Source organism: Novilysobacter antarcticus, assembly GCF_019802285.1.
Classification (GTDB): Bacteria; Pseudomonadota; Gammaproteobacteria; order Xanthomonadales; family Xanthomonadaceae; genus Novilysobacter; species Novilysobacter antarcticus.
The window spans coordinates 56,784-113,964 of record NZ_JAIEUJ010000001.1 but is presented as its reverse complement, the minus strand read 5'-3'; the positions used below and the strand labels follow the sequence as shown (position 1 = coordinate 113,964).

General features: G+C 65.7%; 50 protein-coding genes, 1 tRNA gene and 1 riboswitch (1 of these 52 running past the window's edge). Of the genes, 25 read left to right on the top strand and 26 right to left on the bottom strand.

All coding sequences use genetic code 11. The annotated features are described in order from the left end of the window. Both KZ491_RS00520 and KZ491_RS00515 read left to right on the top strand, forming a co-directional pair. Positions 1 to 1,502 carry the 3' portion of a peptide chain release factor 3 gene (locus tag KZ491_RS00520; RefSeq protein WP_222563937.1) on the top strand. 106 nt of this gene lie to the left of the window's left edge, so the window shows 1,502 of its 1,608 coding nt (coding positions 107-1,608); the start codon falls outside the window, past its left edge; it ends in the stop codon at positions 1,500 to 1,502. Between the two features lie 120 nt (positions 1,503 to 1,622). Next, a complete protein-coding gene (locus KZ491_RS00515; protein WP_222563936.1) occupies positions 1,623 to 3,626 on the top strand; it encodes an AsmA family protein in 2,004 nt (667 codons plus the stop codon). Positions 3,627 to 3,662: 36 nt separating this feature from the next. Here the strand turns inward: KZ491_RS00515 and KZ491_RS00510 are convergent, their stop codons facing one another. From KZ491_RS00510 to mtgA, 3 genes are all read right to left on the bottom strand, one after another. After that, entirely contained in the window at positions 3,663 to 4,091 is a 429-nt protein-coding gene (locus KZ491_RS00510) for a CBS domain-containing protein (protein WP_222563935.1), read from the bottom strand. After that, the gene (locus tag KZ491_RS00505) at positions 4,051 to 5,094 is read right to left on the bottom strand and encodes a glycosyltransferase family 2 protein (RefSeq protein WP_222563934.1); all 1,044 of its coding nucleotides are present in this window, start codon (positions 5,092 to 5,094) and stop codon (positions 4,051 to 4,053) included. The genes KZ491_RS00510 and KZ491_RS00505 overlap by 41 nt, the downstream gene beginning before the upstream one ends. Positions 5,095 to 5,162: 68 nt before the next feature. Further along, entirely contained in the window at positions 5,163 to 5,921 is a 759-nt protein-coding gene (gene mtgA / locus KZ491_RS00500) for a monofunctional biosynthetic peptidoglycan transglycosylase (protein ID WP_222564665.1), read from the bottom strand. Positions 5,922 to 5,995: 74 nt separating this feature from the next. Here mtgA and hslO point away from each other — a divergent pair, with 74 nt between their 5' ends. Next, on the top strand, positions 5,996 to 6,955 hold the full coding sequence (hslO, locus tag KZ491_RS00495; RefSeq protein ID WP_222563933.1) for an Hsp33 family molecular chaperone HslO: 960 nt from the start codon (positions 5,996 to 5,998) through the stop codon (positions 6,953 to 6,955). 104 nt (positions 6,956 to 7,059) lie between these two features. Further along, positions 7,060 to 7,911 (top strand): XOO1806 family protein, encoded by an 852-nt coding sequence (locus KZ491_RS00490; protein ID WP_222563932.1) that lies wholly within the window; start codon positions 7,060 to 7,062, stop codon positions 7,909 to 7,911. A gap of 160 nt (positions 7,912 to 8,071) precedes the next feature. On the opposite strand, the gene KZ491_RS00485 is transcribed toward KZ491_RS00490, so the two are convergent. Further along, positions 8,072 to 9,835, bottom strand: coding sequence for a phosphoenolpyruvate carboxykinase (GTP) (locus tag KZ491_RS00485; protein ID WP_222564664.1), 1,764 nt, complete (start codon positions 9,833 to 9,835; stop codon positions 8,072 to 8,074). A 111-nt stretch (positions 9,836 to 9,946) separates the two neighbouring features. Continuing rightward, positions 9,947 to 10,555, bottom strand: a complete 609-nt coding sequence (locus KZ491_RS00480; RefSeq protein ID WP_222563931.1) for a TetR/AcrR family transcriptional regulator — start codon at positions 10,553 to 10,555, stop codon at positions 9,947 to 9,949. 188 nt (positions 10,556 to 10,743) lie between these two features. Between KZ491_RS00480 and KZ491_RS00475 the strand changes: the two genes are divergently transcribed. Beyond that, complete coding sequence (locus KZ491_RS00475) at positions 10,744 to 13,230, top strand: acyl-CoA dehydrogenase (RefSeq protein ID WP_222563930.1); 2,487 nt, start codon at positions 10,744 to 10,746, stop codon at positions 13,228 to 13,230. An 82-nt stretch (positions 13,231 to 13,312) separates the two neighbouring features. Here the strand turns inward: KZ491_RS00475 and KZ491_RS00470 are convergent, their stop codons facing one another. From KZ491_RS00470 to KZ491_RS00460, 3 genes are all read right to left on the bottom strand, one after another. After that, positions 13,313 to 14,602, bottom strand: coding sequence for a hypothetical protein (locus KZ491_RS00470; RefSeq protein WP_222563929.1), 1,290 nt, complete (start codon positions 14,600 to 14,602; stop codon positions 13,313 to 13,315). Positions 14,603 to 14,782: 180 nt separating this feature from the next. Continuing rightward, complete coding sequence (locus KZ491_RS00465) at positions 14,783 to 15,487, bottom strand: glutathione S-transferase N-terminal domain-containing protein (protein ID WP_222563928.1); 705 nt, start codon at positions 15,485 to 15,487, stop codon at positions 14,783 to 14,785. 68 nt (positions 15,488 to 15,555) lie between these two features. Continuing rightward, positions 15,556 to 16,845: a mechanosensitive ion channel family protein gene (locus KZ491_RS00460; protein WP_222563927.1), complete on the bottom strand. Its 1,290-nt coding sequence runs from the start codon at positions 16,843 to 16,845 to the stop codon at positions 15,556 to 15,558. Positions 16,846 to 17,014: 169 nt separating this feature from the next. On the opposite strand from KZ491_RS00460, the gene KZ491_RS00455 reads away from it, so the two are divergent. The 6 genes from KZ491_RS00455 (at position 17,015) to KZ491_RS00430 (ending at position 22,947) form a co-directional block, all read left to right on the top strand. Beyond that, positions 17,015 to 17,743, top strand: coding sequence for a DUF3348 domain-containing protein (locus tag KZ491_RS00455; protein WP_222563926.1), 729 nt, complete (start codon positions 17,015 to 17,017; stop codon positions 17,741 to 17,743). Between the two features lie 9 nt (positions 17,744 to 17,752). Continuing rightward, a complete protein-coding gene (locus KZ491_RS00450; RefSeq protein WP_222563925.1) occupies positions 17,753 to 19,855 on the top strand; it encodes a DUF802 domain-containing protein in 2,103 nt (700 codons plus the stop codon). Beyond that, positions 19,852 to 20,499, top strand: a complete 648-nt coding sequence (locus KZ491_RS00445) for an OmpA family protein (RefSeq protein ID WP_222563924.1) — start codon at positions 19,852 to 19,854, stop codon at positions 20,497 to 20,499. Before KZ491_RS00450 ends, KZ491_RS00445 begins: the two co-directional genes overlap by 4 nt. Next, positions 20,489 to 21,193 (top strand): DUF2894 domain-containing protein, encoded by a 705-nt coding sequence (locus KZ491_RS00440; protein WP_222563923.1) that lies wholly within the window; start codon positions 20,489 to 20,491, stop codon positions 21,191 to 21,193. The genes KZ491_RS00445 and KZ491_RS00440 overlap by 11 nt, the downstream gene beginning before the upstream one ends. Positions 21,194 to 21,276: 83 nt before the next feature. Beyond that, positions 21,277 to 22,530 (top strand): DNA/RNA non-specific endonuclease, encoded by a 1,254-nt coding sequence (locus KZ491_RS00435; protein WP_222563922.1) that lies wholly within the window; start codon positions 21,277 to 21,279, stop codon positions 22,528 to 22,530. A gap of 36 nt (positions 22,531 to 22,566) precedes the next feature. Then, the gene (locus KZ491_RS00430; RefSeq protein WP_222563921.1) at positions 22,567 to 22,947 is read left to right on the top strand and encodes a hypothetical protein; all 381 of its coding nucleotides are present in this window, start codon (positions 22,567 to 22,569) and stop codon (positions 22,945 to 22,947) included. Positions 22,948 to 22,975: 28 nt separating this feature from the next. Here the strand turns inward: KZ491_RS00430 and KZ491_RS00425 are convergent, their stop codons facing one another. From KZ491_RS00425 to hutU, 3 genes are read right to left on the bottom strand one after another with little or no spacing between them, the layout of a single operon-like run. Then, positions 22,976 to 23,224, bottom strand: a complete 249-nt coding sequence (locus KZ491_RS00425) for a DUF1176 domain-containing protein (RefSeq protein WP_425493064.1) — start codon at positions 23,222 to 23,224, stop codon at positions 22,976 to 22,978. A 19-nt stretch (positions 23,225 to 23,243) separates the two neighbouring features. Next, positions 23,244 to 23,936, bottom strand: coding sequence for an HAD family hydrolase (locus KZ491_RS00420; protein WP_222563920.1), 693 nt, complete (start codon positions 23,934 to 23,936; stop codon positions 23,244 to 23,246). Positions 23,937 to 23,954: 18 nt separating this feature from the next. Then, entirely contained in the window at positions 23,955 to 25,634 is a 1,680-nt protein-coding gene (gene hutU, locus KZ491_RS00415; protein ID WP_222563919.1) for a urocanate hydratase, read from the bottom strand. 125 nt (positions 25,635 to 25,759) lie between these two features. Between hutU and KZ491_RS00410 the strand changes: the two genes are divergently transcribed. Both KZ491_RS00410 and KZ491_RS00405 read left to right on the top strand, forming a co-directional pair. Beyond that, the gene (locus KZ491_RS00410) at positions 25,760 to 27,058 is read left to right on the top strand and encodes an alkaline phosphatase family protein (RefSeq protein WP_222563918.1); all 1,299 of its coding nucleotides are present in this window, start codon (positions 25,760 to 25,762) and stop codon (positions 27,056 to 27,058) included. 12 nt (positions 27,059 to 27,070) lie between these two features. After that, positions 27,071 to 27,553: a methylated-DNA--[protein]-cysteine S-methyltransferase gene (locus KZ491_RS00405; protein WP_222563917.1), complete on the top strand. Its 483-nt coding sequence runs from the start codon at positions 27,071 to 27,073 to the stop codon at positions 27,551 to 27,553. Positions 27,554 to 27,752: 199 nt separating this feature from the next. Here the strand turns inward: KZ491_RS00405 and rimK are convergent, their stop codons facing one another. The 4 genes from rimK to KZ491_RS00385 all read right to left on the bottom strand — a co-directional run bounded on the left by rimK (position 27,753) and on the right by KZ491_RS00385 (position 31,227). After that, complete coding sequence (gene rimK, locus KZ491_RS00400; RefSeq protein WP_222563916.1) at positions 27,753 to 28,673, bottom strand: 30S ribosomal protein S6--L-glutamate ligase; 921 nt, start codon at positions 28,671 to 28,673, stop codon at positions 27,753 to 27,755. After that, positions 28,670 to 29,149 carry an ATP-dependent zinc protease family protein gene (locus KZ491_RS00395; RefSeq protein ID WP_222563915.1) on the bottom strand — a complete coding sequence of 160 codons (480 nt, stop codon included), beginning with the start codon at positions 29,147 to 29,149 and terminating at the stop codon, positions 28,670 to 28,672. The genes rimK and KZ491_RS00395 overlap by 4 nt, the downstream gene beginning before the upstream one ends. A gap of 110 nt (positions 29,150 to 29,259) precedes the next feature. Then, positions 29,260 to 29,333: transfer RNA gene (locus KZ491_RS00390), tRNA-Gly, on the bottom strand. Positions 29,334 to 29,379: 46 nt separating this feature from the next. After that, positions 29,380 to 31,227: an autotransporter domain-containing protein gene (locus tag KZ491_RS00385; protein ID WP_222563914.1), complete on the bottom strand. Its 1,848-nt coding sequence runs from the start codon at positions 31,225 to 31,227 to the stop codon at positions 29,380 to 29,382. A gap of 178 nt (positions 31,228 to 31,405) precedes the next feature. On the opposite strand from KZ491_RS00385, the gene thiS reads away from it, so the two are divergent. From thiS to KZ491_RS00365, 4 genes are all read left to right on the top strand, one after another. Continuing rightward, positions 31,406 to 31,606, top strand: a complete 201-nt coding sequence (gene thiS / locus KZ491_RS00380; RefSeq protein ID WP_222563913.1) for a sulfur carrier protein ThiS — start codon at positions 31,406 to 31,408, stop codon at positions 31,604 to 31,606. A gap of 71 nt (positions 31,607 to 31,677) precedes the next feature. After that, positions 31,678 to 32,487, top strand: a complete 810-nt coding sequence (locus KZ491_RS00375; protein ID WP_222563912.1) for a thiazole synthase — start codon at positions 31,678 to 31,680, stop codon at positions 32,485 to 32,487. Next, the gene (trmB, locus tag KZ491_RS00370) at positions 32,487 to 33,242 is read left to right on the top strand and encodes a tRNA (guanosine(46)-N7)-methyltransferase TrmB (protein ID WP_222563911.1); all 756 of its coding nucleotides are present in this window, start codon (positions 32,487 to 32,489) and stop codon (positions 33,240 to 33,242) included. Before KZ491_RS00375 ends, trmB begins: the two co-directional genes overlap by 1 nt. Positions 33,243 to 33,289: 47 nt before the next feature. After that, complete coding sequence (locus tag KZ491_RS00365) at positions 33,290 to 35,128, top strand: SLC13 family permease (RefSeq protein WP_222564663.1); 1,839 nt, start codon at positions 33,290 to 33,292, stop codon at positions 35,126 to 35,128. Here KZ491_RS00365 and KZ491_RS00360 read toward each other — a convergent pair. After that, entirely contained in the window at positions 35,112 to 35,453 is a 342-nt protein-coding gene (locus KZ491_RS00360; RefSeq protein WP_222563910.1) for a Rieske (2Fe-2S) protein, read from the bottom strand. The two genes, KZ491_RS00365 and KZ491_RS00360, sit on opposite strands and share 17 nt — an antisense overlap. Positions 35,454 to 35,581: 128 nt before the next feature. Between KZ491_RS00360 and KZ491_RS00355 the strand changes: the two genes are divergently transcribed. From KZ491_RS00355 to KZ491_RS00340, 4 genes are all read left to right on the top strand, one after another. Then, on the top strand, positions 35,582 to 35,884 hold the full coding sequence (locus KZ491_RS00355; RefSeq protein WP_222563909.1) for a hypothetical protein: 303 nt from the start codon (positions 35,582 to 35,584) through the stop codon (positions 35,882 to 35,884). Between the two features lie 2 nt (positions 35,885 to 35,886). Beyond that, positions 35,887 to 36,612 (top strand): fumarylacetoacetate hydrolase family protein, encoded by a 726-nt coding sequence (locus KZ491_RS00350; protein ID WP_222563908.1) that lies wholly within the window; start codon positions 35,887 to 35,889, stop codon positions 36,610 to 36,612. A gap of 33 nt (positions 36,613 to 36,645) precedes the next feature. Continuing rightward, positions 36,646 to 37,065 (top strand): large conductance mechanosensitive channel protein MscL, encoded by a 420-nt coding sequence (gene mscL / locus KZ491_RS00345; RefSeq protein WP_222563907.1) that lies wholly within the window; start codon positions 36,646 to 36,648, stop codon positions 37,063 to 37,065. Between the two features lie 102 nt (positions 37,066 to 37,167). Continuing rightward, positions 37,168 to 38,586 carry a M28 family peptidase gene (locus tag KZ491_RS00340; RefSeq protein WP_222563906.1) on the top strand — a complete coding sequence of 473 codons (1,419 nt, stop codon included), beginning with the start codon at positions 37,168 to 37,170 and terminating at the stop codon, positions 38,584 to 38,586. A gap of 24 nt (positions 38,587 to 38,610) precedes the next feature. On the opposite strand, the gene KZ491_RS00335 is transcribed toward KZ491_RS00340, so the two are convergent. From KZ491_RS00335 to KZ491_RS00320, 4 genes are all read right to left on the bottom strand, one after another. Further along, positions 38,611 to 39,534 (bottom strand): TrmH family RNA methyltransferase, encoded by a 924-nt coding sequence (locus tag KZ491_RS00335; RefSeq protein WP_222564662.1) that lies wholly within the window; start codon positions 39,532 to 39,534, stop codon positions 38,611 to 38,613. 2 nt (positions 39,535 to 39,536) lie between these two features. After that, a complete protein-coding gene (locus KZ491_RS00330; protein WP_222563905.1) occupies positions 39,537 to 41,042 on the bottom strand; it encodes an alanine/glycine:cation symporter family protein in 1,506 nt (501 codons plus the stop codon). Between the two features lie 116 nt (positions 41,043 to 41,158). Beyond that, positions 41,159 to 44,284 (bottom strand): efflux RND transporter permease subunit, encoded by a 3,126-nt coding sequence (locus KZ491_RS00325; protein WP_222563904.1) that lies wholly within the window; start codon positions 44,282 to 44,284, stop codon positions 41,159 to 41,161. After that, entirely contained in the window at positions 44,281 to 45,450 is a 1,170-nt protein-coding gene (locus KZ491_RS00320) for an efflux RND transporter periplasmic adaptor subunit (RefSeq protein WP_222563903.1), read from the bottom strand. Before KZ491_RS00320 ends, KZ491_RS00325 begins: the two co-directional genes overlap by 4 nt. 259 nt (positions 45,451 to 45,709) lie before the next feature. Between KZ491_RS00320 and cysK the strand changes: the two genes are divergently transcribed. After that, complete coding sequence (cysK, locus tag KZ491_RS00315; protein ID WP_222563902.1) at positions 45,710 to 46,669, top strand: cysteine synthase A; 960 nt, start codon at positions 45,710 to 45,712, stop codon at positions 46,667 to 46,669. A 114-nt stretch (positions 46,670 to 46,783) separates the two neighbouring features. On the opposite strand, the gene KZ491_RS00310 is transcribed toward cysK, so the two are convergent. The 4 genes from KZ491_RS00310 to KZ491_RS00295 all read right to left on the bottom strand — a co-directional run bounded on the left by KZ491_RS00310 (position 46,784) and on the right by KZ491_RS00295 (position 51,286). Then, a complete protein-coding gene (locus KZ491_RS00310; protein WP_222563901.1) occupies positions 46,784 to 47,788 on the bottom strand; it encodes a class I fructose-bisphosphate aldolase in 1,005 nt (334 codons plus the stop codon). Between the two features lie 91 nt (positions 47,789 to 47,879). Then, entirely contained in the window at positions 47,880 to 49,346 is a 1,467-nt protein-coding gene (pyk, locus tag KZ491_RS00305) for a pyruvate kinase (protein WP_222563900.1), read from the bottom strand. 102 nt (positions 49,347 to 49,448) lie between these two features. Further along, on the bottom strand, positions 49,449 to 50,084 hold the full coding sequence (locus KZ491_RS00300) for an HAD hydrolase-like protein (RefSeq protein WP_222564661.1): 636 nt from the start codon (positions 50,082 to 50,084) through the stop codon (positions 49,449 to 49,451). Positions 50,085 to 50,110: 26 nt separating this feature from the next. Then, the gene (locus tag KZ491_RS00295) at positions 50,111 to 51,286 is read right to left on the bottom strand and encodes a phosphoglycerate kinase (RefSeq protein ID WP_222563899.1); all 1,176 of its coding nucleotides are present in this window, start codon (positions 51,284 to 51,286) and stop codon (positions 50,111 to 50,113) included. Between the two features lie 134 nt (positions 51,287 to 51,420). Then, a riboswitch (cobalamin riboswitch) is annotated at positions 51,421 to 51,632 on the top strand. A 441-nt stretch (positions 51,633 to 52,073) separates the two neighbouring features. Between KZ491_RS00295 and KZ491_RS00290 the strand changes: the two genes are divergently transcribed. From KZ491_RS00290 to KZ491_RS00280, 3 genes are all read left to right on the top strand, one after another. Next, complete coding sequence (locus KZ491_RS00290) at positions 52,074 to 54,425, top strand: ribonucleoside-diphosphate reductase subunit alpha (RefSeq protein ID WP_222564660.1); 2,352 nt, start codon at positions 52,074 to 52,076, stop codon at positions 54,423 to 54,425. 36 nt (positions 54,426 to 54,461) lie between these two features. Next, positions 54,462 to 55,472, top strand: coding sequence for a ribonucleotide-diphosphate reductase subunit beta (locus tag KZ491_RS00285; RefSeq protein ID WP_222563898.1), 1,011 nt, complete (start codon positions 54,462 to 54,464; stop codon positions 55,470 to 55,472). Positions 55,473 to 55,762: 290 nt separating this feature from the next. Beyond that, entirely contained in the window at positions 55,763 to 56,194 is a 432-nt protein-coding gene (locus KZ491_RS00280; protein ID WP_222563897.1) for an acyl-CoA thioesterase, read from the top strand. 56 nt (positions 56,195 to 56,250) lie between these two features. Here KZ491_RS00280 and KZ491_RS00275 read toward each other — a convergent pair whose 3' ends face one another. Together KZ491_RS00275 and azu are read right to left on the bottom strand one after the other, a co-directional pair. Then, positions 56,251 to 56,655, bottom strand: coding sequence for a group III truncated hemoglobin (locus tag KZ491_RS00275; protein ID WP_222563896.1), 405 nt, complete (start codon positions 56,653 to 56,655; stop codon positions 56,251 to 56,253). A 67-nt stretch (positions 56,656 to 56,722) separates the two neighbouring features. Further along, entirely contained in the window at positions 56,723 to 57,181 is a 459-nt protein-coding gene (azu, locus tag KZ491_RS00270; protein ID WP_222563895.1) for an azurin, read from the bottom strand.

Below are 57,181 nucleotides of genomic sequence, written 5' to 3'. Positions count from 1 at the left end.
TGTTGCTGTTCGGCGGCGCGATCCAGATGGCCGGCTCGGTGAAAGGCCGCAAGGCCGCCCGCCACGCCACCTCGGACTGGATGAAGCTGGAACAGGAGCGCGGCATCTCGGTGACCAGCTCGGTGATGCAGTTCCCGTACGACGGGCGCATCGTCAATCTGCTCGACACCCCCGGCCACGCCGACTTCGGCGAGGACACCTACCGGGTGCTGACCGCGGTCGACTCGGCCTTGATGGTGATCGACGTGGCCAAGGGCGTGGAGGAGCGCACGATCAAGCTGATGGAGGTCTGCCGGCTGCGCAACACGCCGATCATGACCTTCATCAACAAGCTCGACCGCGAGGGCAAGGACCCGATCGAGCTGCTGGATGAGGTTGAGAGCGTTCTGGACATTCAGTGCGCGCCGGTCACATGGCCGATCGGCATGGGCAAGCGCCTGAAAGGCGTCGTCCACCTGCTGACCGGCGAGGTGCACCTGTATGAACCCGGTCGCAATTTCACCCGCCAGGATTCGACCATCTTCAAGTCGATCGATGATCCGACCTTCGAGCAGCGCATCGGTACCGCGGTGTTGGCGGAACTGCGCGACGAGCTGGAGCTGGTGCAGGGCGCCAGCCATCCGTTCGATCTCGAGAAATACCTCTCCGGCGAGCAGACGCCCGTGTTCTTTGGCTCGGCGGTCAACAACTTCGGCGTCCAGCTGCTGCTGGACTTCTTCGTCAAGAACGCGCCGGCACCGCAGCCGCGCGCGACCACCACGCGCGACGTGGATCCGACGGAGGACAAGCTGACCGGCTTCGTGTTCAAGATCCAGGCCAACATGGACCCGCAGCACCGCGACCGCGTGGCGTTCATGCGCGTGTGCTCGGGCAAGTTCACCGCCGGCATGAAGGCCTTCCATGTACGCACCGGCAAGGAGCTCAAGCTGGCCAACGCGTTGACGTTCATGGCCAGCGACCGCGAAATCGCCGAGACGGCCTACTCAGGCGACGTGCTGGGCATCCACAACCACGGCACGGTATCCATCGGCGACAGCTTCACCGAAGGCGAGTCGCTCACCTTCACCGGCATTCCCAACTTTGCTCCCGAGCTGTTCCGGCGCGCGCGTCTGCGCGATCCGCTCAAGCTCAAGCAACTGCAGAAAGGGTTGGCCCAGCTCAGCGAAGAAGGCGCGACCCAGTTCTTCCGCCCGCTGATGAGCAACGACCTGATCCTGGGCGCGGTCGGCGTACTGCAGTTCGAGGTGGTCGCCTACCGGCTGAAGGCCGAATACGGCGTCGATGCGATTTTCGAGCCGGTGAGCATCTCCACGACACGCTGGATCCGCTGCGCCAGCGAACGCAAGCTGGAGGAGTTCCGCGACAAGAACGCCAGCCATCTCGCGCTCGACGCCGCCGATCAGCTGGTCTACCTCGCGCCCACCCGGGTCAACCTGCAACTGGCTCAGGAGCGCGCCCCGGACGTGGAGTTCCTGGCCACCCGCGAGCAGGCCCACACCTGATCGCACCGGTGCGAGGGCGCTGAGTGCAACGCACTGGCTGAACCGGGGCGGGGTCAATTCACCGGCGTTTTACCCAGGGGTGCGGATGGTTGGGCTATTCAACGCCATCCGACCTTCTCCATGCCCGAGTCACGTCACGCCAACCCGCCCGATTCCGGCTCCGCTCCCAACGGTGCGCCAGGGTCGACCGAGTGGTGGCAGCAGCCCGGACGCCACCCATGGTGGACGGCGCTCGCGGTGGTTGTGCTGGGCCTGATCGTTCTGGTGGCGTTGTGGGACTGGAACTGGTTCAAGGGACCTGTCGAACGCCAGGTTGAGAACCGTACCGGGCGCGCGTTCCGGATCAATGGCGATCTGGACGTGGATCTTGGCTGGACACCGACCATCCGCGCCGATGACGTGCACTTCGCCAACGCCCGATGGGCGCGTGATCCGGAGATGGCCAGTGCGAAGCAGCTGGAGCTCTCGATCGACCTGCTACGCCTGCTGCGCGGCAAGGTGCGCATTCCCCACCTGCGCCTGGCGCAACCGCATGTATCCCTGGAAGCCAATCCCGAAGGCGGCGGCAACTGGCAGCTGCGCAACAGCGGCGGCGGTGACAGCAAACTCGAGTTTCGCCGCGTTTGGATCTCCCGGGGCGAGCTGGTGTTTCTCGACGCGGCGGACAAAACCGACATCAAGGTGGACGTGACCAGCGCGGCGGCCACGGAGGCCGGCAACGCCCCTCCCATCAAAGTGAAAGGCGGCGGCCAGTGGCGGGGCAACGAGTTCACCGTGGAAGGCACGGCGGAGTCACCGCTGGAGCTGCGCGACATCGATTCGCCCTACCAGATCGACGCACGCGCACAGGCAGGCGCCACCAAGGCCCATGCGCGCGGAACGCTGCTCGACCCCCTGCGCATGCGCGATTTCGATCTGCAGCTGAACCTGGCAGGCAAGAACCTGGACGACCTGTATCCGCTGATCGGGGTCGCCTTGCCACCGACCCCACCGTACACGCTGGAGGGTCGCCTGACCCGCGACATCCAAGGCTCCAACACCACGTGGCACTACGACAAGTTCAGCGGAACGGTGGGCGACAGCGATCTTGCCGGCAGCGCAGCCTTCACCACCGGCGGCGATCCCCCGCGCTTGTCGGCAGACCTCCATTCCAAACGGCTGGACTTCGATGACCTCGCCGGCCTCATTGGCGGTGCACCGCAAACCGGTCCCGGAGAAACCAGCAACCCGGAACTGACGGCGAAAGCCGCCGCGATGAAAGCCAGCCAGCGCGTGCTGCCCGACACTCCCTACAAATTGGAGAAGATGCGGTCGATGGACGCCGATGTGAGCCTCAAGGCCGATCGGATCAATGCACCCTCGCTGCCGCTGGACAACATGGACACGCACCTGTCCCTGGAATCCGGACTGCTCGTGCTCGACCCACTCGATTTCGGCGTGGCGGGCGGAAAAATCCACTCAACGGTGCGGATGAACGCACGCGAGTCGGACATCCGGACGCGTGCAAACATGCAAGTGCGAGGGCTCGACCTCTCCAGGTTGCTGCCCAAGGTGGAGTCATTGCAGAACGCCATCGGCAAGGTCTCCGGCCACGTCGATCTGGCAGGTCATGGCAACTCGATCGCCGCGATGCTGGGCAGCAGCGACGGTCAGGTCGACATCGGCATGGGAAGCGGCCACATCAGCAACATGCTCATGGAAATGGCCGGCATCGACATCGCCGAGATCATCAAGTTCAAGCTGACCGGCGATCGGCTGATCCCGATCCGCTGCGCGTTCGGCGAGTTCAAGGTCACCGACGGCACCATGACCGCCGGTGCGTTCGCCTTTGACACCACCGACACGATCCTCATCGGCGAGGGCACCATCGACCTGAAAAACGAGCAGCTGGATCTGGTCATCCGGCCGCGACCCAAGGATCGCAGCATCCTCGCCTTCCGCTCGCCGTTGCTGGTGGACGGCAGCTTCAAGCACCCCAGCGTGCGGCCGGACCTCAAAAGCGTGGGCTTGCGCGGCGCCATCGCGCTGGCGCTGGGTAGCATCGCGCCGCCGGCGGCATTGCTGGCCACCCTTGAGCTCGGCCCGGGTGAAAACGCGGGGTGCGGCGGTCAGTACGCCAAGTAGGCACGGCCGCCCAAACGCGACAGCCGGCGGCACATATCAGCTTTCGATGTAGCGCTGCATCTGCACCAGCTCCTGTTGCTGGTCCTCGATCACGGCCTTCACCAGGTCGCCGATCGACACCACCCCCAGCACCTTGCCGTTGACCACGACGGGCAGGTGGCGGATGCGTTGATCGGTCACCAGTGCCATGCAGTGTTCCGCGGAATCCTCCAGACCGACGGTGCGCGGGTCGGCGGTCATCACCTCGGAGACAGCGGTAGTCTTCGAAGAGCGTCCCTGCAGAATGATCTTGCGGGCGTAGTCCCGCTCCGAAATGATCCCGACCAGCTGGCCATCCTTGATGACCAGCAGCGCCCCGATCCGCTTCTCGGCCATCAGCCGGATCGCATCGATCATCGGCGCGTCGGGAGTGATCGAATAAATCTCAGGGGATTTGGCTTCCAGCAGATGCCTCACGTTGCGCATGGCGCTCTCCTTTGATATCGGGTGCCTGATCCGAGCATACCCCCGCCGCCGGCCGCCAGGCATCCACCAGATAGAGGGGCCGCTGCTTGGACTCCTCATACAGGCGGCCGAGGTATTCCCCGATCAGTCCCAGCGCGATCAACTGTACGCCGCCGAGGAACAGGATCACCGCCATCATGGTCGGCCAGCCCTGCACCGCGTCCCCCCACAGCAGGGCTTTGCCGATCACCCATGACCCATAGCCGAACGCCAGCAACGCCGTCGCCAGGCCGAGGTAGGTCGCCAGCCGCAGGGGCGCCGTGGAAAAACTGGTGATGCCTTCCAGCGCGAGATTCCACAGACGCCAGAAATTGAACTTGGTCTGCCCCGCCGCACGCGGCCCCCGGTGATACGGCAGCGCGATGCGGTTGAACCCCACCCAGCCAAACAGGCCTTTCATGAAGCGGTGGCGTTCGCGCATTTGCCCGAGTGCTTCCAGCGCGCGCGGTGACAGCAGGCGGAAGTCTCCGGTGTCTGCCGGCACGGGTGTTTTGGACAGGCGCCCCATCACCCGATAGAAAGTGTGGGCCGTGGCTCGCTTCAACCAGCCCTCGCCCTCCCGAACCAGACGCGTGCCATGGACGTCGTCATAGCCTTCCAGCCAGAGGGCGACGAACTGCGACGCCAGTTCCGGTGGGTCCTGGCCGTCGGCATCGAGGATCAGGGCCGCCCCACGGACCACGCGGTCCAGACCTGCGGTCAGCGCCAGCTCCTTGCCGAAATTGCGCGATAGTCGCAACAGCGAGACGCGGTCGTCGAGCGCCGCCAGTTCCTGCATCACCGCCCAGGTCCCGTCGCTGCTGCCATCGTCAACGTAAAGGATGCCCCCGCGGATACCGTGGTCGTTCGATACGGCGTGCAGCGCCTTGATCAGGCGCGGTTGCAGCAGCGGCAGACTGTCCGCCTCGTTGAAGGCGGCCACGACCAGGGTGAGGTGGTTGTCGGCGACGGCGGGGCGGGTCATCACAGCATGGTAGCTGACGCCCGATTGCTCAATGTGCGTCTGCGGCTGGTAACTCCGGTGGCCGCGCCTCACTCGAACTGATCGAGATAGGATTGGCCGCCAATCTGTCGCATCTGCCGCTGGATCTGTCCGGTCCGACGCTGCACATAAGGTCCAGGCCGGTCTACGCTGTAACGCTTGGGGCTGGGCAACACCGCCGCCAGGCGTGCGGACTCCGCCGCTGACAGCTGGCCTGCATCTTTGCCGAAATACCTCTGCGCGGCAGCCTGCGCACCGTAGACGCCGTCGCCGAACTCGGCCACGTTAACATACACCTCGATGATCCGCGCCTTGGGCCACATCAGCTCGACCAGCGCGGTGTACCAGGCCTCCAACCCCTTGCGGACCCAACTGCGGCCGCTCCACAGGAACAGGTTTTTCGCGGTCTGCTGGCTGATCGTACTGGCACCTCGCAAACGGCCGCCTTCCTCGTGCGTCTTGCGCGCTTTGCGGATCGCTTCCAGATCGAAACCATGGTGATCGGCAAAACGCTGGTCTTCGGACGCGATCACCGCCAATGGAAGGTTTGACGATATCCGGCCGCGATCCCGCCACTCGTAGGCGAGGCGGAAATCGGTCTCGCCGTGGGTCCAGGCCGAAATCTGCCGCGCCACCATGAAAGCACTGGTCGGTGGATCAACAAAGCGCAGCGTGCCGACCTGGACCACACTGCCGAGCACCAGCAACAGCGGTAGCCCGAGCATCCATCGCAACCACCCGTGCTTGCGTGGCCGGGATGCACGTTGGTGCCCCGCATTCTGCTGTTCGTCGTCTTGCGCCGTGCTCATCACGCCCCCACCTTGAACGGTCAACCCGAATTCCCGGGCATTATCGACCACGTGCCCGGTCACGCGAGCATTCCATGTCCCAAGCAAGCAAAGCCCCAAACACTCATCCAGCAGCGTCGGACGACCGCCTCACCCGTTTCATGATCGACCGCGCTGGCGTGCGAGGCGTGCACGTGGAACTGCAGGAGACGTGGCAGCACATCCGCCAGCTCATGGCCGATGTCGCGGAGCAGGCGCCGGGTGCCGTCCAATTGCTGGGTGAGGCGACCGCCGCTGCCGCCCTTTTCACCGGGCACATCAAGATCGAAGGCCGGCTGTCGGTACAGCTTCGCAGCAGTGGCTTGCTGCGGACGTTGTTCGTCGAGTGCACCTCGGCAGGAACCCTGCGCGGCATCGTCCGCCTGGATCCGGAAAACGATGGCGATGCCGCCGGGACCAGCGCGATCACCGGAAACCTCCGCGATCTTGGCGACGACACCGTGCTCGCAATCACCATCGAGAACCCCTCCGTGGGCGGGCGCGACCCGGTCCGCTACCAGGGCATGGTGGCGCTGGACGCCGACTCTTTGGGCGATGCATTTGAAGGCTACTTCCGCCAGTCCGAACAACTGCCAACGCGTCTGCTTCTGGCCGGCAACGATCAGCGCGTGGCTGGCTTGATGTTGCAGAAGCTCCCCGGCGATGAAGGTGACCAGGACGGGTGGACCCGCGCCGGCGCATTTTTTGACACGCTGGGCCACGACGAACTCCTGGGAGCTCCGGTCGAAGAACTGTTGAACCGACTGTTCCACGAGGACGGGGTACAGATGATGGGCCAACGCCCGCTGTCGTTTGCGTGCTCCTGCTCGATTGAACGGGTAGAGTCGATGTTGGTGTCGCTGGGGAGCGAGGAAGCACTGGCAGCGGCGGAAGATGGGCACGCGCAAATCCGTTGTGAGTTCTGCGGAGAGGACTACCGGCTCACCCGGGAGCGCATTCAGGATCTGCTCAACGTCGCTGCGCAACAGGTTGCTCCGCCAGATCGCTTGCAATGAGCAAAATTTCACGCGATCTTGATTGTTAAAGAAACATAAACACCGTAGTATCGATGATCCAGTACGGGGGAACTCAGCCTGCCCTGCCAGGTCGAATCTGTGCCATGAATAGCCGCCTCTTCCAACTGTCGCTGACCCTGCTCCTCGCCTTCGGCGTGGCGACAGGGGCGCATGCGCAGTCGCCGAAGAAGGCCAAGCGCGCCGACCCCACCGTTCTGCCGGTGTGGAACAACACCAGCGGCAAGCTGGAAGCACTGTTGCTGCTGGAGCCAACGGGCACATCCTCGACGGGTGCACGTTGGCGCGTTGGCAGCACCACGCTGGACGCCGCATTCGGACTCGAACGTGGCAACACCCTCGGGCTGGTCTGCGACCGCAGCAGCGGGTTGGCCGGCACGATCGGCAACCTCGCCAATCACTGCCTTCTGGCAGCGATGGACGATGAGCGTCACGAACGCCTCACCGCGGGCACCAGCATCGGCACCCGGTCGACACGCTTTGGAGTGTCGGTAGGCAAAAGCCGCGATACCCTGCCCGCGTGGCTGAACCCCGGCAATTCCGCCAGTCAGGTCAACCAGAACACGCTGACCGTGTACGGGAAGCAGAACATCGGCAGTGAGGCCACCGTGTCCATCGGCGGAACATGGGCCCGCGCCCGCCTGATTCCCGCCGGTGATGCGCCGGCAGCGCTTGCCGACCGCTGGAGCAGCCGCACGCTTACCGTGGGCGCCGGTTACGGCGACTTCGACGCGAACATCATCGGCCGCGTGGTCGACACACCCACCCAGCCCGGCGGTTGGGAAGGCCTGGGAATCGGTCTGACCTGGCGCACCCCCTGGAGTGGCAGCCTGACGGTCGGCGCCGAGAAGATCACCCGGGGCAGCAACCCGTTTGCGGCAAACGCGGACGCCGACGAGGGCACCGTGCCCTACGTTCGTTACGAGCAGGATCTGTAACCTTCACATTGGAGACTGCTTTTCCCGTCGCGGTCATTGGTAGGTAAGCAGACGGCCCCGGAAACGGGGCCGTTTTGCATGGCACACCGCAATTTCAAATAGGCTCCCCGGCGATGTCGGGGTTTCGGTTTTGTGCCGACGTCAGATCGCCGTGCGCGGGCTAGCCCTCCAGCTGCGCTGCGATGCGCCGCTGCTCGTCCTTCAATGCCTGCGGCATCCGCGGCCCGTACTCTTCCAGATACTCGCCGATGCTCGCGAATTCCTGCCGCCATCCGGTTTGATCAAAGCCAAACAGCTTCTCCATCGCTTCCGCGCTCAGATCGACGCCTGCCAGATTGAGTTCGGAGGCTGCCGGAAGATTGCCAATCGGAGTTTCGACCGCTCCCGCAGTTCCCTTCACCCGGCCGATCATCCATTCGAGTACGCGCAGGTTTTCACCAAAGCCCGGCCACAGGAAATCCCCTGCCTCGCCCCTGCGGAACCAGTTGACGTGGAAGACCTTCGGCAGTTTGTTGCTGCCGTTGTCAAAGTCCAGCCAATGGCTGAAGTAGTCAGCGAAGTTGTAGCCGCAGAATGGCTTCATCGCCATCGGATCGCGCCGCATCACGCCGACGGCACCCGTGGCTGCCGCGGTCGTCTCCGATCCCATCGCCGCGCCGATCAGTACGCCGTGGGTCCAGTCGCGGGCTTCGAATACCAGCGGCACAAGCGAAGGCCGGCGACCGCCAAATACGATCGCAGAGATCGGAACTCCGGCGGGGTTCTCACTCTCGGGCGAATAGCTGGGGCATTGCCGCGCCGAGACGGTAAATCGCGAGTTGGGGTGCGCAGCCGGGCGCTTGGCAGGATCGTAGGGTTCGGCTCGCCAGTCGGTCACCGGTTCTCCTTCGTCCAGCCCCTCCCACCACGGCTGATTGTCCGCAGTCAGGCCGACATTGGTGAAAATGGTATTGGACTGGATCGACGCCAACGCGTTGGGGTTGGATTTCTTCGAGGTACCCGGCGCTACGCCGAAAAAACCCGCCTCCGGATTGATTGCGTACAGGCGACCATCGCTTCCCGGGCGCATCCAGCAGATGTCATCACCCACGGTGGTGACCCTCCAACCGTCCTTGAGATAACCCTCCGGGGGTATCAGCATCGCCAGGTTGGTCTTGCCACAGGCCGAGGGAAATGCGGCAGCAATGTAGTGGGTTTCGCCCTGCGGATTCTTCAGGCCGAGGATCAGCATGTGCTCGGCCAGCCAGCCCTCCGTGCGCGCCTGATGGCTGGCGATCCGCAGGGCGTGGCACTTCTTGCCAAGCAAGGCGTTTCCGCCATAGCCCGAGCCGTAAGACTTGATCGCCAGTTCCTCGGGGAAATGCATGATGAAGCGCCGGTCCGGGTCCAGCTCACCCGTGGAGTGCAGACCCTTGACGAAGTGCCCCTCGCGCTCGATTCGGGCGAGGGCCGGTGCACCCATCCGGGTCATGATGCGCATGTTGGCTACCACGTACGGGCTGTCGGTGATCTCCACGCCGCAACGCGATAGCGGTGAGTCAATCGGGCCCATGCAGTAGGGGATCACGTACATCGTGCGGCCGCGCATGCAGCCTTCGAACAGCGCGTCCATCTTGGCGTGCGCATCGGTCGGCGCCATCCAGTGGTTGTTGGGCCCGGCATCATCGCGATCAGTGGTGCACACGAAAGTCAGGTGCTCCACGCGCGCCACGTCCTCCGGATCGGAGCGGTGCAACCAGCAGCCCGGATGCGTCTTCTCGTTGAGCTTGATGAGCGTGCCGTCGGCCTGCATCGCGGCGGTCAGCGCATCATTCTCCGCATCGCTGCCATCGCACCAGTGGACCGCGCCGGGACGGGTGAGCGCGGCCACCTGGGCGACCCATTCGTTGAGTGAGTCGAGCGAGCTTCCCGCGTGAGCGGACATGTCAATGAAAGATGCGTTCACGGGCAGTGTCTCCAACAGGTCGTTTGCCTCAAGCGAGGCGCGATTCGGATGTGGTCCACCCAGTGCCACTCATCCCGGGCGCAACCAGTGTCAGGTCGTCGGTGGGATCAGCGTCGTCATCATGTGTTCGACATAGTTGTCGAACTCCTCGTGTTGCATACGGGTCTGTTTCAGTTGCAGGTTCAGCTGGAGAAATCCGACATAGGCGGAATAGGCCAGACGGGCACGGTTGCGGGCGTCGTCACGACCGAGTCCAGCCTGACGGAAGGAAGCCGTGAGGTAGTCCAGGCGGCGTTCGGAGACCCGGCCGATAACCGGTTGCACGGCGGGGTGATCCAGCGCCTTGAGAAGTTCGGAGTAGATGATGTGGGTCTTGTACTCGCGCGCCACCATCGAGAACAGCGCACGCAGGCGCTGGCGCGGATCGGCGACCGCCTCCAACTGGCCAAAGACGGTTTCTTCCTCCATCCGCTCCCACAATTCCAGTGCCGCAACCAGCAACGCGTCACGCGACGGGAAATGCCAGTAAAAGCTGCCCTTGGTCACGCCCAGTCGACGTGCCAGTGGCTCTACCGCGACCGACGACACACCCTGCTCCGCGATGAGGTCGAGCGCGGCCTCGGCCCAACCGGTCGCGCTGAGGCGCGCGGTGCGGGCGGGAGCGGGCTTGGTTCCGGAAGCTCTTGGGGTAGTGGCCATAGGGGGGCGAGTGTAGCAACCGTACGCCAGCGACGGGAGGCGTATGTGGACCCGCATTACTTGGGCGCGTAACGGTTGACAGTGGTGGCGAACGACAACCATACTCGAGCGTATGTTGATGAGCCGGAGCGCTCACAGCGTCCACGCTAACCTGTATCCAATCGTCGCACCGCTGCTGGAGCGTCATCATGAGCATTGCCCTTCCCTTCATCGTTTTCGTGCTGCTTGCCGGGATCGCCGCCTACCACCGGTTACGACTGCCGGTCTGGGCCGCGTTGACTGCCGCTGCCCTGGTGGCCTGCGCGTTGCTGGGAGCGAACGTCGTTGCAGTCGTCCTGGTGGCAGTGATCACCGCGTTGATTGCAGTGCCGCTGCTGGTGCCCGCGATCCGCTTGCCCTACATCACCAAACCGCTGCTGGGTTTCTACACCAAGATCCTGCCGCCGCTGAGCGATACCGAACGCGTTGCGCTGGAGGCGGGCACGGTTGGTTTCGAAGGTGAGCTGTTCTCCGGGCGCCCTGACTGGAAGGTGCTGCTGGACCAGCCCGCGCCGACCCTGACCGCGGAAGAGCAGGCGTTCCTGGACGGACCGTGCGAAGAGCTGTGCGCGATGACCAATGACTGGGACATCACCCACGTGCGAGCCGACCTTCCGCCGGAGATGTGGGAGTTCATCAAGAAGAACCGCTTTTTCGGAATGATCGTGCCCAAGGAGTACGGCGGACTTGGATTCTCCGCACTCGCGAACCACAAGGTCATCCAGAAGCTCGCCTCGATATCCTCGGTGGTGAGCTCGACGGTGGGCGTGCCCAACTCGCTGGGACCGGCTGAGCTGATCATGCATTACGGCACCGAGGAGCAGAAGGATCATTATCTGCCGCGTCTCGCGGATGGCCGCGAGGTACCGTGTTTTGCCCTGACCGGGCCCTGGGCCGGGTCGGACGCGACATCCATCCCCGACTTCGGCATCGTCTGCATGGGCGAGTGGAACGGGGCCAACGTGGTCGGCGTCAAACTGACGTTTGACAAGCGCTACATCACCCTGGCGCCCGTGGCGACGTTGATCGGCATGGCGTTCCGGATGTACGACCCGGACGGGATCCTCGGCGACACCCGCGATATCGGCATCAGCCTGGCACTCCTGCCGCGCGACACCGACGGCGTCAATGTCGGACGCCGCCACTTCCCGCTCAACAGCCCGTTCCAGAACGGCCCACTGGATGGGCGAGAAGTGTTCATCCCGCTCAGCCAGTTGATCGGCGGCGAGGCGCAAGCCGGCAAGGGCTGGCAGATGCTGGTGGAGGTTCTCTCGATCGGTCGCTCCATCACCTTGCCCTCCACCGCCAGCGGCGGCGGCAAGATGGGCGCAATCGCGACCGGTGCGTACGCGCGCATCCGCAAGCAGTTCGGTCTGTCGATCGGGCGCTTTGAAGGCGTGCAGGAAGCGTTGGCGCGAATCGCCGGCAACGCCTACACCATCAGTGCCCTGTCTGAATCGACGGCAGCGGCCGTGGCGCGCGGTGAGAACCCCGCCGTGCCGTCCACCATCGCCAAGTACCACTGCACCGAGATGGGCCGCCAGGTCGCCCAGGATGCGATGGACATCCACGGCGGCAAGGGCATCATCCTGGGGCCGAAGAACTATCTGGGCCGCTCCTGGCAGGCATCCCCGATCGCGATCACCGTCGAGGGCGCCAACATCATGACGCGCTCGCTGATGATCTTCGGCCAGGGCGCAATCCTGTGTCACCCGTGGGTGCTCAAGGAAATGAAGGCGGCGATGATGCCCGAGGGACCGGAGCAGGTGCGCGAGTTCGACCGCAACCTGTTCGGGCACATCGGCTTCGCGATCTCCAACGCCGTGCGCTCGCTGTGGTTCGGCGTGACCGGCGCGAGTGTCGGCACGGCACCTGGCGATGCCTACACGCGCCGTTACTACCGCAAGCTCAACCGCTACTCGGCGGCGCTGGCGCTTTGTGCGGATACCTCGATGCTGCTGCTGGGCGGCAAACTGAAGTTCAAGGAATCGCTGTCGGGACGGCTCGGCGATGTGCTCAGCCAGCTTTACATCGCCAGTGCGTTGCTGAAGCGCTACGAGGACCAGTCGCGTCCGGAGGCGGACCAGCCGCTGTTGGCGTGGTCGATCCTCAACGCGGTGCACAAGATCGAGCTGGCGCTATCGGATGCCCTGCGCAACTTCCCGGTGCGTCCGGTCGGCTGGCTGCTGTGGGCCCTGATCTTCCCTATCGGACGCCGTGCAACCCCGCCGGGTGACCGCCTGAGCCGTCGCGCCGCATCATTGTTGATGGTGCCCAACGAGGCCCGCGACCGCTTGGCCGAAGGCATCTATCTCACCCCGACCGAACACAACCCCGCTGGTCGCATCAACAGCTTCCTGGCCGCGGTGGTGCTGGCCGAACCGGTGGAGCGCAAGTTCCTCAAGGCAATGAAGAACAGCGACATCGAAGCGCTGACCTTCCCGGAGCAATTGGACGAGGGTGTTCGCGAGGGCTGGATCACGGCCGACGAGCGCGGCCAGTTGCAGGCACTGCGCGAGATGACCATCGAGGCCATCAGCGTCGACGACTTCGACACCGAGGAGTTGCGTTCAGCAGGTTACAAGGCGGAGCCCGAGTTCGAGTTGCTGGACGCGCGCGAGCACGCGATCTCCTGACGCTCTCGCTGGTGATGCAAGGAAAACGGCGGGCCCGATGGCCCGCCGTTTTGCGTTTCGCGCCTCCCGGATTCCGCTCGGACTACTCGGCGGCGGGAAAGAGCGGAAGCGACCACCATTTTTCCGGGCCATCGGCATACAGCTGCAGCGCAACCGTGCGCCCGTTGTCTTCAAAGCGCAGCTCGCGGTTGCCGCGTCGGTGTTGCTGCCAATACCCCGTCAGTTGCGCCTCAGGCGACTCATCGGCCCTGGCATTGCTGCGCAACCACAGCAGCGCATGCATCAACTCAAGCCGTGCAGCATGGTCCTGCGCCTTCCACTGATAGTTGTCATAGGCCGGAAAAGCGATATCGGCGAGCATGCAGCCGGTGGGGTTGGCGACGCATTCAAGGCGCCAGAGACTGGCGCGGCTGTGCCCAGGATCCACACGGACGTCGTCATTCAAGGCGCTGGCGGTCGCGTCCGAACAGGCCCACGAGTTGCCTTCGGCCAGAATCGCCAAGGAACGGTCGGGGTCCCAGGCCAGCCTCTTGGGCAAAGGATCCGGGATCTTGCTCTTCACCGGATCCGGATCAATGGCCAAGCGACTGATGTGATGTCTGGAAATCCAGAACTCGCCGCGCATGGCTTCGCATATGGACGCATCGGCAACTGCCGGTGGCGCGAATGCGGCGGCACACGACCCCGGGAGCTCATGGGAGGCAGGAAGCTCACCGAGCATTTGCGCCAGCAACCGGATGTATCGCTCCGTGTATGCGTCGTTGACGCTTTTTATCAAAAGCGAATCCGAATTGGCTCCCAGTCGCCGCCATGCCTGTGCGCCATCGCAGACCCCGGTCAGGGCCTCGTCCACGTCCCCGCGAGCGAACTGCCACGCAACCCGCGTAAGGTCATAGCTCGCGAATTGCACCGGCGGCAATGTGGCCAGCGTGGGGTTGGTCTGTGGGCTGCGGTAATACCCATAACTCTGCAGGCTCACGACCCGGTCGAGCAATTCCCGGTTACGCTCGATTAGCCCGTCGTAGGATTCCGGATCCGCCCGCACCTTGTCCAGACAATCTGTGTCGTTCCCGTTGCAGAACAACTGCGCATCCTCGCGGGACGGCTGCTGGTGTTGAAAGCCGGCAAGGGCCGCGCGAGGAGCGGCCGCAAACGTGCCATCTCCGCCGGGAGATGTTGCAAGGGTTGGCTGAGCAAAATCCGCTTCGGCTACAGCTTCAAGCTGGTCCTGCGGCACATCGTAGGCAAGCAGCCAGACGGCGGGAAAGGCATTCTCGCCCGGTGGCAATGGCGCCCGGTCCTGCATCAGGGCCAGAGCGGCGGTTTGCGCCGCTGAGGGGCCCCGATAGCGCGATACCAGCCAGAGGGTCACGGCAATCGCCAACGAGACCAGCAGTATCCAAGCCAGCCACTTCAAAAATCTTCCCATCTGATCGCTCCCTGATCCCAACCCCAATCAACGCCGGATGCAGAATGCCTGACTGACCTCTAAAGCACCACATTAGAGCCATTACACGAGTGCTCAGGGCTTTATTTCTGTTGCGCCCTGAAGCTATGGAGCCGAAGGGATTTGAAGTCCGCGTTGTACAGCGGGACGTGCCAGACCGCGTTGAAGCCATGCCTGCACATGGATGAAGTCCGCGTAGCCCGTGAGCTCTCCAGCGCCGTAGAAGTCGATCAGGTTCTTGACCCAGCCCAGCGTGGCGATATCGGCGATCGTGTAGTCGTCGCCCATCAGCCAAGTTCGGCCGTCCAGCCGCGCGTCGAGTACGCCCAACAGACGCCGGGATTCAGTGACATAGCGTTGCAAGGGACGCGGGTCTTCGATGTCCTTGCCACCGTATTTATGGAAGTAACCAACCTGGCCGAACATCGGGCCGATGGATGCCATCTGGAAAAACACCCATTGGATGGTCTGCCATCGGAGCGCCGGGTCAGTGGGAATGAAGCGACCGCTCTTCTCGGCCAGGTACATCAGGATGGCGCCGGACTCAAACAGGCCAAACGGCTTTCCGCCGGGACCGTCAGGATCGATGATCGCGGGAATCTTGCCGTTCGGGTTGAGCGACAGGAACTCGGTGGTGTGGCTCTCGTTGGCCATGATGTCCACCAGGTGGACCTCGTAGTCCAGCCCCGTTTCTTCCAGCATGATCGACACCTTGACCCCGTTTGGCGTTGGCAGCGAATACAGCTGGATTTTGTCGGGGTGGCGCGCGGGCCAGCGGGCCGTAATCGGAAAGTCGGAAAGGTTTGCCATGGTTCGGGCGCCTCAATCGCAGGGGCAATGATGGTAACGCCAAGCGCCGGAACGCCTCGCGAGCTGCGCTACCCGTCGTCACGCTCAAGCATGCGCAGCTCCCGTTGTGGCAGCGGCCGGGTGATCCCGTGGGCCTTGAACGCCCGCCAGATCGCGAGGTTGATGTCGGAGCGCACGTTATTGATCCCCAGCTCCGGGGAAGTGACCCAGACCCGCAGGTCCAGATCGATGCCGTTATCGCCGAAACCCAGCAGTCGCGCCACCGGTGCCGGATCGGCCAATACGCGATCCTGGCCGTTGGCCGAGTCTTCCAGGAGTTTCATCGCCAGCTCGGGATCATCGGCGTAACTGATCTGGATCGGAATTTTCAGGCGGATGCTCTCGCCACCGTAGCTCCAGTTGATCACCGGATTGATGATCAGGTTCTCATTGGGCATCAGCGTGTCCACGCCGTCGCGGTCACGGATCACGATGTAGCGGGAGCGCAGCTCGTGGACCCAGCCGTAGCGGGTGCCGGACTGGTCCTCCACCGTGATCACGTTGCCGGGCTTTATCGAACCGTCCACCAGCAGGATGAATCCGGAGATGAAGTTGCTGACGATCCGCTGCAGACCCAGCCCGATACCCAGGCCAAGCGTGCCGCCGATGACGGCCAATGCCGCCAGGTTGACCCCCAACACCTGCAACGCGATCACGGTGCCGAATATCAACAGCAGCAGCTTGATCACTTTGTTGATACCGACCTGGGCACTTGGCGACAGATGCTGTGAATCGCGGACCTTTCGCTCCAGCAGGCGTGAAATCCACAGGCTCAACACCATCACCAGTGCCGCAACCGCCACCGCGCGCAGCACGAGCAAAGCGGACACACGTGTGGTGCCGACCGTGACGGCCGCGGAATCCAACGCCGCCAATACGTTGGGAAGCCAGTTCACCAGGTGCAGCGCAACGCCCACCCAGACGACCGCAACAATGAAGTTCTCCGAGGCGGACAGCAGCGAGCCTGGTTTCAGCGCGCCCGAAAGCAGGTACACCGCCAACCGCACCAGCAGCAGTGCTACCGACAGGCTGAGCGCCACCCACAGCAAGGCGTGGCGCATTTCCAGCTGGCTGAACACGCCCCACTCCACCACCAGCACGAGCGAAAGCGCGGCCGGGAATGCCAACCGCCGGCTGGCTGCCAGGGCCACGAGCCCGGCACGGGTGTGATCGCCGGTCTTGAGGTAGCCGCGCAACCAGGCCTCGTAGCGGCGGTCGACCACCCAAGCAAGGATCATCGCCGCAACGACCGCCAGCGCCTGCCACCAAAGCCCGGGATGCGAAAGGGCATCGACCCAGATCGGGATTTGCTTGTTCAACCAGTCACTCATCGACGGATCTGGTGCAGCGGAGATCAGCCGAGCATACAAGCTGCACAATCGACACCCCGTCATTCCGGCGCGCTGGACGTGACGTTCAGGCAGGGTCGAACGATCCGGGTGCGCTGGGAGTATCGCGTGTAAAATTGCCGGTTTTCCGCGACGTACGATGGCCAAGGCACCTCAACGGACTCCAACCCAAGGCCCGGCATTCATCCGCCTGCTGGCCAGCCTCACCAGCGCACCGCTGGCAGCGACCAACACATCGCTTTCCGAGCACCTCAGCGAATGGCTGGACTGGACCCGTGCCGTGGCGCTGTCCAAGGCGCTGGACGGCCGCTTGGCCGCTCACGATGTCGCCCCGCCCGCTTTCGCCAGCAACGCGCACGAGGAATGTCAACGGGTTCGCACGGCATTGGTCGTCGCCATCCACGCCATCGCCGATCCAGCGCACACCCCGGCGCGGAGCGCCGCATCGGCCTCAAGGGATGATCCGCTCGATGCCTTTGAGTTCACGCCGTTCCGTGAGCGCTACCGCGATCTGCAACAGTCCATGCAGGCCGAAGTCGGACGGCTGCGCGGACATCTGCGTGACCTGCTCGCAGACACATCGGCCGACATGGCGCGACTGGCCGAGGTGGACTCGGTGATGGAAATCACCCTGACGCCGCGCGAACACGCGCTGCTCGGGTCGGTTCCGACCCTGCTCGGACAGCATTTCGATCGCCTTCGCGACTCCGCCGACGCATCGCAAGACGCGCTCTCATTGCCTCACGCTCCGGAGCACGCTCCCTGGCTGGAGCGCTTCGGGCAGGACGTGCGGGACGTTGCGCTTGCCGAGCTCGACATCCGCTTTCAACCCGTCGAGGGGCTGCTGTCCGCCCTTCGCTGCCAATAGCTGGATCACATGCACAGAAATGCGCTCTACCCCATCATCTTCCTGGTTGGCCTGATCGCCGTTGCGTGGATCGGCGTCGGCTATATCGGCTCCAACCTGCCCGCGCTCGCCATCACCCTGATAATCGGCGCGTTCTACGTTGCCGGCGCGCTTGAGCTGCACCGATACCGGCAAGCAACGTCGACCTTGATGGCTGCCACGGAGGACACCGCTGCCGCTTTGTCCGACCTCGGCGGCTGGCTGCAGCGTTTGCACCCCAGCCTGCGCAATGCGGTACGCCTGCGGGTGGAAGGTGAGCGCATCGCCCTGCCGGCACCGGCGCTGACGCCGTATCTGGTCGGCCTGCTGGTGCTGCTCGGCATGCTCGGTACGCTGCTGGGCATGATGGCGACACTGCGCGGCACCGGAATGGCGCTGGAGAGCGCGACCGATCTGGAAGCCATCCGCGGGTCACTGGGCGCACCGGTCAGGGGCCTTGCGTTCGCCTTCGGGACCTCGATCGCCGGTGTCGCCGCCTCGGCCATGCTCGGGCTGCTGTCGGCACTGTGTCGGCGCGAGCGTGTCCAGGCGGTGCAGCAGCTCGACCTGCAGCTGGCGACCACACTGCGTCCGTACTCCCACGCCCACCAGCGCGAGGAGGCGTTCCGCCTGCTGCAGCAACAAACCGGCCTGATGCCGGCACTGATCGAGCGCCTGGATGCGTTGAGTGCCAATCTGCAGCAGTTGCAGGAATCCAGTGGAGAGCGCCTGTCCGCCAGCCAGGACGAGTTCCACAGCCGCGCCGAAGCCCGACACGCAGCGTTGGTGGCGACGCTGGAGCAGTCGCTGAAAACCGGGTTCCAGGAGAACACGCGGACCATCGGCACCGTTCTGTCGCCGATGATGGAAAACACGATGGCCGAGCTGGCGCGCGGAAATGCGGCGCTGCAGGCGACCGTCTCCGACGCAGTGCAGCGGCAACTTGACGGTGTCTCGGCCAGCCTGCAGACGGCAACCGCCACCGCCGCCGACACGTGGCAGGCGGCCGTCAGCGGCCAGGAACGCACCAACGACAGGCTTGTGCAGGCACTGCAGCACTCGCTGGAGCAGTCAGCAACCGGCTTCGGGCAACAAACCGCCACCCTGCTCGAGACCGTTTCCACCCGTCTCGACCTGACTGTCGAGCGCTGCGCGGACGCTTGGGACAACGCGCTGTCGCGGCAGCGATCACTCAACGAGCAACTGGCCGCCAGCAACCAACAGGCCATGGCCTCGGCCGCAGCCACCTATGACGAGCGCGCTGCGGCGCTGATCGAGGCGATGCGCAAGGCGCACGACGACTCGCAGGCAGCGCTGCAATCCGGCGACCAGCAGCGTCTGGCGCAGTGGTCGGACGCGCTCTCCGCAGTGACAACGACGCTGGAGAGTCGCTGGCGCGAAAGCAGCGAGCACGCGGCAAATCGGCAGAAGGATGTCTGCGACACACTGGGCCGCACGGCTGCAGCGATCGCGGAACATTCGCAGGCGCAGGCGAAGGCCACGATCGCCGAAGTGGCGCGCCTGATGCAGGCCGCCTCCGAGGCCCCGCGGGCGGCGGCGGAGGTCATTGCCGAACTTCGCCAGAGCCTTTCCGACAGCGTCGTACGCGACAACGCGATGCTCGCCGAACGCAACCAGCTGCTGGCGACTCTGGGAACGCTGCTGGACGCCGTAAACCATGCCTCGGCCGAGCAGCGCACTTCGGTGGATGCACTGGTCAGCACCTCTGCGGACCTGCTGGAGCGCGTCGGCAGCCGTTTCAGCGAGCAGGTCGACGTCCACAGCGGAACGCTCGGCACCGCCGCGGCCCACGTCAGCGGCGGCGCCGTCGAGGTCGCCAGCCTGGCTGAGGTGCTGGCCACGATGGTTGAGCGGTTTGGCTCCGCCACGGATGCTCTGGGTGAGCGTCTGGAGAAGATCGAGGCCGCGCTGGAGACCTCCACGGCCCGCAGCGACGAGCAACTGGCGTACTACGTGGCACAGGCTCGGGAGGTGATCGACCTGAGCATGCTCTCGCAAAAGCAGATCATAGGAGAACTGCAGCAACTTGCGAGCACCTCACACACCACCGCCCAGGACCGGACCTCGGCATGAGCGACGAGATCGAGCTCGACACCGAATCCACCGCAACCACCTGGGCCGCTTTCGGCGATCTGATGTCGGTGCTGCTGGGAGCGTTCGTGCTGATCCTCGCCGGGGTGATCGGGATGCAACTGCAGCTGTCCGACCAGCTGGAGCAAACGGTCAAGCAACGCGAGGCCGAGGCAGCCCGACTGAAGACACTCGAGGAGGCACTCGCCGGGCCGCTCGCGGGTGGCCGCGTGACTGTGATCAACGGTCGTATCGGCATCAGTGGCAGCGTGCTGTTCGCGCTCAATTCCGACCGCTTGCAGCCCGAAGGACACGATGTGCTGCAGAGCCTGGCGGCACCGCTCACGGATTACCTGGAATCGCGCGACGAGCTCCTCATGGTCAGCGGCTTCACCGACGACCGGCCCGTGCTGGACAGCAACATGCGCTTCGCCGACAACTTGGAGCTGTCCGCAGCGCGTGCGATGACGGTTACCCGCAGCCTGATTGCCGCCGGCGTGCCGTCGCGGTCCGTGTTTGCCGCCGCGTTCGGCGCGGAGCAGCCGGTGAGTTCCAACGACGACGAGGCCGGACGCGCAAAGAACCGGCGTGTGGAAATTGCCCCCATCCCGAAACCCAGAAACGACGCAGCCACAGATGCAGGCTGATGCTGCCAGCTCCGGGGCAACGCCAGCCCCGCGTCCGGCCAAGCGCCTGCAGCGCACCAACCGTGTGCGCGACGCGTTGATCTCCGTAATGCAGCGCCAGTTGGGCGAAACCGAGGGAGAGATCGCAAGGCTGCTGCAAGCGAGGATCGCGGAACTCAGGCAATCCGGATTTGCCGGAGCGGATGCCCCTCCTGCGACCCACTCTGACCCGCCGGCCAACCCGGCGCGGTCGCAACGCCTTGTGCTCGGGCTTTCGGAATACATCGAAGCGAGCAAGCAAGCCGGCCACCCTGCGACCTCGACTGAGGCGGAAGCCATCGCAGGCTGCCGGCTGGGTTCGCCGTCGGCGGTGCTGGGAGAATTCCGGACGCTCTGGGACCGCATCCGCACCGACACCCAGCTGCGTGCGGCACTGACGCCCATCCCGGATGACGCCGGCCCGCTCCACTCCAGCGCCCTGCTCCATCGCGCGCTGCGGCTGATGGGCGATACCTCGCCCGGCTACCTGCAGCACTTCATCGCCTACGCCGACGCGCTGTCATGGATGGAGCAGCTGCAGCAGGCGGGCCTGCTCGAAGCCGCGTCCAGGAACGCGGTGGCCAGCCCGTCGGGCAAAACGCGCGCGCGCAAACGCACGGGCCCCAAACAGAGTCCGGTGAAGTCGCCCACCGGAAGAGCCCCAAGCGACGGTTAAGGGTTTCCCCCAATGGCGACTCGGGGATTGCGAACGCTAGATTCAAGGGAGCAATGCCCCGCTCACTTTGCCAGCGTGCCGCCATGTCGCTTACTCCCAGCCTGCATCTTCCACTCCCACCGCAACCCTGGGGCGGCGCCCTGCGCGGACTACCGGGCCTGCTGCGGCCGGACGGCGGCGACGGCGCACGGCTGGACAAGCGCATCCTTGCGGCCGATCCCGCCCAGGTGTCATTCGACCTGGAGCCGGCGTCAGTGCGCACGCAGGACGTCAAGGACACCAGTTCCAACACCACCTACACCACCACCGCCGACATGATGGTCAGGGCTCCCGACCGCAGCAGCACGCGAGTGCCGGTGCGCTACGAGGTCGCTATTCGCAACGAGAACGCGACGCCCGAACAGATGCGCACGGTGAATCCGTTTGACCCCGCCACAATCCCCGACCGGACGCGGATCGAGATTCACGGCAACGATTACGTCGGCACTGCGCTGGAACCCGCCTTCAGCGCGCTGGCCAAGGCCAACGGGCTGGACTCGATCAGCGACCTGCGGCTGTCACTGGAGATGCTCGACAAGGGCAAGCTGCGGGTCATGAGCGGATCAGAGCAACTGTTTGACGCCCCGCGTGACGGCGGGCCGTCTTCCTACCCCGCCGACCGCCAGGACTTCACGCGCCACACCACGCTGCTTGCCGACCCGACGGGCAGCGAGCTGGGCGGCTATTCGCGCATGCTGCTGACCGGGAAGGTGCCCGACTCGACGGTGGTGCTCGCCGAGGCGGTCAACGGCAACGAGATCCACGGCACCGTGACGGAGGCCGGATCGGGCGAGGTCAACGACATCACCTGGACGCTCGACGCGGAGGGGCGGCCGGCCTCCGCGGAAGCCACGCTGACCTGGGAACCCAGCAGCAAGGGCCGCGAATCCGACCGGATCGAGGCCAACGCGCAGAGCGGCTTCCGCAAGGACAACGACATGAAGGGCACCCCGGACGACGTTGGCCACATCATTGCCTACCGCTTCGCCAACGGGCACGGCTCGGTCAACATGTTTCCGCAGTTCGGCCTGTTCAACCGTGGCGCCTATGCACGGATGGAACAGGAGTGGGGTGACTGGCTGGCCAAGGGCATGGAGGTGTCAATCGAGGTGACCCTGGTGGGCGGCACGTCCCAGCGCCCCGACGAGGTTCACGTGGACTACAAGGTCATCGATCCCGACACTGGCGCGGTCGTCTACGACCCGACACTCATCGCCTTCGCCAATGCCGATGGCCAGACCTTTGATGCCATCGCCGATGCCGGGATGGACGAGATGATCGACAGGGCCACCGCCTGACGCCAGACTAGCAGGTAACTCTGAACGGGTATCCGCATGGACAGGAATGAACTGATCGCCAGGATCGGGCAGCTATTGGTGGCCGACGCGGCGGTTTCGGACGGGCTCTGGGACGGCTATGCGCTGATCGTGCGCTACGGCGACGGCGCGCTGGCACGTCGCCTCAGCGGTTTCCGCTATCGCGACGGCGCGGCCGCCGAAGCGGCGACACCGCGCGACCCCGCCATCGGCGACACATTCGACGCGTTGCGCAGCGCGACCCTCGTCCCCGGCAAGGCGCCGTGGGACGCCTGCGTGCTGCGCATCCGCCGCGACACCGGCAAGATCAAGGTCGATTTCGAGTACGACGAACCAGAGCAGTGGGATATCACCCCCGACACGCTGGCGACCGTCGCAGAGCGTGCGCGGCCGAGCTGACGGACAACTCGGCGATCAGCGCCGGGGGTTACGCCAGCGCCGCATCGCCGGCCCGGGTGGCCACCAGCGGTGCGATCCGCAGCACTGACATGGGCGCACCGCCCTGCTCGGACTGGTAGCCCGCTGCACGACAGGTGCGCGTGTTGTCGCAGGCGAGCGTCCAGTCGTCGTGGCTGAACTCGATGCCCGGTTCCGCGGCGTTGGCGAGCGGCGCGACGGCGCACAGGAACGCCGCCGCGAGCGCGCCATGGATCGTGGTTACTTGCGACGGTTTCATCGCTTCATCCTTGAGTTGACTACCGGGGTTCCCATCCAGTCAGCTGCTGCAGATCGCATGCTGCAAGCTCGCCGATCCGCTCGATGGTGACATCCGGCGGCGGGCTGGTGTCCGTTGCACCAGCCTGCTTCGCGTAATGCCCCTGACGCACGAACACCGTGGTCAGGCGCGCGGCCATGACCTGCTTCATCGCCGCCAGCAGCTGCGGCTTGTCATCGACCATCACGTAGTGCCGGGCCGGGAAGCGGCGTTGCACCGCGTCCAGCATGACTTCCTTGTGCAGGTAGATCAGCACCCGGCCGTGGACCGCATCCCAGATCCCGGAGTGCTGCACCTTGCGCGGCTGGAACACCACATCGCCGTCGGAGAGCACCACCGGCGTGCCCAGCGTGTGCAGATGCGCAATCGCGTCCAGCGCACCGGGATAGAGGCGCTGCGCGAACGGATAGCCCAGCATGAAGGCCGACATCTGCAGCAGGTCCGGATCATCGTCACGACCTTCGCGGAACGCCTGCAGCGTCGCCAGATAATCGGCATAGCCCAATTGCCCGCGCAGGCTGTCGTACAGCGTCCAGTACGCACTGGCACCTTCAACACCGAAATCCCGTCGCAGACGCGCATCCAGATCCGCCTTGAAGCGGTCGTTGTCGAGCAGCGTGTTGTCGACGTCGAGCAGGAACACGACGTCGCGGCGGGCTTCGGGTTTCAGCATTTCCGGACCCTCATAGGACTACAGCATCGGCAGGTTCAGCCCGTTCTCGCGCGCACACTGCTTGGCGATCTCGTAGCCGGCATCGGCGTGGCGCATCACGCCGGTCGCCGGGTCGTTCCACAGCACCCGCGCGATGCGCCGGTCGGCAGCCTCGCTGCCATCGCAGACAATCACGACGCCGGAATGCTGCGAGTAGCCCATCCCGACCCCGCCGCCGTGATGCAGCGACACCCATGTCGCGCCGCCGGCCACGTTGAGCATCGCGTTGAGCAGCGGCCAGTCGGAGACCGCGTCGCTGCCGTCGCGCATTGACTCGGTCTCGCGGTTGGGTGAGGCCACGCTGCCGCTGTCCAGATGGTCACGGCCGATCACCACCGGTGCCTTGAGCTCGCCGTTGCGCACCATCTCGTTGAACGCCAGGCCCAGCTTGTCGCGCAGGCCCAGACCCACCCAGCAGATGCGCGCGGGAAGGCCCTGGAACTCGATGCGATCGCGCGCCATGTCCAGCCAGTTGTGCAGGTGGGCGTCGTCGGGAATGAGTTCCTTGACCTTGGCGTCGGTCTTGTAGATGTCCTCGGGGTCGCCGCTCAGCGCCACCCAGCGGAACGGGCCGATGCCCCTGCAGAACAGCGGCCGCACGTAGGCAGGAACAAAGCCGGGGAAGTCGAAAGCATTCTTGCAGCCGTCGTCGAACGCCATCTGGCGGATGTTGTTGCCGTAGTCAAAGGTCGGAATGCCCTGCGCGTGGAAGGCCAGCATGGCCTCGACGTGCTTGCGCATGGAATGCATCGCCGCGTCGCGGATCCTCGCGGGTGCGTCGCGCTGGCCTTCCTGCCACTCGGCCACCGTCAGTCCGATCGGCAGGTAACCGTGCACCGGGTCGTGGGCGCTGGTCTGGTCGGTGACCGCATCCGGGCGCACGCCGCGACGGACCAGCTCGGGCAGGATCACCGCGGCATTGCCCAGCAGCGCGATCGACTTGGCCTCACCGGCGGCGGTGTATTTCTCGATCCGTGCCAGTGCGTCGTCCAGATCCGTGGCCTGCTCGTCGACGTAACGGGTACGCAGGCGCATGTCGATGCGGCTCTGCTGACACTCGATATTCAGGCTGCACGCACCGGCCAGGCTGGCTGCCAGCGGTTGCGCGCCGCCCATGCCGCCCAGCCCGGCGGTCAGGATCCAACGCCCCTTGAGGCTGCCGCCGTAGTGCTGACGGCCCATCTCCACGAAGGTCTCGTAGGTGCCCTGCACGATTCCCTGGCTGCCGATGTAGATCCAGCTGCCCGCGGTCATCTGGCCGTACATCATCAGGCCCTTGCGATCGAGCTCGTTGAAGTGCTCCCAGGTCGCCCAGTGCGGGACCAGGTTGGAGTTGGCGATCAGCACGCGCGGGGCGTCGGTGTGGGTCCGGAAAATGCCGACCGGCTTGCCGGACTGCACCAGCAGGGTCTGGTCATCCTCCAGCGATTTCAGCGACTCGATGATCGCGTCATAGCTTTCCCAGTCGCGCGCGGCCCGGCCGATACCGCCATAGACCACCAGACTGGTCGGATCCTCGGCCACCTCCGCATCCAGGTTGTTCTGCAGCATCCGGAACGGCGCCTCGGTCAGCCACGACTTGCAGGTCAGCTCGCTGCCGCGCGGGGAGCGAATCACGCGGGCGGGATCGGTGCGCGTGTGGGTCACGGGACTGGACATGACAAACCCTGTCGGTAATCGATAGGACGGGGATTATCGCATCGGCCCCGGCTGCGGTTTCCCGCGGCAGGACAGTCGGACTTTCGGCACGCACGGCTGCAACATCCAGCCGCTAGGATGAGTGCATGCGCCCATTCAAATTCGCGGCCCGGTCCGCACTCACGACCTTCTTCGCGCTGGCCCTGCTGGCCTGCACCTCGCTCCCCCGCGACGTCACCAACGCCGCCGGGGCGCCACCGCCGCAGGTACTGCTGGTGTCACTGGACGGTTTCCGGCCGGACTACCTGGAGCTGGGCATCACGCCGAACCTGAAACGGATCGGCGAGCAGGGCGTACAGGCCGAATGGATGACGCCCTCGTATCCCAGCCTGACCTTTCCCAATCACTTCACCATCGTCACCGGCAAGCGGCCCGACCATCACGGCATCGTCCACAACTCGATGCGCGACGCCGAACTGGGCAACTTCAGCCTGGGCAACCGCGAAGCGGTGTCGGACGGGCGCTGGTGGGACAGCGAGCCGATCTGGGTCACGGTGGAAAAGGCGGGACTGCGCGCCGGCACGATGTTCTGGCCCGGCTCGGAGGCGGCGATCGGCGGTATCCAGGCCAGCCACTGGAAGCCCTTCGACGCGAAAATGCCGATGGCCGATCGCGTCGATACCGTGTTGGCCTGGCTGGCGGAACCGGAGGCTGCCCGCCCGCGTTTCAGCACGCTCTACTTCGAGGCGGTCGACAGCGCCGCGCACGCCAACGGGCCGGATTCCGAGGAGGCGTACGCGGCCATCCGCGACGTCGATGCGGCACTGGGCCGTCTGCTGGACGGAATCGATGCCCTCGACCTGGCCGAGGAAATCAATGTGGTGGTGGTGTCCGACCACGGCATGGCCACCGTCACCCCGGACCAGTTTGTGGTGATCGAGGACATGGTTGATCCCGCGGATGCGGAGTTCGTGACCGCCGGCCAATCCGTGGGATTCGTGCCCCGCCCCGGTCGCCTCGCGGCTGCTGAAGCGCAGCTGCTGGGCGCGCACAAGCACTACGACTGCTGGCGAAAGGGCGAGCTCCCGGAACGCTGGCAGTACGGCACCCACCCGCGCGTGCCGTCCATCGTCTGCCAGATGCACGAGGGCTACGACGCCCTGCGCCGCTCCTGGCTCGAGACCCGTTCCAAGACCACCAACCGCGGCTCGCACGGCTTCGACCCCGCCCTGCCTTCGATGCGCGCGATCTTCCTCGCCCGTGGTCCGGCATTCCGGGAAAACGCCCGAATACCCGCGTTCGACAACATCGATGTCTATCCCTTGTTGATGTCCATACTGGAGGTCGAACCGGCGGCGAACGACGGCGGTGACGGCGGTGACGGCGGTGACGGCGCGATGGAATCACTCAAGCCCGGCGCACGGAGGGCGGCCGGCGCACCCTGATGAGGTCCTCAGATGATCGTATTCACCACCATCGACAGCCCCGTCGGGCCACTCCTGCTCGCAGCGGACAGTGAAGGACTACGCCTGATCGAGTTCAGCCAGCCCCGCCATCCGGTCCAACGCAGCGCCGAGTGGCGCGAAGGCGCGGATCCGGTTCTGGACGCGGCCAGAACGCAGCTGGAGGAGTACTTTGCCGGCCACCGCACCTGCTTCGACCTGCCGCTTTCCACGCAGGGAACGCCCTTCCAGCGGGATATCTGGAGCGCATTGGCGGAAATTCGGTATGGCGAGACTGTCAGCTATGGCGAGCTGGCGAGCCGCGCCGGACACGCAGGAGCCGTCCGCGCGGCCGGTGCTGCCGTGGGTCGAAACCCACTCCCGATCGTGGTGCCGTGCCACCGCGTATTGGGCGCCGACGGCAGCATGACCGGCTTCTCCGGTGGCCTCCCGATCAAGCGCCAGCTTCTGGGGCTGGAGGGCGCTTTGCCAGCATAAAAAAACCCAGGTGCGGGGCCACCGAACCTGGGTCAAATAGGGATGTTGCCCCGATACCGCCTGAAGCCTTGTTGCGGTGATTCAAAGCTACAGTGCGATAACGTAAGTCACTGTTAAGAAACGCGTTAATAAATCGCTACCTCAGGCCCCGTTTTCGTCCACCAGCAACTCGGCGATGCGGTTATGGATGTCTCCAGAGTCACTTGGCGGTCAAGCTCTTCGCCGCGCCGACTTTGGACTTCTGCGCTTTGTAACGAAGCGTTGCGTACTGGATGATCTCGGACGCCACGTCCACTCCGCTTACGCTCTCGATGCCCTCCAGACCCGGTGAGGCATTCACTTCCAACACCAGTGGCCCGCGACGGGAACGGATCAGGTCAACCCCGGCGACGCCGAGTCCCAGCACGCGTGCCGCACGGATCGCCGCGTCCTGCTCGGCGCGGGTGGCCTTGGCGGCCTCCGCGCTGCCACCGCGGTGCAGGTTGGAGCGGAAGTCCCCAATAGGCGCCTGCCGCTTCATCGCGGCGACCACCTTGTTGCCCACCACGAAACAGCGCAGGTCGGCGCCATCGGCTTCCGGGATGAACTCCTGCACCAGGAACTGTGCATACAGCCCCCGCAGGGCCTCGATCACCCCGCGCGACGCGGACAGCTTCTCGGTCAGCATGACCCCGGCACCCTGGGTGCCTTCGTTGAGTTTGATGACGTGCGGCGGTGGCCCCAGCATCTCCAGCAGATCAACGGTGTCGTCCGGATTGTCGCCAAACACCGTCACCGGCATGCCAATGCCTTGCGCGGCCAGCATCTGGTGGCTGCGCAATTTGTCGCGGGCGCGCAGGATCGCATCGGAGGAATTGATGCTGAGAGTGCCCATCAACTCGAATTGGCGCAGTACCGCCGTCCCGTAGCGGGTGACGGACGTGCCGATACGCGGAATCACCACCTGGTACCCGGAAATCGGCCGGCTCTTGTAGCGCATGGCAAAGCCGTTGCTGGAGATATGCATGTAGCAGCGCAGTGGATCCAGGGTGCGTGCGGTGTGCCCTTGGGCGCGCGCCGCCTCCACCAGTCGCCGGGTGGAATACAGCTTGGAATTGCGCGTGAGGATGGCAAATTTCATGGGTGGCGCGCCGGTAGTGAAGTGCTGGAAGCGTCGGATGCAACGAGAACCCGGCGCCCGTGAAGGAACGACCGTGCCGGATCGACCGTGAAGGCGCGCGCCATCGCGGTCCGTCCCAGCAGCATCGGGAACAGCATGCGCCGGCGATCGGTCAGGTTGATGTCGATTTCGCGCTCGATGCCGCCCAAGCGCAGCGAGGTGCGGATGAACGCACGACGCGTGCGGTGCCCGCCCGAGTCGGTAACCTCACGCTCGTCTGCCAGCACCGCAGCCCCTTCCACCGCGCCCGTACCGTTGGCGCCCGGGGTCACCCGGAAGCCGACCCAGGGTTGCCCGCCCTCGAAAAAACGCCACTGTGCATCGACGTGCAATGCCGATGTGCGCGCACCGCTGTCCACCTTCGCCCGGATCCCGTCCAGGCCCAGGCCCGGCAGATCCACCCATTCGCGCCAACCAAGCACCACCGGCAGTGTCATGCCCGTTCTCCGCTCCGCGCCTATCCAATGAGGTCATCCAATCAGGCTGACCGATTGCTGAGCCAATAAAAACGGCGGCCCGTCCATGTGGACCGGGGCCGCCGCGTATGTGGAGCGGGTGAAGGGAATCGAACCCTCGTCAGTTGCTTGGGAAGCAACAGCTCTACCATTGAGCTACACCCGCGTGCTGCAAAGTTTAATGCGTTTGCCGCCGCGCGGGGAATCCGCGATCAGAAGTTTCCGCCGACGGTCGCGAACACGGTCGTGTTGCTACCACCGCTCTGCCCAGCGGTCAGGCTGGTGCCCAGGTTCGTCTCCAGACCCATCACTCGCGTGCGCGCACCCAAGGTGAGGGTGCCGTAGGTGTCGTCGAAGGCCACGCCGGGTACCGCGAACGGCGCCGTGCCCGGCATCGACTGAAGATGCGCAAAGGCTTCACGCGGCACGTCCTCGAACTCACGGTCCACCGTCAGCCGCGCATATGGCTGCAGCTGCTCGCTGATGGCATAGCGCAACTGCCACCCGGCGGTGCCGATCAGCGAGTCGAATTTGTGCTCCGGATACGCCAGCGAAGTCGAGAGCTGCGAGTCGCTTTCCGCAAACCCGTCGATCTGGATCTTCTGTGCCAGCAGACCCACCACGGGGCCGTGGCGCAGGGCGCCGTCGCCGAACTCGTAACCGGCGTTGACTCCGGCCGTGACGTTGCTGCCGTCCACGTCCGCGCGATGGATCCGGGTCGCCCGGCCCAGGTTGACCTGGCGCTTGATGTCCATCCCCAGCTGGCTGTAGCTCAGCTGGCCGTTGACCCAGGCACCGGTCGGGGATGCCCAGCCGATGTAGCCGCCCAGGGTGGCTTCGCTCTGATTGAAGCTGCCACCGCTGCGGCCCCAGTCCTGGCTGGCCTTGCCGTAGCCGCCGAAGGCACCCAGGGTCATGCCGTTGCTGTGCCAGTCGATACCGACCGTCAGCGCGGGAACGGCACCGTCGTACATGTCGCCGTGGTCGTAGCGCTGGAAGTCGCCACGCACGTCCGCCCACCATCGCTTGCCGTCGGTCGTCGTGGTGCCGGTGGCCTGCGCCGCGACCCGGTCTGCGCGCGCGCGACCGGTGACCGCTGCCGAATGGGTCAACACCGCCATCTGCCGCGGCGCGTCCAGGATGGATGTCGCGTAATCGGCGATCACCTCATGGGCCGCGCCGGAGGGATGGACCCCGTCGGCGAATGCATGGCTCGTCGCCGCATCCGGCGTGACGTAGGTGCCCGGCTGGCAGGTCACCGACTGCGCGGTGATCTGCGGCTGGCAGGCGGTACCGGTGATGTTGGAGAAGCCGAAGTCAGCCGGGTTGGCCGACACCTCCTGGAACAGGTGGAACATGTCCAGTGGAATCACCCGCAGGCCGCTGGCGACCAGGCCGCCATAAAGCGCGTCGTTATAGATGCTGGCCAACTGCGTCAACTGGCCCTGCGCCACCGCGCCCTGAGCGCGCGCCGACGGCGTCAGGCCCAGGTCCGGAATGCTCGGCACCAGCACGTAGCGGGCACCGGCGGACTGCAACGCGCCGATCGCGCCGATCTGCGCGGCGACCGAGGAACCGATCGTCGCCTGCACCGGAGCGCCCTGGGCGACGGCAAACAGGTCATTGTTGCCGCCCCACACGGTATACAGCGCATTGGAGTCGGCCACGCCGCCGGTGGCGGCCAGATAGCTGGCCACCTGGGTGGTCATGGAGGGGGTGAATCCGAGTGCGCCGACCTCATCCTCCCCGGCGCGGGCGCCGCCGACGGCGTAGTTGCTGCCGCCCTGGTTGGCGGCGTTCGCGTCGGTGCCGTAGTAGTCGGCCAGGTACTCGGACCAAACCAGCCACGGGTTGGTCGTGAACTTGCCCAGGATCCCCGCTTGCGGCCCGACCGCGCCCACCAGGACCGGCCGGAAATGCCCGGAGTCGGTCAGGCTGTCACCGAAGAAGATCGTCTGCGAGTACGGCTGGGTGTAGTTGCTGGGCGCCGCTGACTGGGCGAGCACGGGCGCCGCGGCCAGTGCGAGCGCCACAGCGAGAACAGAACGAAGGGGTTTCATCGGCAAGCTCCTGCAACTGATGATCGGAAAAATCCGGGTGTAACGGCATCCTGCCGGCGACCCGGGTCTGGCGTCGTTTCAGCGGCCAACGCCGCCGGGCCAGCCAAGGATACATCCGCCAAAGGCAGCGTTCAGCCTGCCGCTGGCCAGCCGCGCCCGCGCGCACGACAATGGCCGAATGAACATCATCCTCAATGGCGAGCCGCGCGCACTCGCGGCACCCACGACCGTCGTGGACTTGCTGCACGCTGAAGGGCTGGCCGAGCGCCGGGTTGCGGTCGAGGTCAACGGCGAGATCGTCCCGCGCAGCCAGCACCTCGAGCGGGCACTGGCGGACGGCGACAAGGTCGAGATCGTGCATGCGCTTGGTGGCGGCTGATTGGGTAACGGCGTCACAACGCCTGACCGGTTTACCCGGTCACGGCACCCCAGCGGTGCGATAATCACCGGATGAACGCACCCAACGCCACCGACCTCCAAGCCGCCGATCCATTGGTGATCGCCGGCGTCTCCTATGCATCGCGCCTGCTGACCGGTACCGGCAAGTTCGTCGATCTGGACGAGACCCGCCGCGCCACCGAAGCCGCCGGCTCACAGATCGTCACCGTTGCGATCCGCCGCACCAACATCGGCCAGAACCCGGGCGAGCCCAACCTGCTCGACGTGCTCTCGCCCGACCGGTTCACCATTCTTCCCAACACCGCCGGCTGCTACAACGCCGAGGACGCCGTGCGCACCCTGCGCCTGGCCCGCGAACTGCTGGACGGCCGCAACCTGGTGAAGCTGGAAGTGCTGGGCGACCAGCGCACGCTGTATCCCGACGTGGTGCACACCCTGGCGGCGGCGGAGACGCTGGTGAAGGAAGGTTTCGACGTGATGGTCTACACCTCCGATGATCCGATTCTGGCCAAGCGCCTGGAAGAGATCGGCTGCATCGCGGTGATGCCGCTGGCAGCTCCGATCGGCTCCGGTCTGGGCATCCAGAACAAGTGGAACCTGGTGGAAATCATCGAGAATGCGAAGGTGCCGATCATCGTCGACGCCGGCGTGGGTACGGCCTCGGATGCCGCCATCGCGATGGAGCTGGGCTGCGATGGCGTGTTGATGAACACCGCGATCGCCGGCGCCCGCGAGCCGGTGCTGATGGCGCATGCGATGAAACTGGCGATCCAGGCCGGCCGCGCTGCATACAAGGCCGGACGCATTCCGCGCAAGCGCTTCGCCAGCGCCTCCAGCCCGGTGGACGGCCTCATCGACTGATGGCGGACCCCGAGAAGCCGCAGGTCGCTGCCGACATTCCAAGCTCCAGATCGGTCACCGCCAAGCCCTTCACCGTCAGCGAAGGGCACCGCCAGATCCGCAGCTTCGTTTTACGCCAGGGGCGGTTCACTCCGGCCCAGCAGCGCGCGTTCGATGAGCAATGGTCGCGTTTCGGGATTGACTACACCGGCCAGCCGCGCGACTTCGACGCCATCTTCGGACGCAGTGCGCCGCGCGTGCTGGAAATCGGCTTCGGCAACGGCGAGGCGCTGCGCTTCGCGGCCGAGCACGACCCGGGACGCGACCTCATCGGCATCGAGGTGCACGCGCCGGGCGTGGGCCGGCTGCTGAACGCCCTCGCCGCCGCCGATGCATCCAACGTGCGCGTCTACCACCACGATGCCGTCGAGGTGCTGACCCACGAGGTCGCTGACGGCAGCCTCGACGAGGTACGCATCTACTTCCCCGATCCGTGGCACAAGAAGCGGCACAACAAGCGCCGGCTGGTGCAGGCACCCTTCGCGGCCCTGCTGGTGCGCAAGCTGGCGCCCGACGGACGCTTGCACCTCGCCACGGATTGGCACGACTATGCCGAACAGATGTGGGACGTCCTCGACGCCACTGCCGGCATCGTCAACCGGGCCGGAAAGCGCGGTTCGGTAGAGCGGCCACCATGGCGCCCACAAACGCACTTCGAGACCCGCGGCCAGAAACTCGGCCACGGTGTCTGGGACCTCATTTACGATCGCTGCTGATGGATCGCTGACCCGACAGGGCAACCACCAACGTGTTCGACCAGGGCATCGACAGCGCGCTGACACTCACCACCGACATGAAGCTGGTGCTCGGGCTGGTGGTGTTCACGATGGTGATGTTCGTCTTCGAGCGCATCCGCGCCGACGTGGTCGCCCTCGTTGTGCTGGTTCTGTTGGGCCTGTCCGGTCTGGTCGCGCCGGAGGAGATCTTCAACGGTTTCTCCTCCAATGCGGTGATGAGCATCATCGCCACGATGATCCTGGGTGCCGGGCTGGACCGCACCGGTGCGCTCAACCGCCTGGCGTCATGGCTGCTGCGGCGCGCACACGGCATGGAGGAGCGGCTGGTGATGCTGACCGGCGCCATCGCCGGCATCAACTCCTCGGTGATGCAGAACCCTGCCGTAATGGCGCTGTATCTACCGGTCGCATCGCGGCTGTCCTCCCGCACCGGCCTCACCCTTCCCCGGCTGCTGCTGCCGCTGGCCACCGCGATCGTGATGGGCGGATCGCTGACCATGGTCGGCACCTCGCCACTGATCCTGCTCAACGACCTGCTGCTCGCCGCCAACAGCAACCTGCCCTCCGGCGCAGCGACACTCGTGCCGCTGCAGATGTTCGCGACCTTCCCCATCGGCGTGGCGATGCTCGCCATGTGCCTGTTGTACTTCCGCTTCTACGGCAACAAGCGCCTGCACGAAGGCGGCGGCAAGGGTGCGACGCCGGCGCGCACCCAGAGCTATTTCGCCAACACCTACGGCATCGAGGGCGATGTCTATGAGCTCACCGTGAGCGCGGACAGCCCGTTGGTGGGCATGCCACTGGGCGAAGCGGAGAGCCTGCACGACGCGCCCCTCATCCTGGCTATCAAGACCCGCGACGATGCCCGGGTGTCGCCGTCGGCGGATGCGCGGATCTGGGTGGGCAGCGTGCTGGGCGCGATGGGTCCGAAGCAGCAGGTCGCCGACTTCGCGCAGAATCAGATGCTGCGGATGAGCTCGCGTCTGCGCGTGTTTGGCGACCTGTTCAACCCGAGCCGGGCTGGCATCTCCGAGGCGGTGGTCCCGCCGACCTCGAAGTTCATCGGCAAGACCGCGCGCGACCTGCACCTGCGCAAGTCGCTCGGCCTGAGCCTGCTGGCGGTGAACCGCGACAAGAAGGTGCTGCGCGACGATGTCCGCAACCTGCCCCTGCGCGCCGGCGACATGCTGGTGCTGCACAGCATCTGGACGAACCTGGCCAGCGCTGCCAAGGGCAAGGATATCGTGGTCGTCACCGACTACCCCAAGGGCGAGCAGCGCCCGCACAAGCTCAAGGTCGCGCTGGGAATCTTTGCCGTGGCGATGTTGCTGGCGCTGTCATCGCGGCTGCCGGTATCGGTGGCGCTGATGACCGGCGTGGCCGGGATGTTGCTGGCGGGCGTGATCCACATCGACGAGGCCTACGCGGCGATCAGCTGGAAGACCGTGTTCCTGATGGCCTGCCTGATTCCGCTGGGCTGGGCGATGGATTCCAGCGGCGCGGCGGCCTGGGTGGCCGGACACAGCATCGAGCGACTGCCCGACGGCACCCCGACCTGGGTGCTGCAATTGCTGCTCGGCCTGTTGACGACGGCGTTCTCGCTGGTCATCGGCCATGTCGGGGCGGCGATCGTGATGGTGCCGCTGGGCATCAACCTGGCACTGGCGGCGGGCGGCAATCCGACCGCATTCGCCCTGATCATCGCCCTGTCGGCGTCCAACAACTTCATGACCGCCTCCAACCCGGTGATCTCGATGGTCACCGGTCCGGCCGGCTACACCAACAAGGAGCTGTGGCGCGTGGGCGGTCCGCTGTCGCTGATCTATACGCTGATCGCGGTACTGATGGTCAATCTGCTGTTCTGAGCCACACCGATCCGTCGCGCACTTCGACCTCGACCCTACGCAGGGACTCACCTCGGCACGGACCGGCAACGCACTCGCCGCCCTGCAGCTCGAAACTTGCGCCATGGGCCGCGCACACCAGCATGCCTTCCTTGCTCTTGAGGAATTCCCCCGGTGCCCAGTTCAATTGACGGCCGGCGTGCGGACAGACATTGATCCAGGCGCGGACGTCATTGCCGTCGCGGTACAGCACCAACGGTTCCATGTCGCCATGCAGGTCCGCAGCAGCGTCAGCGAAGCCCCCATCGGGGATCCGGTCAAGGTGAATCAATGCAGCGTTGGTCATAGTCTGGCCTTGTATGTACGAAACCCGGCGAACACCACCATGATTAACGAAGCCGTGACAAACCCAGCGACCCCAGGCGGGATAATCGGGTGTCCCACCAACGGCCGCATTGTGCCACGATCCCGTAGATGACCAGTCATAGCTTCCGCTTCAACCAGCAGTTTTTCCAGTCGCGCATGCGTGCCGCCTTCGAGCCGCGCACTCCACGTAATGGCGTATTGCGTTTCCTGATGAGGGCACTGGGGCTAGGCGTGTTGGTGACCCTTGTGGTCCTTGGCGCCTTGGTCGGGGTCACCTTGCTCGCCGTCGGCACGGTCTACCGCCTGCTCCGTGGGCGTGCCCCAACGGCCATAAACACCGGCCCGCGCGCCGACCCGAACGTGATGGAAGGCGAGTTCCGGGTCGTCGGCAAAACCTCGCTGCCGCGCTGATCATGGCTGACGTCATCCCGCCACAGGCACCCGTCCGTATCGGTGTGGGCACGAGCGGTGAAAACTTCTTCCCCGTCCGCCGCATCTATTGCGTGGGACGCAATTTTGCTGATCACGCCCGGGAAATGGGCGCCGACGCGCCGGCGTCGGTCGCCGATCGCGGGCGGCCGGTCCTGTTCTGCAAACCGGCCGACGCGCTGGTCACCGATGGCGTGGTCCCCTACCCGCGTGGCACCTCCGAGTTGCACCACGAATTGGAACTCGTGGTCGCCATCGGCCGCGACGCACCCGAAGGGATCCTCGATACCGCCGACGCGCCGTCGCTGGTTTTTGGCTACGGCGTGGGGCTGGACCTCACCCGGCGCGACCTGCAGGCGGCGGCAAAGGCAAAGGGCCTGCCCTGGGACACGGGCAAGGCATTCGACTGCTCGGCCCCGGTCAGTCGGCTGGTGCCGGCTGCAGAAGTTGGCGACTTGGGAACCAAAACCCTGACCTTGACGGTAAACGGCACAGTTCGTCAGCACGGTGCGCTGTCAGACCTCATCTGGGACGTCCCCGAGATACTGCACGAGCTCTCGCGCCTGTTTGCGCTGCGCGCGGGCGACCTGGTGTACATGGGAACTCCGGCCGGTGTTGGCCCCCTACAGCCCGGCGACCGGTTCGTCGCCAGCCTTGACGGTGTTGTCGAGCTCAGTGGTCACGTCACAACCGGCGATTCAGGTTTATAGTCACCCAACCTCACCATCCATCGGGAATATCTCATGAGCATGATCAGCGAATTCAAGGAATTCATCGCTCGTGGCAACGTCGTTGACCTGGCGATCGCGGTCGTCATCGGCGCGGCCTTCGGCAAGATCGTCACCGCACTGGTTGATGGCATCATCATGCCGGTCGTTGGCATGGTCATGGGTGGCGTGGATTTCTCCCAGTTGTTCGTATCGCTGGACGGCAACAGTTACGCCAACCTGGCCCTGGCGCAGGAAGCCGCCGCCCCGGTCATCACCTACGGCGCATTCATCCAGACCATCATCGATTTCCTGCTGATCGCGCTGGTGATCTTCATGATGCTTCGCGGCTACAACAAGCTGCGCCATGCGGCCCCGCCCGAGGAAGAAGCAGCTGCGGAGCCGACCGAGGAAGTGGTTCTGCTACGCGAGATCCGCGACTCGCTGAAGCGCTGAAACAACGTCACGCCGGTCGCGACCGGTGCGTGACTTGCGGCACAAAGCAATCAAGCCACGCGCTGCTAAGCTCGTGGCTTCTTTGTTTTCCGGACTTTTCGCATGCGCTTGATGCCGTTGCTGCTCACCCTCGCCATCGGCTCGCTCACCGGAGTGACGAGCGCCCAGGACGCTCCACGGACGGTAATCCCCGAGACCGCCATCAGCGTTGTGCCTTCGCTGCGGCAGACGGCTCTGGACAGCGACCTCGGCTACCGGATAACCGAATCCTTGACGACCGAGGTCGGCCCCCGCCTGGCCGGCAGTGAGGCGGATGCGCGCGCGGTGGAGTGGGCTAAAGCGAAGTTCGCCGAGTTGGGCTACGACAAGGTCTGGACCGAGCCGGTCACTTTCCCGAAATGGGAGCGACGCAGCGAAAGCGCGCGCGTGGTCGGTGCCAATGCGCAGCCCCTGGTGATCACCGCCCTCGGCGGTAGTCCAGGCGGCACCGTTGAAGCCGAGGTGGTGCGCTTTACGGACCTGGCGGCGCTGGAAGCGGTCACGCCAGGCTCGCTGGCCGGGAAGATCGCGTTCATCGACCAGAAGATGGATCGCAGCCGCGATGGCAGCGGGTATGGGACCGGCTCACGCGTGCGCAGCCGCGGTCCGTCCGCCGCGATCCGCGCCGGGGCGTCGGCCTACCTGATGCGCTCGGCAGGTACCGACTCCCAGCGCATGCCGCATACGGGCATTACCCGTTTCGACGAGGGCCTGACGCCGATTCCGTCCGCCGCACTCTCGCTCCCGGACGCCGATCAGCTCAGCCGTCTGCTGGCACTGGGACACCCGATTACCGTCAACCTCGCGCTCGACTGCGGGTGGAACGGCGAAGCCACATCGCACAACGTGATCGGTGAGATGACCGGCAGCAGCCTGCCTGAAGAAGTGGTGCTGATCGGTGGTCACCTGGATTCCTGGGACGCGGGCACCGGCGCGATCGACGATGCGTCCGGCGTCGGCATCACCATGGCCGCCGGCAAGCTGATCGGCGACCTGAAGCAGCGCCCGGCCCGGAGCATCCGGGTGATTGCATTCGCCAACGAAGAGCAGGGGCTGCACGGCGGCTACGCATATGCCAAGGCGCACGCCAGCGCGATCACCAATCACCTGATCGCCGCGGAAAGTGACTTTGGCGCCGGCCGCATCTACGGATTCGACACGTCGGCACCGGCCCACGCCAAGGGCGCTGCGGAGCAGATCGCCAAGGCACTTGCGCCCTTGGGAATCGCGTACATGCCTGGCGAGGGCGGCCCGGGACCCGACGTCAGCCCGTTTGCGGGCGATGGCGTGGCGTGGGCCAACCTGATGCAGGACGGCACCGACTACTTCGACTACCACCACACGCCCAACGACACCCTCGACAAGATCGATCCCGAGGCGCTGGCCCAGAACGTCGCCGCGTACGCCGTATTCGCATACCTGGCCGCCTCGGCCGACGGCGACTTTGGCAGCCAGGCAAAAGTGACGGACGCTGCCGACTAGGTCGCGGGCGAGGTCTGCTTCAGTTCAGTGCTGCTGGCGCCACGTGGCCAGCAGCACTGCGGTTGCCGCAGCGACGTTGAGGCTTTCCACCGCGCCGCTGCCGGGAATCGACAGGCGCAGGTCGCAGGAATCCGCAAGGGCCCGGTCCATGCCCTCGCCTTCCGCACCGAGCACATACACCAACCGCTGCGGCAGTGCGGTAGCGAACACGTCGCTCCCGCCCGAGACCAGGGTCGCTGCCAGGCCGAAGTCGGCCGAGCGCAGCGCCGAGATCGCCTCGCCTACGTCCGGGAGGCGCACCAGCGTGACCGCCTCGGCGCCGCCTTCAGCGACCCGCGCGGCGGCACCGGACAGAGCCAACGGGGACTGCTGGGGCAGAAGCACGGCGCTGATGCCAAAATGCGCGGCCGAGCGCAGGATCGCGCCAAAGTTGTGCGGGTTACCGACGCCGTCCAGCCACACCGCGCACTGAGGGCCTGGCGCCAGCCCGGCCAGCCATTCGGCAAGCGACACCGGTTCCGCGCGCAGCACATCGGCGACAACACCCTCGTGGTGCGAGCTGGCGGCGAGCTTCTTGAGGTCTTCATCCTCCACCAAGCGATAACCGATGCGGTTGCCCGCACACCACTTCAACAACGGCTGCAGCGTGGGGATTCGGGCCTGGGCCAGGTACACCTTGCGGATCGCCTCAGGACGACGCTCGAAGACCGCGCGAACGGCGTTCAGGCCATGCAGGCGCAACTCCCGGACCGGGCGGGTCGAGGCGTGCCAGCCACCTGCAGGTGTCTCCGCGGGAGGCGTTGGCGGCGCCGGCGTCGTTGCTGCCTGGTCAGGCGTTGACCGGCCGTACGGATTGGGTGATTTGGGTGCGCGGCTGCCCGGTCCCGGCGCATTGCCGCGCGGCTTGCCCGAACCCCCGCCGCGGCCGCGTCCACCCCAAGGGTCCACGGTCACCGGAGCTTCTCCTCGTTCAGCTGGGCTGCGGTCTTTGGCGCTTCGGCCTGCAGATCCTCCAGGCCGTTGGCACGACGCTCCCAGAACTCGGCATGTCGGATCCCCAGCGCCACAGGATCGAAGGTGTAGTTGGTGACGCCGGCCTTGTGCTGCGCCTCGTAGTCGCGCAGCGATGCCAGGGCCGGCTTCTGCAGCCACAGGATCGCGAGGATGTTAAGCCAGGCCATCAGGCCCACGCCGATGTCGCCCAGTGTCCAGCTCATGCTGGAAGTGCGTACGCAGCCGAATATCACCGCCAGCAGGATCGCGATCCGCAAGGCGAAGATCAGCCATGGGCGGTGGATTTTCCGGTTGATGAAGGCGATGTTGGTCTCGGCCATGTAGTAGTAGGCGATGATCGTGGTGAAGGCGAAAAACAGCAGCGCCAGCGCAACGAAGCCTGCACCGTAGCCGGGCAGCATCGACTCCACCGCGGCCTGGGCGAAGCCGGCGCCGGGCTCCACGCCCGGCAGGGCCTCCTTCAACATGTCACCGCCCCGGCCGACGACGTTGTACATGCCGGTGGAGAGGATCATGAACGCGGTGGCCGAACACACCAGCAGGGTGTCCACATAGACCGAAAACGCCTGCACGTAACCCTGTTGAGCTGGATGGTTGGCCTCGGCAGCCGCCGCCGCGTGCGGGCTCGTACCCTGCCCGGCCTCGTTGGAGTAGATACCACGCTTCACGCCCCATTCGATCGCCAGTCCCAGCACGGCACCCAGGCCTGCTTCCAAGCCGAACGCGCTCTTGATGATCAGCATGAACATCGCGGGCACCTGTTGATGGTTCAGCGCCAGGATCACCAGTGCGACCAGCATGTAGGCCAGGGCCATGAACGGCACCACGATCTCGGCAAAGCGCGCGATGCGCTTCACACCGCCGAAGATGATGAATCCCAGGCCGACGACAAGGAACGCGGCAGTGACCTCCGGTACGACGCCCCATGCGGTGGTGATGCTTTTTGCGATTTCGTTGGCCTGGACGCCGGGCAGCAGGAAGCCAGTGGCCACGATGGTCACACCGGCAAACGCCCAGGCGTACCATTTCTGTCCGGTGCCCTTTTCGATGAAGTAGGCCGGTCCGCCGCGGTACTTGCCGTTGGCGTCTTTTTCCTTGTAGATCTGCGCCAGGGCAGACTCCACATAGGCGGTGGAGGCGCCCAGAAAGGCCATCACCCACATCCAGAACACCGCACCCGGGCCGCCAAAGGCGATGGCGGTGGCGACGCCGGCGATGTTCCCGATGCCGACCCGGCCCGACAGCGACATCGCCAGTGCCTGGAAGGAGGACACGCCCGCGTCGGAGCTCTTGTTCTTGAGCAGCAGGCGGATCATTTCCGGCACCCCGCGCACCTGCATGAAGCGGGTACGCACGGAGAAGTAGAGGCCAGCGCCCAGGCACAGGGCGATCAGCGCCTTGCTCCACAGGATGTCGTTGAGTTGGTTGATCAGGTCTTCCACGTGCGGTCTCCCCAGAGCCTTGGACGCGCCGCCTGTGGTCGGCGACAAGAGTGGAACCTTAACCGTATTCGGGCATCACGAAAAACCCCGGTCACATCGACCGGGGTTCGTAGGTTTCAGGCGTGGCCGCCGACTTCCGGCGTCTTCGCCGCCAACGCGTCCAGTTCCTGCGATACCGCGTGCGGCGAGCGGGTAAACGGCGCAAGCACGACATAGAACGCCGGCACCACGAACAGCGACAGCAACGTGGACAGCGACACGCCAAACATGATCACCACGCCGATGGTCGCCCGGCTGGCCGAGCCGGGACCTCCGGCCAGCACCAGCGGCAACGCACCCACCGCGGTGGCAATAGAGGTCATCAGGATCGGACGCAGGCGCACGCCGGCCGACTCGATGATCGCCTCGGTGATCGTGCGCCCCGAGTCACGCAACTGGTTGGCGAACTCGACGATCAGGATGCCGTTCTTCGCCGCCAGCCCGACCAGCATGACGATGCCGATCTGGCTGAACAGGTTGAGCGTGCCGCCTGTCACCGCCAGACCGACCAGCGCGCCCAAAACCGCAAGTGGCACGGTCAGCATGATCACGAACGGATGGATGAAGCTCTCGAACTGCGCGGCCAGCACGAGGAAGACCACCAGCAGCGCCATTGCGAAGGTCAGCAGCACCGCGCCGCCCGCCTTCTGGTACTCACGCGACTCGCCCTTCCAGGCGACCTGCGCGTAGTCCGGCAGCGTCGTGGCGACGGTCTCGTTGAGGAACTCCAGCGCCTCGCCCATCGTGTAGCCCGGCGCCAGGCCGGCAGTGATGGTGATCGCACGCATGCGGTCGAAGCGGTTCAGACTGCCCGCCTCGGCCAGCTCGGACAGGGTTACGAGATTGGACAACGGGACCAGCGCGCCGTCCTTGCCGCGCACCTCGATCGCCGACAGGTCGGCCGGAGACGCCCGACCATCGCGTCCGGCCTGGACCAGCACGTCGTACTCCTCACCGTCCTGGACGAAGGTGGTGACCCGACGGCTGCCCATCATCGTCTCCAGCGCATGGCCGATTTCCGACACGCTGACGCCGAGGTCGGATGCCCGCTTGCGGTCGATCTCCACGCGCATCTGCGGACGGGTTTCCTTGTAGTCCGAGTCCACCGAGAACAGGCCCGGGTTCGCCTCCATCTTCTCCATGACGATGTCGCGCCACTGCGCGATTTCCGCGTATTCCGGACCGCCCAGGACCAGCTGAATCGGCTGGCCACGGCTTCCCACCAGACCGCCACCGACGCGCGGCTGGGCCTGCACGCCGGTCAGCTTGCCCAGATCGGCCCGCAGCGAGTCGGCGACCTCGGCCGTGCTCATGTCGCGCTGGTCCCAATCCTGCAGGAACACGATGATGTTGGCCGTATGCATCTCCTCGGTCGCACCCCAGCCACCCGGCGCGCGGCTGTTGTAGCGCCGGATCGCCTTGTCCTCACCGGTGTGGGCCGCGACCACCGCCTCGACCTGCGCCAGCTGGCCGACCGTGTAGTCAAACCCGGCACCTTCGGGGCCGACGATGGACACGAAGAACGAACCGCGGTCCTCCGCCGGCGCCAGCTCGGACGGCACCAGCTTGATCAGCCCGTAGCTCAGCGCCAGCGCGCCCACCATCAGGCCAAACACCAACCAGCGCTTGCCGACGTGCCGGCCCAGCCAGCCCTCGTAGGCGCCGCTGAGGCGGGTCAGCTGGCGGTTGCTCCAGCGGTGGATCGGATTGGAACGCTCGTCGGTGCGGGCGCGCACCAGCTTGGACGACATCATCGGGGTCAGGGTCAGGGCGACGAACGCTGACAGCGCCACCGCCCCGGCCAGCGCGACCGACAGCTCGCGGAACAGGCGACCGGTATTGCCTTCCATGAAACCCACCGGCAGAAACACGGCGACCAGCACGGTCGTGGTCGCGATCACCGCGAACGCCACCTGCCTGGTCCCGCGCACCGCGGCCACCAGCGGCGGCTCACCGAGATCGGCGCGACGCTGGATATTTTCCAGCACCACGATCGCGTCGTCCACCACCAGCCCGATCGACAGCACCAGGGCGAGCAAGGTCAGCAGGTTGATCGAGTAACCGAACAGGTACAGGGGAATGAAGGCCGCGATCAGGCACACCGGCACCGTCACGGCCGGGATCAGCGCTGCGCGGAAACTGCCCAGAAACAGCCAGATCACCAGCAGGACCAGCGCCATCGCCTCCAGCAGCGTGTGGTAAACGCGTCGGATCGACTCGTCGATGAACACCGTCGAGTCGTAGGCCACGAAGATGTCGGTGCCTTCGGGCAGGGTTTTCTGGATCTCGATCGCCTCCGCGCGCGCGGCGCGGGTCACGTCCAGCGCGTTGGCCGTCGAGGTCTTGACCACGCCCAAGCCGACGTTGGGTTGGCCGTTGCTCTTGTAGTAGGCGCGGCGCTCGGCCGATGCCAGCTCGACCTGGGCGACATCGCCGATGCGCACCACGTAGCCGTCGCTGCCTTCGCGGATCGGAATCTCGGCGAAGTCGGCGGGCTTCTCGTACTGACGGGCAACGCGCAGGGTGAAATCGCGGGTTTCCGACTCAATGCGGCCGGCCGGCAGCTCAACGTTTTCGGCACGCAGCGCCGCCTCGATATCGGTCGCAGTGATGCCGCGAGCGGCCATCGCCGAGCTGTCCAGCCAGATTCGCATCGCATAGCGTTGGCGGCCGCCGATCTGGACCTGGGAGACGCCGTCCAGGCTCGACAACCGGTCGACAATGTAGCGCTCGGCGTAGTCGGAGAGCTGCAACGCGTCCATCGTCGTGGAGCTCATGTTGAGCCAGATGAGCGTGTCCGAATCGCTGTCGGCCTTGCGCACCTGGGGCGCGTCGGCCTCATCGGGGAGACGGCTGGCGACACTGCTGATCGCGTCGCGCACGTCGTTGGCCGCAGCCTCGATGTCGCGCCCCAGGGTGAACTCCAGGGTGACCGAGGAGCGCCCGTTGACACTGCGCGACTGGATCGTCTCGACGCCCTCGATACCCGACAGCGCATCCTCCAGAGCCTGGGTGATACGGGTTTCCACCACCGCCGCCGAGGCGCCCGGGTAGTTGACGTTGACCGAGACGATCGGCGGATCGATCGCCGGCAGCTCGCGCAGGGTGAGCCGCGAGAACGTCATCACCCCGATCACCATCAACAGCAGGCTCATCACGGTGGCAAACACCGGACGGCGGATGGACAGATCGGAAATGCTCATGCGCCGTCCACCACCGGGCCCGATCCGCTACGGTCACCACCGATGGGGCCGATGGCGGAGCCTTCAATTTCGGCCTCTGCGGGAGCTTCCTCAAGGATTGGCGTGTTGTCGGCCGGTGCCGGCACTTCGCCGGTTGCCGTCACCTCGACCTTGGCGCCCACGCGCAGCTTGCCGGTGCCGTCCACTACCACCTCGTCGCCCGGCTCCAGGCCGCTGACCACTTCGGCCATGCCCTGGCGACGGTTGCCAACCAGCACGTCTGCACGCTCGACGGTGCTGTCAGCTCGCACGCGATAGACAAAAGAGCTGTTGCCCAGCTGGACGATGGCGATCTCGGGTACCAGCAGCGCCTCGCGCTGCGGACGCACCAGGGTTACCTGCATCAGCATGCCGGGACGCAGCTTGCGGCTGTCATTGGGGAATTCGCCGCGCACGGTCACTGCACGGGTGGAGGGATCGACCCGCGAGTCCACCAGCTGGACCACGCCGTCGAATGTCTCGCCCGGCCACGACGCGCTGGTCGCGTGCAGGACCTGCCCCGCCGCCAGGTGCGCCAGCGCCGGCTCCGGCACCGGGAAGTCGACGTAGACCCGCTGGGTGTCATCCAGCGTGGCAATCGCGGTACCCGGGGTAACGAGCGCGCCGGGACTGACCTGGCGCAAGCCGAGCACGCCGGCAAACGGCGCCCGGATCTGGCGGTCGGACAACTGGGCCCGGATCTGGTCCACCCGCGCAACGGCCGCGTCGCGCACCGCACGCTGGGTCTCCAGCGTGGCGCGCGCCACCAGCTGCTGCTCGCCCAACTTCGCCATACGGCGGTACATCTGGTCCGCCTCCGCGGCACTGGCTTGCGCCTCGGCGAGTGCCGACTGCTGCTGGTTGCCGCTCAGTGTGACCAGCGGTGCGCCGGCCTGGACGACGTCGCCGCTGTCAAAATGCACGTCACGGACGGTTTCGCTGACCTTGGCGGTGATCGTCACCGACTCCCGCGCCTTCACCGTCCCCAGCGCCTGCACGGTGTCGTTCCATTGCTGCATGCGCACCTTCTGGGTGGTTACCGGGACCGCCGAGGCGCCAACTGGACGCGGCGCGTCCTTTTCACACGATGTCAGCGCCAGCGCAAACACGAGGGCGCAGATGATGCGGGGTCCGATGGAAATTCGCATGCTGTCTCAGAGGTAAGTCGAAAATGGGGCGCGCCGCCCGCCGCGGCGGGGCACGAGCAGGCAGGCAGACCGACAAGTCTAGTGGGCCAGGGCAACGCGCGCGTGGGCCATTGGTTGACTGAACTGCGCCCAAGCAACCGAACAGGCAAAGCCGTGCAATGCAGCGTTTCACCTGTTCACGGGGTATTGCCGGGAATCCGGCGCATCCTAGTGCCTCATTCGCAAGGGACGCGGACGCAGAACCGCGGAGGCAAGGCCGATGATCCATGACAGCATCCTCGACACCATCGGGCGTACGCCGATCGTACGCCTGCACCGGCTGGCACCGGCAGGCATCGAGCTCTACGCCAAGATCGAGTCGTTCAATCCCGGCGGCTCCGTCAAGGACCGGTTGGCACTGGCGATCATCCGCGATGCGGAAACGCGCGGCCTGCTCAAGCCCGGCGATACGGTGGTCGAGGCGACGTCGGGGAATACCGGCGTTGCCTTGGCCATGGTCTGCGCGGCGCGCGGCTACAACTTTGTCGCGGTGATGACCGAGACGTTCTCGGTAGAACGGCGCAAGCTGATGCGCGCCTATGGCGCCAAGGTCATCCTGACCCCCGCCGCCGAGCGCGGCACCGGCATGGTGCGCAAAGCCGCGGAATTGGCCAAGGAGCGCGGCTGGTTCCTCGCCAACCAGTTCGCCAACGCCGCCAACCCGGCCTACCACCGCCAGACCACCGCCGCCGAGATCCTGCAGGACTTCGCCGGGCGTCGACTGGACAGTTTTGTCAGCGGCTGGGGCACCGGCGGCACCCTGACCGGTGTCGGCGAGGTGCTCAAGTGCGCCCGCCCCGATGTCCGCATCGTGGCCTGCGAGCCGGCGGGTGCCTCGATGCTGGCCGGCGACCCGTGGCAGCCGCACAAGATCCAGGGCTGGACGCCCGACTTCCTGCCGGAGGTGTTGAACCAGCACATCGCCGACGAGATCGTGCCGGTGGACGACGTGGTGGCCCGCGATACCGCGCGCCGGCTGGCCCAGGAAGAAGGTGTGTTCGTCGGTATCTCCGCAGGCGCCACCTTGGCCGCTGCGCTGGAGGTCGCGCGCAAGGGAGACGAAGGCTCGGTGATCCTGGCGATGCTGCCCGATACCGGGGAGCGCTACCTGAGTACCTTCCTGATGGAAGACATCAACGAAGGCTCCGATGATGAGTGGCTGGCGGCCGGACTGCCGTGAGCCTCCACCCTTCCCGTCGCCATCCGTGGCGATGGAAAACGACAACGCCGGCAGATGCCGGCGTTGTCGTTTCAGCAGCGGCGACCGTGGGCCGCCCCGCTGTGCCGGGTCAGATCAGGCTTTCCACTCGCCCAGCGCCGCCAGACCATTCGCACGCGCGCGCTCGAACACCATCTCCTGCGCCTTGCCGATGTTGCCGGTGAGGTCCTTCGCCCAGATCGCCAGCGCGGCGGACTGCATGGCGCGGCCGTATGAGAACGACAGCGGCCACGGGTTCGGGCCGGCGAGGTTCATCGCGTTGAGGTGCGCGGTGGCATCGTGGTCGGACTGGCCACCGGACAGGAACACGATGCCCGGCAGGGTCGCCGGCACGGTGGACTTCAGGCAGCGTAGGGTCTCGGCGGCTACTTCCTCGACCGAAGCGGTATCGCTGCAGGTCGAACCCGGCAGGACCATCGAGGCCTTCAGGATCGTGCCTTCCAGCATCACGTTGTGCTCGTACAGCGAGCCGAACAGCGAGCGCAGGGTGACTTCAGTGACGTCGTAGCAGGTGTCGATGTCGTGGTTGCCGTCCATGATGACTTCCGGCTCCACCATCGGCACCAGGCCCTGCTCCTGGCACAGCGCGGCGTAACGCGCCAGCGCATGGGAGTTGGCTTCGATGCAGGTGCCCGACGGAATGTCGTCGCTGATGTTGATCACCGCGCGCCACTTGGCGAAGCGGGCACCCAGCTTGTAGTACTCCTCAAGCCGGGCGCGCAGGCCGTCCAGCCCTTCGGTCACCACCTCGCCCGGGAAACCGGCCAGGGCGTGGGTGCCCTTGTCGACCTTGATGCCGGGGATGATGCCGTTGTCCATCATCACCTTGGCGAACGGCACACCGTCCTTGGTGGACTGGCGCAGGGTCTCGTCGAACAGGATCGCGCCGGAGATGTGCTGGCCCAGGTTTGGCGTGGTCAGCAGCATCTCGCGGTAGGCACGGCGGTTCTCTTCGGTGCACTCGACACCGACGCCGTCAAAACGCTTCTGGATGGTGCCAGTGGACTCGTCAATCGCGATGATGCCCTTGCCCGGGGCGACCATTGCCTGGGCGATGTCGGCAAGCTGTTCGATGCTCATGGAATTCCTGCAGGAAGTGGCGGGGTTAGCCCGATAGTATAGGCCACCTCTCCCTGCAAAGGCCATTGTGAAACAGTGGCTTAGCGGTGCCCTACAACTCGCCCAGGCCCTCGGAACTGCCCGCATCGCCCACCAGCACCAGACGCAGGGTATTGGTCGCGCCACGGTGTTCCATGTGGTCGCCGCTGGTGAAGATGACCCGCTCGCCGACAGCCAACTGGTCGGCGTCGAAAAGCATGCGCACGCCGTTGCGTACCGCATCGCGGGTATCCATGCCGCGACTGTCGAAATCCAGCGGGATCACGCCGCGCATCATGGCCATCTTGCGGCGGGTGCCCGGATGCCGCGACAGGCCGAAAATCGGCACCGGCGAGCGGAACCGGGACAGAAAGCCCGCGGTGCCGCCGGACTCGGTGATCGCAACAATCGCGCGCACATCGATGTGCTCGGAGACGAACATCGCCGCCATCGCGATCGCCTGGTCGGCGCGCTGCAGGTTGCGCGGCGCGGCTTCAAAGTCGGTGTCATGGTCGAACTGACGCTCGGCGCCCAGGCAGATCCGCGCCAGCGCCTCAACCGCACGCACTGGATAGCGGCCCGCGGCGGACTCGGCCGAAAGCATCACCGCATCGGTGCCATCGATGACCGCGTTGGCGACGTCCAGCACCTCGGCCCGGGTCGGGATCGGGCTCTCCACCATCGACTGCAGCATCTGGGTGGCGGTAATCACCACGCGGTGCCGGGCCAGCGATTCGCGGATGATCTTCTTCTGCAGGCCTGGCAGCTCGGCATCGCCGATCTCCACCCCGAGATCGCCACGCGCCACCATCACCACGTCACTGGAATCGATGATGTCGCCCAGGTTCTCGATCGCCTCGGCGCGCTCGATCTTGGCCACCAGGTAGGCGTCGCTGCCGGCGGCGCGGGCCAGGTGGCGCGCCTGCTGCATGTCGTCGGCGGTGCGGCAGAACGAGACGGCGATGAAGTCCGCGTCCATCTGCGCGGCAATCCCAATTAACACCGCGTCATGTTCGGTGAGCGCGCCCAATGACAGTCCCCCGCCCTGCTTGTTCAGCCCCTTGCGGTCCGACAGCTCGCCGTCGTTGAGCACCTGGGTGGCGATGCGCTGGCCATCCACCGCGGTCACGCGCAGCTGCATCATGCCGTCATCCAGCAACAACACGTCGCCAGGAGCGACATCGCCCGGCAGGCCCAGGTAGCTGACGCCGACCTCGCGGTTGGTTCCAGGGGCGACGTCATCACGGGCGATCAGGTCGAAACGCTCGCCAGCCGTCAGCACGACCTTCCCATCCTCGAACTGGCCGATGCGGATTTTTGGACCGGGCAGGTCCACCAGGATCCCGACTTCCCGCCCCAGGCGCTGCCCGGCGGCCCGCACCGCTTCGGCGCGTGCGCGGTGCGAATCAGGATCGCCGTGGGAGAAGTTGAGCCGGACCACGTCCACGCCCGCGGCGATGAGCGCATCCAGCACTCCCGGCGCGTCGGTGGCGGGGCCGAGGGTGGCGAGGATCTTGGTGCGTCGCAGCAGCGCGGCCATGGACATCGATTCCGTGCGGGTCAAGCCGTGGACGCTAGCACGATTGGAATATGGCATTTCACCGGCTGCGGGGCCGGCCGAATCGCACCATCGAGCCGTGACTCATCCCGCAAGCAGCGCGGGAATATCGGCCGGCATGTGGGGAAGGTGCTCGGCCCCGGCAGCGCGCAGTTCCGCCTCGCCGCCGAAGCCCCACAGAACGCCGATGTTGCGCATGCCGTGGTGGCGGGCACCTTCGATGTCCATGTGACGGTCACCGATCATCCAGCACTGGCCCGGCGCGAGGTCGAGACGGTTCAGGGCTTCGGCGATCAGGTCCGGCTTGTCGCTGATGCGGCCATCGACGGTTGCACCGATGACGTCGTCAAAAAGATGGCCGAACGGCAGGTGATCGACGATCTTGCGTGCGTGGGGCTCGTTCTTCGCGGTGACGACGGCCAGTTGATGGCCGGCAGCGTGTAAATCCGAGATTACCTCGGCGACCCAGCCGTCACTTTCGAAGCGCACCCGGTAGTGCTCGACCGCTCGTTCAACCTGGGCGGGGTCGCGCAGCAGCGGAGTGAAACTGGTCCGCAGGGACGGGCCGATCCACCGCCGCACCTCGGCTTGCGGCGGCACCGGCACCGCCATCTGCGTCAACGCGTGGGCGACGCAGCGGGTGATGCCGACGGCGGAGTCGATCAGGGTGCCGTCCATGTCGAGGAACAGCGTGGGCTTGGCTCCAGTGTCGCCCGGCATGTGGCTGGCGTGCAACACGGGAGTGCTCAGCTGCGTGCCTGCAGCGCACTTACGGCCGGCAGCTCCTTGCCTTCCAGGAATTCCAGGAACGCGCCACCACCGGTGGAGATGTAGTCGACCCGGTCGGCGATGCCGTACTTATCGACCGCGGCCAGGGTGTCGCCGCCACCGGCGATGGAGAACGCCGGGCTCGCCGCGATCGCCTCGGCCAGCGCGCGGGTACCGTGGCTGAATGCCTCGAATTCGAACACGCCGACCGGGCCGTTCCAGACCACGGTGCCGGACTGCGCGATCATTGCCGCATACCGCTCGGCGGTGTCCGGACCGATGTCGAGGATCATGTCGTCGGGGCCGACAGCGTCCACCGCTTTCACGGTTGCCGGGGCATCGGCGGCAAAGGTCGGAGCAACCACGACGTCGCTGGGTAGCGGAATGTCCGCGCCCCGTGCCTTGGCGTCCTGGATGATCTGGCGGGCGGTGTCCAGCAGGTCCATCTCCACCAGCGACTTGCCGACGCCGTGGCCCATCGCCGCGATGAAGGTATTGGCGATGCCGCCGCCGACAATCAGCTGGTCGACCTTGCCGACCAACGAGGACAGCAGCTCGAGCTTGGTACTGACCTTGGAGCCGGCAACGATGGCCAGCAGCGGCCGCGCCGGTTGATGCAGGGCCTTGGCCAGCGCGTCCAGCTCGGCCATCAGCAACGGTCCGCCGGCGGCGACCCTGGCCTGCCGGATTACGCCGTGGGTCGAGGCCTGGGCGCGATGGGCCGTGCCGAAAGCGTCCATCACGAAAACGTCGCACAGGGCCGCATAGCGCTTGGCCAGCGCCTCGTCATCGGCTTTCTCGCCGACGTTCATGCGGCAGTTTTCCAGCAGCACCAGCTGGCCAGGCGCGACCTCGACACCGTCCAGCCAGTCCTTGATCAGGGGCACATCCATGCCCAGCAGGTCCGACAACCGCGCCGCCACCGGGGCCAGCGAGTCGCCCTCGCTCCACTGGCCCTCGGTCGGACGTCCGCGGTGGGACATCACCATCACCGCCGCGCCCTTCTCCAGCGCCATGCGCAGGGTGGGAAGCGCCGCAGTGATGCGCTGGTCGGAGGTGATCGCGCCATCGTCATCAATCGGCACGTTGAGGTCCTCGCGGATCAGCACACGCTTGCCGGCAAGGTCGAGTTCGGACATACGGAGGATGGACACGGAAGACTCCTGGCGCGAAGGCCGGCTGGCGAAGGACGGCATTGTCGCGGGGCGAGGCGGCGATTGGAAGGGCATGAGGATCAGGGCGCCCGCACAAAAACCCCACATATCGTGTTGACGGATCGACAAACCCCCACTATGTTGTGCCGGTCGGTGCCGACCTCGCGGTTGGCTTAAAACGGGAAGCCGGTGGGAATCCGGCGCTGCCCCGCAGCGGTAATTGGAAACGAACGTCGTCATTGCACTGGGGCGCCCTGCCTTGGGAAGCGACGACCAGTAGGTGGAAGGGCTGTTACCGCCCGTCCGTGTCCAGAGCCCGAAGACCTGCCGACAGCCGCGCGAAGCACACCGCGCGGTGACCGGCCTGCGAGTCTTCGGGGGAAGACGGCCGGTGTCGTCACACGGCCACAGGACGTGTGGGCGCGCGTCGGATTGGCGCCGCACGACACCGCGATATCTCCGCCCGAAAACCCGATGCCCGCGGGGGCATGGCCGCGCCGTCCGACGCCGCCTGTCCGCGGCGCCGGGGTCGTGGACTGCTTCCGCGCGTCGACCTTCGAGGGAAGGGCGACGACCGTGCGCCCTGCACCGGAGCTGTTCAATGACCCAGCCAGACCACGCCACCGCACTCGCGGAGCCCAACGCCGGGGTTTCCGGCGCCGCATCCGTTGATGCCAACCCCATCGCGCACAGCGCCCAGGAGGCTTCCGGCCTGCCCGAGCGGCAGGAGGCCGACAGGGATGCCTCACCGGGCTTCTCGCTGACCCCGCCAGCCACCGCCATGAGCATGCAGGTGACCAAGCGCAACGGCGGCCGCGAGCCGGTGGACCTCAACAAGATCGTGCGCGCGGTTGCCCGCTGCAGCGAGGATCTTTACGCGGTCGACCCGATGCGCGTGGCCACCCGCACCATCTCCGGGCTGTATGACGGCGCGACCACATCCGAGCTGGACGAGCTGTCGATCCGCACCGCCGCCCTGCTCACCGCCGAGGAACCCGAGTACGGCCGTCTCGCCGCGCGCCTGCTCGCCGGCGTGATCGAGAAAGAGGTCGCGGCGATCGACATCAACGCATTCTCGCAGTCGGTCCAGCGCGGCTTTGATCTGGGCCTGATCAACCAGCGCCTGATGGACTTCGTCCAGGCCAACGCACGCAAGCTCAACGACGCGATCGACAACGGCCTCAACGCCCGTTTCGACTATTTCGGCATGCGCACGGTGTACGACCGCTACCTGTTGCGCCACCCCACTGCGCGGACCGTCATCGAGACACCGCAGCAGTTCTTCCTGCGCATCGCCTGCGCGCTCAGCGAGGACGTCGCCGATGCGTTGGCGCTGTACCGGCGCATGGCCCAGCTGGACTACATCCCCAGTTCGCCGACGCTGTTCAATGCCGGCACCACCCACGAGCAGCTCTCAAGCTGCTTCCTGTTGGACTCGCCGGAGGACTCGCTGGAGGCGATCTACCGTCGCTACATGGACGTGGCGAAGTTGAGCAAATTCAGCGGTGGCATCGGCCTGTCCTACAGCCGTGTGCGCTCGCGCGGCTCGCTCATACGCTCCACCAACGGGCTGAGCAACGGCATCGTGCCATGGCTGAAAACGCTGGACGCCTCGGTCGCGGCGGTCAACCAGGGCGGCAAGCGCAAGGGCGCGGCCTGCGTGTATCTGGAGCCGTGGCACGCCGACGTGGAGGAATTCCTGGAGCTGCGTGACAACACCGGCGAGGACGCCCGCCGCACCCACAACCTCAATCTCGCCAACTGGATCCCGGACGAGTTCATGCGTCGGGTCGAGGCCAATGCGATGTGGTCGCTGTTCGACCCCGCCGTGCTGGCCCGCAACGGCACCCGGCTGACCGACCTTTTCGGCGAGGCCTTCGATCAGGCCTACCGCGCCGCCGAAGCGGCAGGGCTGGCGACGCGACAGGTCAAGGCGCGCGATCTGTACACCCGCATGATTCGCACCCTCGCCCAGACCGGCAATGGCTGGATGAACTTCAAGGACAAGTCCAACCGCGCCTGCAACCAGACCCTGCGCGATGGCAACGTGGTGCACCTGTCCAACCTGTGCACCGAGATCCTGGAGGTCACCTCGCAGGACGAGACCGCGGTCTGCAACCTGGGCTCCATCAACCTCGCTCACCACATCGAGGACGGCAGCGCCGGCGATCTGGCCCGCTTCGACTTCGACAAGCTCGCAGAAACGGTGCGCCTGGCCGTGCGCCAGCTCGACCGGGTGATCGACCTGAACTTCTACCCGATCGACACCGCGCGCCACGCCAACCTGAAGTGGCGTCCTGTCGGACTGGGCGCGATGGGGCTGCAGGACGTGTTCTTCAAACTCCGCCTGCCGTTCGATTCCGAGCCGGCGCGCGCGCTGTCCCGACGGATCGCGGAGGAGATCTACTTCCACGCCCTGTCCGCCTCCTGCGAGCTGGCCGTGGAGCAGGCACCGCACCCGTCCTTCGCCGACACCCGCGCCTCGGTCGGCGAGCTGCAGTTCGAAGCCTGGAACGTGACACCGACCGACCCGGCCCGCTGGGACGAGCTGCGCACGCGCATCCGCCAACACGGCCTGCGCAACTCGCTGCTGATCGCGATCGCGCCGACCGCAACGATCGCTTCGATCGCCGGCTGCTACGAGTGCATCGAGCCGCAGGTGTCCAACCTGTTCAAGCGCGAAACCCTGTCCGGCGACTTCCTGGTGATCAATAAATACCTGGTCGAGGAGCTCAAGACACTGGGCCTGTGGACTGCCGAACTGCGCGACGCAGTGAAGATGGCCGACGGTTCGATCCAGGGCATCACGGCGATCCCCGAATCGCTGCGACAGATCTATCGCACCGCCTGGGAGCTGCCAATGCGCTCGCTGATCGACATGGCGGCCGATCGCGGTGCCTTCATCGATCAGAGCCAGTCGCTCAACCTGTTCATCGAGAGCCCGAACATCGGCCAGCTGGCATCGATGTACATGTACGCGTGGAAAAAGGGACTGAAGACGACCTACTACCTGCGCTCCCGGCCGGCGACCCGGATCGCCAAGTCCACCGTCAGCGCGCCCGCGCCCGCGCCAACGCCCGACGCCGACGCGATCGCCTGCTCGCTGGAAAACCCCGAGAGCTGCGAGTCCTGCCAGTAGGCCCAACCGCATGTCCCGCATTTGCAAGGAATCCGCATGACCACCCAACACCTGCTCGACCCCGGTTTCGACCTCACACTGCGCCCGATGCGCTACCCGCAGTTCTACGCGATGTATCGCGACGCGATCCGCAACACCTGGACGGTGGAGGAAGTCGACTTCTCGCTGGACCTCAACGACCTGCGCGGCAAGCTCGGGCCGGCCGAGCGCCATCTGGTGGAGCGTCTGGTCGCATTCTTCGCGACCGGCGATTCGATCGTCGCCAACAACCTGGTGCTCAACCTCTATCAGCACATCAACGCGCCAGAGGCACGCATGTACCTGTCGCGCCAGCTCTACGAGGAGGCGCTGCACGTGCAGTTCTACCTCACCCTGCTGGACACCTACCTGCCCGACGACAAGGCACGCACCGAGGCGTTTGCCGCGGTGGAGAACATCCCCTCCATCCGCGCCAAGGCCGAGTTCTGCTTCAAGTGGATTGATTCCATCCAGGACCTCAAGCGCATCGAGACCCGCGCGCAGCGCCGCCAGTTCCTGCTCAACCTGATCTGCTTCGCCGCCTGCATCGAGGGCCTGTTCTTCTTTGGCGCGTTCGCCTACGTCTATTACCTGCGCTCGCGCGGACTGCTGCACGGGCTGGCTTCGGGCACCAACTGGGTGTTCCGCGACGAGAGCTGCCATATGGCGTTCGCCTTCGAAGTCATCCACACGGTCCGCAAGGAGGAGCCCGAGCTGTTCGATGAGGGCCTGCAGAGGGATGTCGTGCAGATGCTGACCGAGGCGGTGGAGTGCGAGATGCAGTTCGCCCGCGACACGCTGTCGGGCGGCGTTGCCGGGCTTTCACTGAAGGACATGCGCCAGTACCTGGAGTATTGCGCCGACCAGCGCCTGGGCCAGTTGGGCATGCCGCGGCATTTCGGCGCGACCAATCCGTTCGGCTTCATGGACCTGCAGGACGTCCAGGAAGTGACCAACTTCTTCGAGCGTCGCGTGTCGGCCTATCAGGTCGGTGTGGAAGGCGAGGTTGCGTTCGACGCGGCGTTCTGAGACCTGCGTCAGTACAACCCAGGGGCGTCATGCCAGAGTCATGACGGAATGCAAGAATGCACGCGCTGCAGGGATGCGGCCGTCATCGGCGACAGGGAAGTGCCGACCGGGAAAGGAATGCCGGTACGGGCAGGGAGCCGCGGGATGACAGGAACGTCATCGACCAGTGGCGGAGTCCACAGGGGGAGACGGACCGACCCTATCGGCGGCAAGGATGCCGCCACCCCCATCACTGCGGTGCGCTTGTCACGGGCCGTTCCCGTGGATCGTGCAGCTGAGGCCGGATACCAATGACTGACAGCCAGACCATGCCCGCCACCGAAGCGCGCATGACCGAGATTGTTTTCCCCGATCACACCAACCATCTGGGCACGCTGTTCGGCGGCCAGGCACTGGCATGGATGGACAAGGCGGCCTTTATCGCCGCCTCCCGCTACGCTCGCTGCACGGTGGTGACCGCACGCTCCGAACAGGTCGACTTCCACACCGCGGTCAACCAGGGCGCACTGGTGCAACTGGTCGCGCGGATCGTGGCGACCGGACGCACGTCACTGCAGGTCGAGGTGGAGATGCATAGCGAGGACCTGCACACGGGCGAAGCGCTGCTTGCGACCCGCGGACGCTTCACGATGGTCGCCCTGAACCCCGACGGTCGGCCAACGCCGGTGCCACCGCTGGTGCATCAAAGCGGGCCTGGCCCAACCGACCGCAAACAAGCCTGAGCGGACCACAGGGATTGCCTTGGCGTTGCAGCAACGCGAGCCGCAGCAAGTACCGCTCAACCACCGACGATCGGCAGCTCCAGCGAACGCACGCCTTCCTGCAGTCCCAGCCCGTATTTGAGGCTGCGGCCGATGCGTTTGGCGTACTCGTGGACAAGGGCGGCGTGTTCGGCGTCGAGGACTTCATCGGCGGTTTCGCGCCACAGCACCAGCCACTCGTCGAAATGGCCGGCGTGGATGTCGTGGCCGCGGTGTTGCGCCATCGGATTCCCGCGATAGCTGCGCGTGCCCAGCGCGACCGACGACCAGAACGAGGTCAGCAGTTGCTTGTGTGCCGGCCAGTCGTCCACGGCGGCGTTGAACACCGGCCCCAGCGTCGGATGGACCTGGATCCTGTCGTAGAAGCGATCGACCAGATCGGACAACTGCTGCTCGGTGAGTTGGGTGGTGTCGCGGGACATGAGCGGTGCCTGGATCCTGAAGCGGAAAAGGGCGACCGCCAGGGCCGCCCTTCCCACAGATGGTGGCTTATTTGGCCAGAGTCAAGGTGCCCTTCATGAGCGCGGCGTGGCCGGGGAACGAGCAGAAGTAGGTGTAGTCCTCGCCCGCCTTGAGCTTGGCCACCGGGATGGTGACGGTGGTCGACTCGCCGCCCCCGATCAGCTTGCTGGCGGCGATGACGCGCGAATCACCGGCCTTGACGTAATTGGCGTCGGCACCGGCCTTCATGCCATCGGCGTTGACGCCGTTGACGTCGGCGGGCTTGCTGAGCACGAAGTTGTGGCCCATCACGTTCTTGGGCAGCTTGCCCACGTGCTTCAGGGTGACCTTGAACTCCTTGCAGGACGCGGGCACTTCCAGGCTTTTGGTGGTGAACTGCATCGCGTCGGTGCTGTCGACCGTGGCGGCGCAGTCGGCAGCCATCGCCGGAAGGGCGAACGCGCCGGCAACGGCAAACAGGGCAACAGCGGAAAGCTTGCGGATCAT

Excerpts from the sequence above, each read along its gene's own strand:
- KZ491_RS00515 (WP_222563936.1), top strand. The coding sequence starts at position 1,623 with ATGCCCGAGTCACGTCACGCCAACCCGCCCGATTCCGGCTCCGCTCCC.
- KZ491_RS00510 (WP_222563935.1), bottom strand. The coding sequence starts at position 4,091 with ATGCGCAACGTGAGGCATCTGCTGGAAGCCAAATCCCCTGAGATTTAT.
- KZ491_RS00505 (WP_222563934.1), bottom strand. The coding sequence starts at position 5,094 with ATGACCCGCCCCGCCGTCGCCGACAACCACCTCACCCTGGTCGTGGCC.
- mtgA (WP_222564665.1), bottom strand. The coding sequence starts at position 5,921 with ATGAGCACGGCGCAAGACGACGAACAGCAGAATGCGGGGCACCAACGT.
- hslO (WP_222563933.1), top strand. The coding sequence starts at position 5,996 with ATGTCCCAAGCAAGCAAAGCCCCAAACACTCATCCAGCAGCGTCGGAC.
- KZ491_RS00490 (WP_222563932.1), top strand. The coding sequence starts at position 7,060 with ATGAATAGCCGCCTCTTCCAACTGTCGCTGACCCTGCTCCTCGCCTTC.
- KZ491_RS00485 (WP_222564664.1), bottom strand. The coding sequence starts at position 9,835 with ATGTCCGCTCACGCGGGAAGCTCGCTCGACTCACTCAACGAATGGGTC.
- KZ491_RS00480 (WP_222563931.1), bottom strand. The coding sequence starts at position 10,555 with ATGGCCACTACCCCAAGAGCTTCCGGAACCAAGCCCGCTCCCGCCCGC.
- KZ491_RS00475 (WP_222563930.1), top strand. The coding sequence starts at position 10,744 with ATGAGCATTGCCCTTCCCTTCATCGTTTTCGTGCTGCTTGCCGGGATC.
- KZ491_RS00465 (WP_222563928.1), bottom strand. The coding sequence starts at position 15,487 with ATGGCAAACCTTTCCGACTTTCCGATTACGGCCCGCTGGCCCGCGCGC.
- KZ491_RS00455 (WP_222563926.1), top strand. The coding sequence starts at position 17,015 with ATGGCCAAGGCACCTCAACGGACTCCAACCCAAGGCCCGGCATTCATC.
- KZ491_RS00450 (WP_222563925.1), top strand. The coding sequence starts at position 17,753 with ATGCACAGAAATGCGCTCTACCCCATCATCTTCCTGGTTGGCCTGATC.
- KZ491_RS00445 (WP_222563924.1), top strand. The coding sequence starts at position 19,852 with ATGAGCGACGAGATCGAGCTCGACACCGAATCCACCGCAACCACCTGG.
- KZ491_RS00440 (WP_222563923.1), top strand. The coding sequence starts at position 20,489 with ATGCAGGCTGATGCTGCCAGCTCCGGGGCAACGCCAGCCCCGCGTCCG.
- KZ491_RS00435 (WP_222563922.1), top strand. The coding sequence starts at position 21,277 with ATGTCGCTTACTCCCAGCCTGCATCTTCCACTCCCACCGCAACCCTGG.
- KZ491_RS00430 (WP_222563921.1), top strand. The coding sequence starts at position 22,567 with ATGGACAGGAATGAACTGATCGCCAGGATCGGGCAGCTATTGGTGGCC.
- KZ491_RS00425 (WP_425493064.1), bottom strand. The coding sequence starts at position 23,224 with ATGAAACCGTCGCAAGTAACCACGATCCATGGCGCGCTCGCGGCGGCG.
- KZ491_RS00420 (WP_222563920.1), bottom strand. The coding sequence starts at position 23,936 with ATGCTGAAACCCGAAGCCCGCCGCGACGTCGTGTTCCTGCTCGACGTC.
- hutU (WP_222563919.1), bottom strand. The coding sequence starts at position 25,634 with ATGTCCAGTCCCGTGACCCACACGCGCACCGATCCCGCCCGCGTGATT.
- KZ491_RS00410 (WP_222563918.1), top strand. The coding sequence starts at position 25,760 with ATGCGCCCATTCAAATTCGCGGCCCGGTCCGCACTCACGACCTTCTTC.
- KZ491_RS00405 (WP_222563917.1), top strand. The coding sequence starts at position 27,071 with ATGATCGTATTCACCACCATCGACAGCCCCGTCGGGCCACTCCTGCTC.
- rimK (WP_222563916.1), bottom strand. The coding sequence starts at position 28,673 with ATGAAATTTGCCATCCTCACGCGCAATTCCAAGCTGTATTCCACCCGG.
- KZ491_RS00395 (WP_222563915.1), bottom strand. The coding sequence starts at position 29,149 with ATGACACTGCCGGTGGTGCTTGGTTGGCGCGAATGGGTGGATCTGCCG.
- KZ491_RS00385 (WP_222563914.1), bottom strand. The coding sequence starts at position 31,227 with ATGAAACCCCTTCGTTCTGTTCTCGCTGTGGCGCTCGCACTGGCCGCG.
- thiS (WP_222563913.1), top strand. The coding sequence starts at position 31,406 with ATGAACATCATCCTCAATGGCGAGCCGCGCGCACTCGCGGCACCCACG.
- KZ491_RS00375 (WP_222563912.1), top strand. The coding sequence starts at position 31,678 with ATGAACGCACCCAACGCCACCGACCTCCAAGCCGCCGATCCATTGGTG.
- trmB (WP_222563911.1), top strand. The coding sequence starts at position 32,487 with ATGGCGGACCCCGAGAAGCCGCAGGTCGCTGCCGACATTCCAAGCTCC.
- KZ491_RS00360 (WP_222563910.1), bottom strand. The coding sequence starts at position 35,453 with ATGACCAACGCTGCATTGATTCACCTTGACCGGATCCCCGATGGGGGC.
- KZ491_RS00355 (WP_222563909.1), top strand. The coding sequence starts at position 35,582 with ATGACCAGTCATAGCTTCCGCTTCAACCAGCAGTTTTTCCAGTCGCGC.
- KZ491_RS00350 (WP_222563908.1), top strand. The coding sequence starts at position 35,887 with ATGGCTGACGTCATCCCGCCACAGGCACCCGTCCGTATCGGTGTGGGC.
- mscL (WP_222563907.1), top strand. The coding sequence starts at position 36,646 with ATGAGCATGATCAGCGAATTCAAGGAATTCATCGCTCGTGGCAACGTC.
- KZ491_RS00340 (WP_222563906.1), top strand. The coding sequence starts at position 37,168 with ATGCGCTTGATGCCGTTGCTGCTCACCCTCGCCATCGGCTCGCTCACC.
- KZ491_RS00325 (WP_222563904.1), bottom strand. The coding sequence starts at position 44,284 with ATGAGCATTTCCGATCTGTCCATCCGCCGTCCGGTGTTTGCCACCGTG.
- KZ491_RS00320 (WP_222563903.1), bottom strand. The coding sequence starts at position 45,450 with ATGCGAATTTCCATCGGACCCCGCATCATCTGCGCCCTCGTGTTTGCG.
- cysK (WP_222563902.1), top strand. The coding sequence starts at position 45,710 with ATGATCCATGACAGCATCCTCGACACCATCGGGCGTACGCCGATCGTA.
- KZ491_RS00310 (WP_222563901.1), bottom strand. The coding sequence starts at position 47,788 with ATGAGCATCGAACAGCTTGCCGACATCGCCCAGGCAATGGTCGCCCCG.
- pyk (WP_222563900.1), bottom strand. The coding sequence starts at position 49,346 with ATGGCCGCGCTGCTGCGACGCACCAAGATCCTCGCCACCCTCGGCCCC.
- KZ491_RS00300 (WP_222564661.1), bottom strand. The coding sequence starts at position 50,084 with ATGCCGGGCGACACTGGAGCCAAGCCCACGCTGTTCCTCGACATGGAC.
- KZ491_RS00290 (WP_222564660.1), top strand. The coding sequence starts at position 52,074 with ATGCAGGTGACCAAGCGCAACGGCGGCCGCGAGCCGGTGGACCTCAAC.
- KZ491_RS00285 (WP_222563898.1), top strand. The coding sequence starts at position 54,462 with ATGACCACCCAACACCTGCTCGACCCCGGTTTCGACCTCACACTGCGC.
- KZ491_RS00280 (WP_222563897.1), top strand. The coding sequence starts at position 55,763 with ATGACTGACAGCCAGACCATGCCCGCCACCGAAGCGCGCATGACCGAG.
- KZ491_RS00275 (WP_222563896.1), bottom strand. The coding sequence starts at position 56,655 with ATGTCCCGCGACACCACCCAACTCACCGAGCAGCAGTTGTCCGATCTG.
- azu (WP_222563895.1), bottom strand. The coding sequence starts at position 57,181 with ATGATCCGCAAGCTTTCCGCTGTTGCCCTGTTTGCCGTTGCCGGCGCG.